This window comes from Caulobacter segnis (genome assembly GCF_003243465.1).
Lineage (GTDB): Bacteria > Pseudomonadota > Alphaproteobacteria > Caulobacterales > Caulobacteraceae > Caulobacter > Caulobacter segnis_A.
The window spans coordinates 1-40,787 of the sequence record NZ_QFQZ01000042.1; the positions used below are offsets into that span (position 1 = coordinate 1).

37 protein-coding genes and 3 pseudogenes are annotated in these 40,787 nt (G+C 68.5%); 17 read left to right on the plus strand and 23 right to left on the minus strand.

Annotated features, from left to right (window positions below; translation table 11 throughout):
- A partial coding sequence (locus DI526_RS13650) for a hypothetical protein (RefSeq protein ID WP_304278863.1) occupies window positions 1-484 on the plus strand: 484 nt, incomplete at its 5' end.
- A 51-nt stretch (window positions 485-535) separates the two neighbouring features.
- Here the strand turns inward: DI526_RS13650 and cobS are convergent.
- Both cobS and DI526_RS13660 read right to left on the minus strand, forming a co-directional pair.
- Entirely contained in the window at window positions 536-1,546 is a 1,011-nt protein-coding gene (cobS, locus tag DI526_RS13655) for a cobaltochelatase subunit CobS (RefSeq protein ID WP_304278866.1), read from the minus strand.
- 75 nt (window positions 1,547-1,621) lie between these two features.
- Entirely contained in the window at window positions 1,622-1,996 is a 375-nt protein-coding gene (locus DI526_RS13660; protein ID WP_304278869.1) for an RcnB family protein, read from the minus strand.
- Between the two features lie 124 nt (window positions 1,997-2,120).
- On the opposite strand from DI526_RS13660, the gene DI526_RS13665 reads away from it, so the two are divergent.
- Window positions 2,121-2,840: a phosphatase PAP2 family protein gene (locus DI526_RS13665; RefSeq protein WP_304278872.1), complete on the plus strand. Its 720-nt coding sequence runs from the start codon at window positions 2,121-2,123 to the stop codon at window positions 2,838-2,840.
- Here DI526_RS13665 and DI526_RS13670 read toward each other — a convergent pair.
- From DI526_RS13670 to DI526_RS13680, 3 genes are all read right to left on the minus strand, one after another.
- Window positions 2,809-3,249 carry a hypothetical protein gene (locus tag DI526_RS13670; RefSeq protein ID WP_304278874.1) on the minus strand — a complete coding sequence of 147 codons (441 nt, stop codon included), beginning with the start codon at window positions 3,247-3,249 and terminating at the stop codon, window positions 2,809-2,811. The genes DI526_RS13665 and DI526_RS13670 overlap by 32 nt on opposite strands.
- An 89-nt stretch (window positions 3,250-3,338) precedes the next feature.
- Entirely contained in the window at window positions 3,339-4,187 is an 849-nt protein-coding gene (locus DI526_RS13675) for a DUF3298 and DUF4163 domain-containing protein (protein ID WP_304278877.1), read from the minus strand.
- A gap of 41 nt (window positions 4,188-4,228) precedes the next feature.
- Complete coding sequence (locus DI526_RS13680) at window positions 4,229-4,879, minus strand: J domain-containing protein (protein WP_304278880.1); 651 nt, start codon at window positions 4,877-4,879, stop codon at window positions 4,229-4,231.
- Window positions 4,880-4,938: 59 nt separating this feature from the next.
- Between DI526_RS13680 and DI526_RS13685 the strand changes: the two genes are divergently transcribed.
- From DI526_RS13685 to DI526_RS13695, 3 genes are all read left to right on the plus strand, one after another.
- On the plus strand, window positions 4,939-5,211 hold the full coding sequence (locus DI526_RS13685) for a BolA family transcriptional regulator (protein ID WP_304278882.1): 273 nt from the start codon (window positions 4,939-4,941) through the stop codon (window positions 5,209-5,211).
- Window positions 5,212-5,301: 90 nt separating this feature from the next.
- A complete protein-coding gene (gene cdd / locus DI526_RS13690; RefSeq protein ID WP_304278885.1) occupies window positions 5,302-5,730 on the plus strand; it encodes a cytidine deaminase in 429 nt (142 codons plus the stop codon).
- 540 nt (window positions 5,731-6,270) lie between these two features.
- Entirely contained in the window at window positions 6,271-9,954 is a 3,684-nt protein-coding gene (locus tag DI526_RS13695; RefSeq protein ID WP_304278888.1) for a TonB-dependent receptor domain-containing protein, read from the plus strand.
- A gap of 203 nt (window positions 9,955-10,157) precedes the next feature.
- Here the strand turns inward: DI526_RS13695 and DI526_RS13700 are convergent, their stop codons facing one another.
- The 6 genes from DI526_RS13700 to DI526_RS13725 form a co-directional block, all read right to left on the minus strand.
- On the minus strand, window positions 10,158-10,526 hold the full coding sequence (locus DI526_RS13700; protein WP_304278889.1) for a response regulator: 369 nt from the start codon (window positions 10,524-10,526) through the stop codon (window positions 10,158-10,160).
- A gap of 3 nt (window positions 10,527-10,529) precedes the next feature.
- The gene (locus DI526_RS13705; protein WP_304278892.1) at window positions 10,530-12,113 is read right to left on the minus strand and encodes a sensor histidine kinase; all 1,584 of its coding nucleotides are present in this window, start codon (window positions 12,111-12,113) and stop codon (window positions 10,530-10,532) included.
- Between the two features lie 95 nt (window positions 12,114-12,208).
- On the minus strand, window positions 12,209-13,495 hold the full coding sequence (locus DI526_RS13710; protein WP_304278894.1) for an HlyC/CorC family transporter: 1,287 nt from the start codon (window positions 13,493-13,495) through the stop codon (window positions 12,209-12,211).
- Between the two features lie 32 nt (window positions 13,496-13,527).
- Complete coding sequence (locus tag DI526_RS13715) at window positions 13,528-15,156, minus strand: ABC-F family ATP-binding cassette domain-containing protein (protein ID WP_304278896.1); 1,629 nt, start codon at window positions 15,154-15,156, stop codon at window positions 13,528-13,530.
- A 111-nt stretch (window positions 15,157-15,267) separates the two neighbouring features.
- A complete protein-coding gene (gene aroB / locus DI526_RS13720; RefSeq protein ID WP_304278899.1) occupies window positions 15,268-16,380 on the minus strand; it encodes a 3-dehydroquinate synthase in 1,113 nt (370 codons plus the stop codon).
- On the minus strand, window positions 16,377-16,979 hold the full coding sequence (locus DI526_RS13725) for a shikimate kinase (protein ID WP_304278902.1): 603 nt from the start codon (window positions 16,977-16,979) through the stop codon (window positions 16,377-16,379). The genes aroB and DI526_RS13725 overlap by 4 nt, the downstream gene beginning before the upstream one ends.
- Window positions 16,980-17,038: 59 nt before the next feature.
- Between DI526_RS13725 and DI526_RS13730 the strand changes: the two genes are divergently transcribed.
- From DI526_RS13730 to DI526_RS13740, 3 genes are all read left to right on the plus strand, one after another.
- A complete protein-coding gene (locus DI526_RS13730) occupies window positions 17,039-18,520 on the plus strand; it encodes a hypothetical protein (RefSeq protein ID WP_304278904.1) in 1,482 nt (493 codons plus the stop codon).
- Complete coding sequence (locus DI526_RS13735; RefSeq protein WP_304278906.1) at window positions 18,517-19,443, plus strand: site-specific tyrosine recombinase XerD; 927 nt, start codon at window positions 18,517-18,519, stop codon at window positions 19,441-19,443. The genes DI526_RS13730 and DI526_RS13735 overlap by 4 nt, the downstream gene beginning before the upstream one ends.
- Before the next feature lie 85 nt (window positions 19,444-19,528).
- Complete coding sequence (locus DI526_RS13740; RefSeq protein WP_304278909.1) at window positions 19,529-19,750, plus strand: alkylphosphonate utilization protein; 222 nt, start codon at window positions 19,529-19,531, stop codon at window positions 19,748-19,750.
- On the opposite strand, the pseudogene DI526_RS13745 reads toward DI526_RS13740, so the two are convergent.
- Together DI526_RS13745 and DI526_RS13750 are read right to left on the minus strand one after the other, a co-directional pair.
- Window positions 19,747-19,821: pseudogene (locus DI526_RS13745) on the minus strand (hypothetical protein); the annotation flags it as partial. The gene DI526_RS13740 and the pseudogene DI526_RS13745 sit on opposite strands and share 4 nt — an antisense overlap.
- 89 nt (window positions 19,822-19,910) lie before the next feature.
- A complete protein-coding gene (locus DI526_RS13750) occupies window positions 19,911-20,396 on the minus strand; it encodes a VOC family protein (RefSeq protein ID WP_304278912.1) in 486 nt (161 codons plus the stop codon).
- 194 nt (window positions 20,397-20,590) lie between these two features.
- On the opposite strand from DI526_RS13750, the gene DI526_RS13755 reads away from it, so the two are divergent.
- Window positions 20,591-21,589, plus strand: a complete 999-nt coding sequence (locus DI526_RS13755) for an aldo/keto reductase (RefSeq protein ID WP_304278917.1) — start codon at window positions 20,591-20,593, stop codon at window positions 21,587-21,589.
- A 25-nt stretch (window positions 21,590-21,614) separates the two neighbouring features.
- Here the strand turns inward: DI526_RS13755 and DI526_RS13760 are convergent.
- Window positions 21,615-21,786 (minus strand): annotated as a pseudogene (locus tag DI526_RS13760) (hypothetical protein); the annotation flags it as partial.
- A 20-nt stretch (window positions 21,787-21,806) separates the two neighbouring features.
- Here DI526_RS13760 and DI526_RS13765 point away from each other — a divergent pair.
- Together DI526_RS13765 and DI526_RS13770 are read left to right on the plus strand one after the other, a co-directional pair.
- A complete protein-coding gene (locus DI526_RS13765) occupies window positions 21,807-22,823 on the plus strand; it encodes a mechanosensitive ion channel family protein (protein ID WP_304278920.1) in 1,017 nt (338 codons plus the stop codon).
- 95 nt (window positions 22,824-22,918) lie between these two features.
- Window positions 22,919-23,977: a CoA ester lyase gene (locus DI526_RS13770; RefSeq protein WP_304278923.1), complete on the plus strand. Its 1,059-nt coding sequence runs from the start codon at window positions 22,919-22,921 to the stop codon at window positions 23,975-23,977.
- Window positions 23,978-24,180: 203 nt separating this feature from the next.
- Here the strand turns inward: DI526_RS13770 and DI526_RS13775 are convergent, their stop codons facing one another.
- The 3 genes from DI526_RS13775 to DI526_RS13785 all read right to left on the minus strand — a co-directional run bounded on the left by DI526_RS13775 (window position 24,181) and on the right by DI526_RS13785 (window position 26,365).
- Window positions 24,181-24,606 (minus strand): OsmC family protein, encoded by a 426-nt coding sequence (locus DI526_RS13775; protein ID WP_304278926.1) that lies wholly within the window; start codon window positions 24,604-24,606, stop codon window positions 24,181-24,183.
- A gap of 48 nt (window positions 24,607-24,654) precedes the next feature.
- Window positions 24,655-26,064, minus strand: coding sequence for a cytochrome P450 (locus DI526_RS13780; RefSeq protein WP_304278929.1), 1,410 nt, complete (start codon window positions 26,062-26,064; stop codon window positions 24,655-24,657).
- A gap of 100 nt (window positions 26,065-26,164) precedes the next feature.
- Window positions 26,165-26,365: a hypothetical protein gene (locus DI526_RS13785; protein ID WP_304278932.1), complete on the minus strand. Its 201-nt coding sequence runs from the start codon at window positions 26,363-26,365 to the stop codon at window positions 26,165-26,167.
- Between the two features lie 280 nt (window positions 26,366-26,645).
- On the opposite strand from DI526_RS13785, the gene DI526_RS13790 reads away from it, so the two are divergent.
- Window positions 26,646-27,608, plus strand: a complete 963-nt coding sequence (locus DI526_RS13790) for an acetyl-CoA carboxylase carboxyltransferase subunit alpha (RefSeq protein WP_304278935.1) — start codon at window positions 26,646-26,648, stop codon at window positions 27,606-27,608.
- Window positions 27,609-27,611: 3 nt separating this feature from the next.
- Here the strand turns inward: DI526_RS13790 and DI526_RS13795 are convergent, their stop codons facing one another.
- Both DI526_RS13795 and DI526_RS13800 read right to left on the minus strand, forming a co-directional pair.
- The gene (locus tag DI526_RS13795) at window positions 27,612-28,805 is read right to left on the minus strand and encodes a DSD1 family PLP-dependent enzyme (RefSeq protein WP_304278939.1); all 1,194 of its coding nucleotides are present in this window, start codon (window positions 28,803-28,805) and stop codon (window positions 27,612-27,614) included.
- Window positions 28,806-28,943: 138 nt separating this feature from the next.
- A complete protein-coding gene (locus DI526_RS13800; RefSeq protein ID WP_304278942.1) occupies window positions 28,944-29,921 on the minus strand; it encodes a threonine/serine dehydratase in 978 nt (325 codons plus the stop codon).
- Between the two features lie 156 nt (window positions 29,922-30,077).
- On the opposite strand from DI526_RS13800, the gene DI526_RS13805 reads away from it, so the two are divergent.
- The 3 genes from DI526_RS13805 to DI526_RS13815 all read left to right on the plus strand — a co-directional run bounded on the left by DI526_RS13805 (window position 30,078) and on the right by DI526_RS13815 (window position 35,046).
- The gene (locus tag DI526_RS13805) at window positions 30,078-30,689 is read left to right on the plus strand and encodes an acyloxyacyl hydrolase (RefSeq protein WP_304278945.1); all 612 of its coding nucleotides are present in this window, start codon (window positions 30,078-30,080) and stop codon (window positions 30,687-30,689) included.
- A gap of 123 nt (window positions 30,690-30,812) precedes the next feature.
- Window positions 30,813-32,099: an adenylosuccinate synthase gene (locus DI526_RS13810; protein ID WP_304278947.1), complete on the plus strand. Its 1,287-nt coding sequence runs from the start codon at window positions 30,813-30,815 to the stop codon at window positions 32,097-32,099.
- A 220-nt stretch (window positions 32,100-32,319) separates the two neighbouring features.
- A complete protein-coding gene (locus DI526_RS13815; protein ID WP_304278950.1) occupies window positions 32,320-35,046 on the plus strand; it encodes a TonB-dependent receptor in 2,727 nt (908 codons plus the stop codon).
- 119 nt (window positions 35,047-35,165) lie between these two features.
- Here DI526_RS13815 and DI526_RS13820 read toward each other — a convergent pair.
- The 3 genes and pseudogenes from DI526_RS13820 to rpoH form a co-directional block, all read right to left on the minus strand.
- Window positions 35,166-35,246: pseudogene (locus DI526_RS13820) on the minus strand (hypothetical protein); the annotation flags it as partial.
- Window positions 35,247-35,274: 28 nt separating this feature from the next.
- Complete coding sequence (locus DI526_RS13825) at window positions 35,275-35,991, minus strand: alpha/beta fold hydrolase (RefSeq protein ID WP_304278953.1); 717 nt, start codon at window positions 35,989-35,991, stop codon at window positions 35,275-35,277.
- Between the two features lie 199 nt (window positions 35,992-36,190).
- Window positions 36,191-37,087 carry an RNA polymerase sigma factor RpoH gene (gene rpoH / locus DI526_RS13830; RefSeq protein WP_304278962.1) on the minus strand — a complete coding sequence of 299 codons (897 nt, stop codon included), beginning with the start codon at window positions 37,085-37,087 and terminating at the stop codon, window positions 36,191-36,193.
- Between the two features lie 189 nt (window positions 37,088-37,276).
- Here rpoH and DI526_RS13835 point away from each other — a divergent pair, with 189 nt between their 5' ends.
- Both DI526_RS13835 and DI526_RS13840 read left to right on the plus strand, forming a co-directional pair.
- Window positions 37,277-37,636 (plus strand): phage holin family protein, encoded by a 360-nt coding sequence (locus tag DI526_RS13835; RefSeq protein WP_304278956.1) that lies wholly within the window; start codon window positions 37,277-37,279, stop codon window positions 37,634-37,636.
- A 151-nt stretch (window positions 37,637-37,787) separates the two neighbouring features.
- Window positions 37,788-39,560 carry a bifunctional diguanylate cyclase/phosphodiesterase gene (locus DI526_RS13840; RefSeq protein WP_304278958.1) on the plus strand — a complete coding sequence of 591 codons (1,773 nt, stop codon included), beginning with the start codon at window positions 37,788-37,790 and terminating at the stop codon, window positions 39,558-39,560.
- Window positions 39,561-39,614: 54 nt separating this feature from the next.
- Here the strand turns inward: DI526_RS13840 and DI526_RS13845 are convergent, their stop codons facing one another.
- Complete coding sequence (locus DI526_RS13845; RefSeq protein WP_304278960.1) at window positions 39,615-40,640, minus strand: low specificity L-threonine aldolase; 1,026 nt, start codon at window positions 40,638-40,640, stop codon at window positions 39,615-39,617.
- Between the last annotated feature and the right edge of the window lie 147 nt (window positions 40,641-40,787).

Here is a 40,787-nt window from a genome sequence, read left to right on the forward strand (position 1 = left end):
GTTTCAGTTGAGCGCGGAAGTTGGAGCGGAGCTTTTTGCGCGGAAGGTTGTTAGGACGTCAAACTTGACAGGTTGTTATGCAGAGTACCTGTTCAAGGAGGCCTATGGCTGGGAATTGCAGCCAAACTCTAAAGCCGGGTTCGATGCTCAGCATAAAGGTATCAAATATCAAATTAAATCTAGGCGGCCGACTGCCAGAAATGGATCAAGGCAATTAGGGGAGTTCTCAAAATTCGAAGAGCGGCGCTTTGATAAATTGGCTGTAGTGATATTCCACGAAGACTACCAAGTGCATAAAGCTGCTATTGCTAGCTATGAAGCCGTTGCGCGGCTTTCAAAAGTTGTGCAAGGGCGGCAGCGTCTCAACTTTGAGGATAAGCTGTGGTCGGAACCTGAAGTTGAGGATGTCACTGAGGTGTTGAAGGCAGCTCAAAGGGACGCGCCGCTACTGGTCGAAGCGGGCACCGTTCGCCGCTACCGGTAGCCTGCCCTTTAAGCCAAAAGATTAGAAGTTAGCGCCGCGCCTCGCATAGCCTTAAGCCACCTTCACCCGCGCCGCGCTCTCCGGGAGGTCCGTGCCGAACGCGCGCTGGAAGAACTCGGCCACCGTGGGGCGTTCGAGTTCGTCGCACTTGTTCAGGAAGGTCAGGCGGAAGGCCAAAGCCACGTCATGGTCGAAGATCTCGGCGTTCTGGGCCCAGGTGATCACGGTGCGCGGGCTCATGACCGTCGAGATGTCGCCGTTCATGAAGGCGTTGCGGGTCATGTCGGCGACGCGGACCATGGCGGCCAGGGTGCGCTTGCCCTCGGCCGTGTCGTAGCCAGGGTTCTTGGCCAGGACGATCGCCGCCTCGACGTCGTGCTCGAGGTAGTTCAGCGTCGTGACGATCGACCAGCGGTCCATTTGGCCTTGGTTGATCTGCTGGGTGCCGTGATAGAGGCCCGTGGTGTCGCCCAGGCCGATCGTGTTGGTCGTGGCGAACAGGCGGAAGTACGGATTGGCGCGGATGACGCGGTTCTGGTCCAGCAGGGTCAGCTTGCCGCCGGCTTCCAGCACGCGCTGGATCACGAACATCACGTCCGGACGGCCGGCGTCGTATTCGTCGAACACCAGGGCGATCGGGCGCTGCAGCGACCACGGCAGGATGCCTTCGCGGAATTCGGTGACCTGCTTGCCGTCCTTCAGGACGATGGCGTCCTTGCCGACGAGGTCGATGCGCGAGACGTGGCTGTCCAGGTTCACCCGGACCAGCGGCCAGTTCAGGCGCGCGGCGATCTGCTCGATGTGGGTCGACTTGCCGGTGCCGTGATAGCCCTGGACCATCACGCGGCGGTCCTTGGCGAAGCCCGCGCAGATCGCCTTGGTCGTCTGGGGATCGAAGCGATAGGCGCTGTCGATCTCCGGCACGTGCGGATCGCGGTGGCTGAAGGCCGGAACCTTCATGTCGCTGTCGACGCCGAACGCGTCGCGCAGCGTCACCCACTTGTCGGGGACCAGGGTGATCAGCGGATCTTGGGCGGAGCTGGTTTCGGCGAACTCGGGCATGTCTCCCGATTAGCGCCTTGACGCTTGGTTAGGGAAGAGGGCGCCGCGTCGGCGACGCCCTTTCCGGGTCGATTTTTAGCGATTGGCGATGATCACCGAGGCGATCAGGCCGGTGGCGACGGCGGCCAGGACGTACTGGTTGTCGACCTTGCGCCACTGGTAGCCGCGCGGCGGGGCGCGCAGGCCGTGACGGCGCCAGTCGCTGACATAGTAGGCGCGGTCGCGATAGCGGGCGTCCAGGCGCTGGCCCTTGGCCCAGCGGCGGTACTCGCGGCGATCCTCCCGGCGGTCCTGGCGCGCCTCATGGCGGGCCTGGTCGCGGCGGCCCTGCTCGTAGGCGCGGTCGCGGCTGTCGTAGCGGCCGTCATGGCGATAGGCCTGGGCCGAGGCGGCGGTGGCGCCGCTGGCCAGCATCAGCACGGCCACCGAAGCGGTCAGAATGCGTTTCATGTCGATCTCCTTTGTCCAGGATCAGAGCCTAGCGGGCTCCACATGGTCCTGAGCTGAACGAGCCGGGTTGGCTTAAGTTCATGTTTCAAAAGAGAAATGTTTTTGCCACACGAGGGCCCGATCTATGTTTCGCCTGGACTTTCGAAGACTTCTGAGCGTGGCCCGCCAAGAGATCGGCGCGGCCAGCGCCCTGCTGATCGTGGCGCTGGGGGCCACGGCGTTCCTGGCCATCGCCGACGAGGTGGCCGAGGGCGAGACCCACGCCCTCGACCTGGCCGTGCTCAGCGCCCTGCGCGTCGACGGCCGGCCGGGGACCCTGGTCGGGCCCGAATGGCTGCATATCGCCGCCACCGATGTGACGGCCCTGGGCTCGGTCACGGTGCTGGGCCTCGTCATCCTGCTGGCCTTCGCCCTGCTGGCGTGCCTGCGCCGCTGGGGCGAGGGGGTGCTGCTGGTCGCAGGCGCGGGCGGCGGCCTGCTGATCAGCCAGGGCCTGAAGCTCCTGTTCGGGCGCGAGCGGCCGGAGATGGCCTTCCGCGCGGTCGAGGCGGTCAACGCCAGCTTTCCTTCCGGCCACGCCATGCTGTCGGCGGTGGTGTTCCTGACCCTGGGCGTGCTGGCCGCGCGCTTTTCCGAGCGGCGCCGGGTCAAGGCGCTGGCGATCGGGGCGGCGGTGCTGCTGAGCCTGCTGGTCGGCGCCAGCCGCATCTATCTGGGCGTCCACTGGGCCAGCGACGTGCTGGCCGGCTGGTGCGTCGGCGGGGCCTGGGCGATGGCCTGCTGGCTGATCGCCTATCTGGTCCGGCGGCGGATCAGGCCGCCTTCGGCTTCGGACGCCACCTGAGCTCCAGCGTGGTCCACATGGCGCCGGCGAAGTCGCCGAGGCCGACGGCCAGCCAGGCCTTGGGCAGCCAGTCGGCCAGGACGAAGGCGCCGATCACCACCAGCGACAGCACCCGCAGCACGACGGAGGCCCGCATATAGGTCCGCTGCCCGGTCCAGCCGGCGACGTGATAGCCCATGGCGTAGGCCAGCAGGACAAGGCCGCAGAACCGGATCCAGGGCAGGCTGGCGGCGTCCACCGGCGACTTCAGCAGCTGCAGCGCCGCGTTCGGCGTCACGGCCAGGGTCAGGCCGGCGCTCGACAGCAAGACGCCCCAGGCCCAGATGCTCCAGGGCTTGCCGAACGGCACCGGCGTCACCGGCGTCGGCGCCTCGACGGGCGCGCGCCACTCCGGATCGCTGTCGGTCATCGAAAGGGGTCCCCGGCCCGCCGCACTTCGGCGCGCGACAATGGCCCAATCGGCCCTTGCGTCGCAAGGGAGCGCGATGTGGCTCGGCTTCACATCCGCAAGCTAAGGGACCCATCCGGATTGCCCGGCGACTTGAGCGATCCGGCGAAGGCGTCGAGATAGGTCGGCGCCAGCAAGGACCGGAATGTCGACAGCGGCAGTATCAGCTCATAGTCGCCCTCGGCGTAGGAGCCGACGACATAGGGATCAATCAGAACCATCAGGCCGCCGAACTTGCCCGCCTCCGTTGATGGCGCGAGCGCGAGCGTGGTCTCGGTCCACTTCACGCAGCCGAAGACGCCGTCGAGCGGATCCGCGCCTTCGCGATGGCGTTTGGCGGCGGCCACCGCGTCGCAGATGGCCTTGTCCAGCGCCTTCATGTCGGCGCCGGGGCGGAACAGGGCGGCGGGCTTGATTTCCTTGTTCGCGGCGGTGTCCCAAAGCAGGGCTGAGGACCCGTGGTTCGGGTGGGCGCCGCCGGTATAGTCGAGCCACATCCCGCGCAGGCTGATCAGCCGGGGTGTGGCCGCCGCCACCGCCCATTGACGCTCGCCAGTGTACTGACGCCACGGATACTGCCCGTCATCCGCCTTGCGGTCCGCTTCGGCCTTGGTCGCGAACGCCTTGAGCTGGGCCGTTTCTCGATCATAGAGCAGGATGTGCAGGGCTGGATAACGGCCGATCTCGGCCGATAGCGTCAGGCTAACCTCGGCTGCTGGATCGGCTTGCTTGAACGTCAGTGGACGGACTGCGCCGGCCTGCGTCTGCGCCTTAGGCGCCTGTAAAGGCGTCATCGCTTGGGACGCAGACGGCGATGTTGGAGCCTGTCGGCGCTCGCACGCGCCCAGCGTGAAGAGCAGGGCCAGGGTGACAGCCGGAACGACGGTAGGACTCTTCATCGGCTTAAACTCTTCGAAGGCGTCGCGGCCGGCTCGGTCGCCTACACCATCCCCGACTTCTGTAGCTGCTTGTAGGCCTTGATCACGCGCTGGAGCTTGTGTTCGGCGCTGCGGTCGCCGCCGTTGGCGTCGGGGTGGCAGCGCTTAAGCAGCTCCTTGTACTTGGCCTTGATCGTCGCGCTGTCGGCGCCGGCCTCGAGGTCCAGGTCGGCCAGGGCCTGGCGTTCCAGCTTGCCCAGCCCGCGCTCGGCTGCGGTGCGGTGCGATTCGGCCCGCCGCTGCTGGGCGCGGAAGATGCCGAACGGGTCGGCGAAGGCGCGGGCGTCGCGGGCCGCCTGGGCCGCGGCCTCGCGCGAGTTGGCGTCGGCCTTGAAGCTCCAGGTCGGGCGGCCGCCGGTCATCCGCTCGGTTTCCTGCTGGGCCCGGATCTGCGCCTCGCTCATGCCGGCGTAGAAGTTCCAGTTCTTGTTGTACTCGGCCGCGTGCCGCTGACAGAACCAGTAGTGCTGGTCGGGCATGTCGCGCGACTTCGGCGCCTTTGCCGAGCCGGGCAGGCTGCAGTCGGGGTGGTCGCAGCGCTTCTCGCCCGGCTTCAGGCGCAGGACGTCCTCGACGCGGTCATCCTCGCCCGGCTTGGGCGGCCTGACCCGGATGTCATAGAATTTGGGGCGGTACTCGAACGGCCGGCTCATGGCGCTTAGAGTAAGCAAGCGCTATTTCCGTTCAAGGATTGACATGCGGGAGTCGCGTCATGGGCGCCGTTGCGGAAGCTATTCGGGGCAAGTTGGAAGCCGTCTTCTCGCCCTCGCGGCTGGAGCTGGCGGACGACAGCGACCGCCATCACGGCCACGCGGGGCACAGCGGCGCGGGCGAGAGCCACTTCACCCTGCGGATCGAGGCCGAGGCCTTTGCGGGCAAGGCGCGGGTGATGCGCCAGCGCATGGTGATGAAGGTCCTGGCCGACGAGCTGGCGGGGCCTGTCCACGCCCTGTCGATCGTCGCCACCGCGCCCGGCGAGGCCTGACGGCGGCCGCGATTTTGCACTTGCGCGGGGCGGGCGCGACTGATTGCCTCTGTCCCCGGCGCGATCTTGGCCGGGCAGGCAGGACAGAGCATGAGCGCCGATCCCTCTCGCGATCCCGACACCCTTGAGCAGGCGGCCGCCCAGGCGCTGCCGGCGCTGCTGGAGCGGGCCTACGCCCGCTATTCCAACTTCACGGTGGCGGCGGCGGTGATCGACGAGGCGGGCCGCGCGCACTACGGCGTCAATGTCGAGAACGCGGCCTATCCCTCGGGCGCCTGCGCCGAGCAGAACGCCATCGGGGCGATGATCACGGCCGGCGGGGCGCGGCGCATCGTCAAGGTGCTGATCGCCGCCGGCTCCGACGCGGTGGTCCAGCCCTGCGGCGCCTGCCGCCAGCGCATCGCCGAGTTCGCCGCTCGTCACTGCGAGGTGGTCTCGGTGCAAGGTGGCCGGCCCACGACGCGGACGCCGTTCTCGACCCTTCTGCCGCAGGCGTTCGGCCCCGAGGACCTGGACTGAAGGTCGCCCTGCGCGCGCGCTCGTGCCGCCTAGGGACCGGAAATCGCGCTCCATTTCAATTCGTCGCCGATCGTTACTGAAAAGTCACATCGGCGATCGGCTGGCCCAGGCCCCGGGAAAAAATTGCGCGGGTTGCGGGTAGAGAACGCAATTCAACCCCCATCTTTGGAGGGTTGAATCTGCCCTCTATGGCGTCGGTCAATCCCCATTTTCGCCCCTGGCGCGCTGGCCTTCGGTCCCGGGAACCGCCGTGGGGGTGGTGTCGGTCGGCCACAATTTGGACTTAGACCAGCGGGGGGCGCGCCTTGGAGGCGACGTCATCTCTCTAGAGCCGGCATTTTGACGTCCGTCGAAGCCGGATTGAGGTAAGGCTAAGCTTGGTCCTGGCGGGGTTTGCGCAAAAAATTTGCGGCCATCGTTCAAATTGCAACAAATTTGACGCGTTTGCCACATTTTGCTCAAATTTAACGAGGTCCGGGCGAAGGCCAGGTCGGCCCCGCGTAAACGCGGGGGCAAATTGTTTCCGGGGGTTTTCCAAGCATGAAGTTCGTTTTGTTCGCGGGTGTCGCGGCTAGCGCCGTTTTGGGCGGTGTCGCCCAGGCCCAGGATGCCGGCGCGGGTTCCGCGGCCGTGTCCGAGATCGTCGTCACCGGTTCGCGCATCAAGCGTCCGCAGTTCGACGGCACCATCCCCGGCGTTCAGGTCACCAAGGAAGAGATCATCCAGCGTGGCTTCAACAACGCCTACGACATCGTTCTGAGCCAGCCGCAGGTCGGTTCGGGCGCCAGCCCGTACGGCAGCAACGGCGGCCAGACCTCGAGCCTCGGCGTCGCCTACGCCGACCTGTTGAACCTCGGCCCGCAGCGGACCCTGACGCTGGTCAACGGCCGCCGCATGGTGTCGAGCAACGCCTCCACCCTGTTCGTCTCCGGTAACTACGCCGGTTCGCAAGTCGACATCAGCGTCATCCCCGCGCAGATGATCGACCACGTCGACACCCTGACCGTCGGCGGCGCCGCGGCCTACGGTTCGGACGCCATCGCCGGCGTCATCAACTACATCATCAAGGACCGCTACGTCGGCGCCGAAGGCCGCGTGGCGTTCCGCACGACCGACAAGGGCGACGCCAACCGCTACAGCTTCAACGCCATCTACGGCTCGAACCTGTTCAACGACCGCGCCAACCTGGTGGTCTCGTTCGAGTACACCCAGACCGACGCCCTGTACGCCGACAAGCGTCCGTGGATCATCGACACGGCGACCGCCGTCACCAACGCGTTCAACGGCGCCAAGCGCAACCCGAACTTCTCGCCGACCGCCGCGATCGACGTCGCCAACCTGAACAACGGCGCGTTCCTGCGCACCTCCGACGACGGCATCCCGTCGACGGCCTACGCCTATAACTCCCGGACGGCCATGCAGTGGGCGTCGGGCGTCGCCTTCGCTCCGACCTCGGGCACCAGCGCCTGCGTCCAGAACATCGTCGGCGTGAACTCGTGCGTCGCCGGCGGCGGCCTGATCACCTCGAACCTGCAGCTGGTCCCCGGCATCCCGACCGGCAACGGCCTCTACAACCTGAGCGCCCCTTCGGGCACCTTCCCGAACTTCGCGCCCGCTTCGCTGCCGACCGGCGTGACGGCCGCGGCCGTGTTCGCCAAGTACGGCATCACCGCGCCCGCCGGCCTGACGGCCGCCCAGCAGAACACGCTGGCCATCAACGTCCTGCAGAGCAAGCTGCCGACGCTGCGCGAGTACCTGCTGGCCAACCCGAACACCGATATCAACCTGGTGGTTGGCTCGCTGTACGGCAACATGCCGCGCGTCGCGAACACCGACCCGCGCACCAGCGCCCTGTTCCCGTACATCGCCAAGCCGGTCCGCTTCACCGATACGGGCGAGGCCGTGAACTGGTCGTTCGCCAACATCGGCGCGACCGACCAAGGCACGATCAGCGCCGCGCCGGGCACCAAGGGCTACGACAACAACCGCCTGACCCTGATCCAGAACGCCCAAAAGCGTAAGGTCGGGACCCTGTTCGGCACGTTCGACGTCACCGACCACCTGACGTTCTACACCCAGAACATCTTCTCGTCGGTCTCGACGCGCCTGCCGCGCAACGCCGTGTCGTCGAACAACGTCACCGGCACGGGCGTGGAGACGTCGGGTCTCTACCTCAGCATCAACAACCCCTATCTGACCGCGACCTCGCGTCAGGTCCTGCGTGACTCCGGCGCGGTCAACGCCGCCGGCAACTTCCTGCTGTCGCGCACCAACCAGGACCTGCTGGGCGACAACCCGCTGTGGGGCAAGACCGACACCAGCAACCTGGTCAACGGCCTGAAGGGCGACTTCGACCTGCTGGGCCGCAACTGGACCTGGGACGCCTCGTACACCTGGGGTCGTTCGAGCGGCCGCGTCGACTTCAACAGCATCAAGGACGTCGAGTACAACCTCGCCATCGACACGACGCTGGACGCGAGCGGCAAGATCGTCTGCCGCGCCCAGACCAACCCGTCGGCCTATCTGGGCAAGTCGCCGAACGGCGTGACCGCCAACCTGGTCGACCAGCCCGGCGCGAACGGCGTGATCACCAAGACGCCGTTCACCCCGGTCGTCACCCAGTCGATGATCGACAGCTGCCAGCCGCTGAACCCGTTCGGCTATGGCCAGATGTCGGCCGCGGCTCGCGCCTATGTGACCACGCCGCAGTTCTTCGCCTTCGAGAACACCCAGACCTTCCTGCAAGGTTCGATCAGCGGCGACCTGTTCAACCTGCCGGGCGGCGCCGTTGGCGTGGCCCTGTCGGGCGAACGCCGGACGACCAACAACGACTACTGGGTCGACAACATCTCGCAGTATGGCCGCACCCGGTCGTCGGCGATCGCGCGCACCGAGTATGAGACCACCGCTCAGGAATACGGCGTCGAGCTGAACATCCCGCTGCTGGGCGGCGAATTCAGCCTGCCGTTCGCTCAGCGCCTGGAAATCAACCCGGCGGTGCGCTGGTCGAAGCAAACCGGCAGCGCGCCGACCTTCATCAACGCCCTGGGCAGGACGATCAACCCGACCTACGACGGCGACACCGCCAAGATCTGGTCGCTGGCCGGCACCTTCCAGCCGATCAAGGACATCAGCTTCCGCGGCAACATCACCCGCTCGATCCGCCAGCCGGACGGCGTGGAGCTGTTCCTCGGCGGCCAACCGGCGTTCACCTCGCCGGCCGATCCCTGCTCGACGGCCAACATCGGTGGTGGTTCGAACCCGGCCAACCGCAAGGCCAACTGTATCGCCGCCGTGAAGGCCGCGGGCTATGCGGCCACCGACGCCGAAGCCCTGAACTTCCTCAACACCTACAGCCCGCCTTCGCTGTCGCTGCTGGGCGCCCGCTTCGGCAACATGGGCCTGAAGCCGGAAAAGGGTGAAAGCTGGACCGCTGGCGTGGTGCTGTCGCCGCGCTTCATCCCGGGCCTGCGGATGTCGATCGACTACGCCGACATCAAGCTGAAGGACCAACTGAGCCGCGTGTCGCTGGATCAGCTGTCGGCCTACTGCTACGACTCGGCCGCCTATCCGAACAACCAGGCCCAGTTCGGCACCAACACCTGCGACGCCTTCGCGCGTTACAAGGCCGGCACCGAACCTACGGACAACCTGAAGTTCGCCCTGAAGGACGGCTGGAGCTCCAGCTATCTGAACCTGGGTCAGAGCTCCATCCGCTCGGTCAACGCCGTGGTCAGCTACCGCTTCAACCTGGCGGAACTGGTCCGTCAGGAAGGCGACCTGGGCCGGATCTCGATCAACAGCAACGTGTTCCGCACCCTGGAGTCGAACTTCAGCCCCACGGGTCTGGCGGCCGACACCCAGTACTATCTGGGCTCGTTCAACCCCAGCAACAACACGGGCGCCTCGGTGCCGCGCTGGCAGTCGAACACGACGATCGCCTACAGCCTGAAGAAGTTCACCACCAGCGTGAACATCGGCACGGTCAGCGACACGATCCGCTTCAGCGGCGCCGTGCCGGCCACGATCGAGAACAACGCCTACCTGGTCCACAAGGGCTATGCGGTCTACAACCTGTTCTTCGGCTACGACCTGACCGAGAAGCTGCAGCTGCGCTTCAACGTCAACAACGTCGCCGACAAGCGGTTCGAAGACGAGCGCGACGGCACGATCTACAGCTCGGCCGGCCGCACCTGGCAGTTCGCGGTCAACGCCAAGTTCTAATCTGGCGTTCGGGCCGGGCGCCTTCGGGCGCCTGGTCCGAGGACCTGGACTTCGGTTCAAAAAAGAGGCTCCCGTCGCGAGACGGGAGCCTTTCTTTTTGCGTCGGCTTTTGGGGACCGGCCGGATCTTGTCCGGATGGCCGTCCCCCCCGCCGGCCGCCGAAGCGGCCGCTCAGCGGGGAGACCGCGTGTGCTTGGGGGGTCTTACGCCGTCTGGGCGACCAGGCCTTCCAGCACGCGGCGCAGGTCGGCCTCGCGGAAGGGCTTTTGCAGCACGGCCGAACCCTTGTGGTCCTCGCTGATGCCGGCCTCGCCATAGCCGCTGGCGAAGGCGAACGGCACGCCGCGGCCGCGCAGGGCGTCGGCCACCGGGAAGATCGGCCGGCCGCCGAGGTTCACGTCCAGCAGGGCCGCGTCGATGTCGGCCGAGCTGGCCAGGCGCAGGGCTTCCTCGATCTCGGCCGCCGGCCCCACGACCGTGCAGCCCAGATCGGTCAGCATGTCCTCGACCAGCATGGAAACCAGGGCTTCGTCTTCGACGACCAGCACCTTGAGGGACGACAGTGTCTTCATGTCTTAAGGCTCCAGCGCGCGCAGGGGCAGCGCCATGTGGCAGACGAGTCCGGACTCATCATAGGTCAGCTCGACCGCGCCGGATAGCTCAGCTGCGAGTCCGCGTTCAAGAAGACGCGCGCCAAAGCCCCGGCGGGCGGGTTCACGCACCCGCGGCCCGCCCTGTTCGGTCCAGGTCAGGCGTAACTGATTAGAATATTGGCGCCAGGCGACGGCCACCCGGCCGCCCGGAACCGACCAGGCTCCATACTTGGAGGCGTTGGTCGCCAGCTCGTGAATCCCCATGCCCAGGGCCACGGCCGCCTTCGGGTTCAGCCGCAGGTCCGCCGTATAGTCGAAGACGACGCGATCCTCGCCAGCCATGGCCCGCAGCTCGCCGTCGAACACCTCGCGCAGGCTGGCGCCTTCCCAGCTCTCGCGCGTCAGCAGGTCGTGGGTGTGCGACAGGGCGACCAGCCGCGCCTCGAAGGCCTCGCGGAAGAATTCGGGCGTGCTGGAGCGCAAGGTCTGGGCGGCGATCGACTGCACGGTGGCCAGGCTGTTCTTGACCCGATGGTTCAGCTCGTTGACCAGCAGCTTCTGGCGCTCCTCGCCGCGCTTGCGGTCGGTGATGTCCAGCGACACCCCCGCCAGCCGCCGCACCCCGCCGTCGCCGGCCACCTGGGCCGCGCGGCCGCGGGCGTGCAGCCAGCGCGTCTCGCCGTGCGGCAGGACCACGCGGTATTCGACGTCATAGTCGGCGCCGTCGCGGATGGCGGCCTCGATCGCGGTCATGATCCGAGGCCGGTCCTCCGGATGGATGGTGGCGATCAGGTCGGCGAAGGTGAAGTCCTGGTCGGGGCGGCGGCCGTAGTTGGTCTTGCACAGGTCCGAGGCCTCGTAGGCCCGGGTGGCGACGTCCAGGTCCCAAGAGCCCATGCGCCCGGAATCCAGCGCGAACTTCAGCCGTTCCTCGGCCCGGCGGCGCTGGGCCAGCTCGTCCATCGCCGCGGCGTTGATGCGGATCGACTCGATGGTGACGCCGACCTGCGAGGCCAGGCCGACCAGCAGGGCCTCGTCGCGGGCGCTGAACCGGCCGGGCTCCGGATGGCCGAAGAACAGGCCGCCCAGCACCTCGCCCTGAGGGTTGGCGACGGGCAGGGCCAGGTAGCTGCGCACGGGCAGGTGGCCCGGCGGCATGCCCCGACGCGGCGCGTTGCGGCCGTAGCGCGGATCCAGCGTGATGTCGTCGGACCGCACGACGCCCTGGCCCTCGAAGGTCGGGGCGAAGACCTCGGTCTTGCGCGGCATCGGCAGCTTGGCGAACGCCTCGTCCGGCGCGCCCGACAGGCGATAGAGCGCGTAGGACTCGCCGTCCTCGGCCACCAGGTTGTAGAAGAAGGCGCCGTAGGCGGCGCTGATGATCTGGCGGGCGCCGTCGATCGCGGCCTGCACGCAGTCGTCGACGTCGTGGCTGGAGGCGACCGCGGCGGTGACCCGCGCCAGGGTTTCGGACTTGCGGACTTCCTCGGCCAGCGCCGCCTGAGCCTGCGCCAACCGCGCGCGCAAGTCCGCTTCGGAACCGCTGCGAATGTCGGTCTCAGCCACGCTGACCAATACGCCCCTCCAGTCTGGCCGCCCCTGACCAGCAATGGCGCTAAACGTGTGGATGGGGGTTGGGTTCCGGGGCCTTCAAATGATGGTCAAAGATCGTCGTTTTCTTCCAGCAGCGCGCTGATCCGCAGGGCGGTGATCTGGTTGCGCTGCCGCCGCAGGACCTGGAACCGGTGCCGGTGGAAGATGAACGTCTGGCCGGGCTCGGGGATCATCTGCGCCTCGTGGATCACGAGACCCGCGATCGTCACGGCCTCGCCTTCGGGCAGCCGCCAGTCCATCGCGCGATTGAGGTCCCGCACCGTGACATGCCCGTCGACATTGACCGAGCCGTCCGGCTGCTTGCGCACCCCGTCCAGGGCGGTGTCGTGCTCGTCGTCGATCTCGCCGACGATCTCCTCGAGGATGTCCTCCAGCGTCACCAGCCCCTGCAGCGCGCCGTACTCGTCGACCACCAGGGCGAAGTGGCTCTTGCGCTTGAGGAAGGCGTCGAGCTGGTCCTTGAGGTTGGTGGTGTCGGGGATGAACCACGGCTCGCGCAGGATGGCGGCGATGTCGAGGCCGCCGACGCCGGTCGGCGACTCCGCCAGGGCTTTCAGCAGGTCGCGGGCGTGCAGCACGCCGACGATGTTGTCGGGCTCGTCGCGATAGAGAGGGATGCGCGTGTGCTGGGCCTCCAGCACCGCCTCGACCAGCTCGCGGGCGGGCAGGCCGGCGTCCAGCAGCACCATCGACTTGCGGTGGACCATGATCTCCGAGACGTCCATGTCCGACAGGTCCAGCACCCCGCCCAGCATCCGGCGGTCGTCGGTCTCCACCAGGCCTTCCGAGTGATGGTAATCGACCGCGCCGCGGATCTCCTCGTGAGCGGCCAGCACGTCGACGGCCATGTCCAGCTTGACGCCGAAGACCCGCAGGGTGCGGCGGACGATCCACTGGATCGTATAGATGATCGGTCCGAACAGCTTGACGATGAACAGGGTGGGCCCCGACAGCGCGCGGGCCACGTCGTCGGAGCGAACGATGGCCACGGTCTTGGGCAGCACCTCGGCGAAGATCAGGACGAGGGCGGTCATGGCGGCGGTGGCGACGGCCACGCCCCAGGGGCCGGGGATCAGCCGCGTCAGCGCCTGGGTCGCCAGGGCCGAGGCCAGGATGTTGATCAGGTTGTTGCCCAGCAGCACCGCGCCGATCATCGTCTCCTGGTCGGAGAGCAGCTTGTTGACCCGCTTGGCGGGCCGGTCGCCATCGCGCTCCAGCTGGTGCATCCGCGAGCGGCTGGCGCCCGTCATCGACGTCTCCGCCGCCGAGAACAGCGCCGAGAGCGTCAGGAGCGCGATGACGATGGGCGCGAGGCCGAGCAGGGCGGTGAGCATCCGCCACTTCTAGGCCATGCCGACGAGGGGCGTTAGCCCCCGGGATGCAGTCCCGGGGCTTCCTGGCCGGTGCGCTCGACATATTCGGTGTAGCCGCCGCCGTACTGGTGGATGCCCTCGGGCGTCAGCTCCAGCACGCGGTTCGACAGGGCCGCCAGGAAGTGGCGGTCGTGCGAGACGAACAGCATGGTGCCCTCGAAGTCGGCCAGGGACGCCACCAGCATCTCCTTGGTCGCCATGTCCAGGTGATTGGTCGGCTCGTCGAGCACCAAGAGGTTGGGCGGGTCGAACAGCATCTTGGCCATGACCAGCCGCGCCTTCTCGCCGCCCGACAGCACGCGGCAAGGCTTTTCGACGTCGTCGCCCGAGAAGCCGAAGCAGCCGGCCAGGGTGCGCAGGGCGCCTTGGCCCGCCTGCGGGAACGAGCGCTCCAGCGACTCGAAGATCGTCTCCTCGCCGTCCAGCAGGTCCATGGAGTGCTGGGCGAAATAGCCCATCTTTACGCTGGCCCCGATGTTGACGACGCCCTGGTCGGGCTTGGTGTCGCCGGCCACCAGCTTCAGCAGGGTCGACTTGCCCGCGCCGTTGGCGCCCAGCACCGCCCAGCGCTCCTTGCGGCGGACCAGAAAGTCGAGGTCCTGGTAGATCGGCCGCTCGCCATAGCCCTTGTGGACGCCCTTCAGGCTGATCACGTCCTCGCCCGAGCGCGGCGGGCTCTGGAACTCGAACTGCACCGTCTGGCGGCGACGCGGCGGCTCGACGCGCTCGATCTTGTCGAGTTTCTTCACCCGGCTCTGCACCTGGGCGGCGTGCGAGGCGCGCGCCTTGAACTTCTCGATGAACTTGATCTCCTTGGCCAGCATCGCCTGCTGGCGCTCGTACTGCGCCTGGCGCTGAGCCTCGCTGAGCGCCCGCTGCTGGTCGTAGAAGTCCAGGTCGCCGGAATAGGTGATCAGCTGGCCGGCGTCGATCTCGACCACCTTGCCGATGATGCGGTTCATGAAGGCGCGGTCGTGCGAGGTCATCAGCAGCGCGCCGTCGTAGTTCTTCAGGAACGCCTCCAGCCAGATCAGGCTTTCCAGATCCAGGTGGTTGCTGGGCTCGTCCAGCAGCATGGCGTCGGGGCGCATCAAGAGGATGCGGGCCAGGGCCACGCGCATCTTCCAGCCGCCTGACAGCAGGCCCACGTCGCCGTCCATGCGCTCCTGGCTGAAGCTCAGGCCCGCCAGCACCTCGCGGGCGCGGGCTTCCAGGGCGTAGCCGTCCAGCTCCTGGAAGCGCTCCAGCACCTCGCCGTAGCGCTCCATGACGGCGTCCAGCTGGTCGGCCTGGTCCGGATCGACCATGGCCGCCTCCAGCGTCGCCATCTCGGCGGCCAGGGCGCTGACCGGGCCGACGCCGTCCATCACGGCGGCCACGGCGCTCTGGCCCGACATCTCGCCGACGTCCTGGCTGAAATAGCCGATCCGCACGCCTGGATCGATCGCCACGATCCCGTCGTCGGGCTGCTCCTGCCCCGTGATCATGCGGAACAGGGTCGTCTTGCCGGCGCCGTTCGGCCCGACCAGTCCGACCTTCTCGCCCTTCTGGATGCCCATCGAGGCTTCGATGAACAGGAGCTGGTGGCCGTTTTGCTTGGAGATGTTGTCGAGGCGGATCATGCGCGGGCTGCTAACCCGGCTGGGTGCGAAACGCCAGTGCTAGAGGAGGTCGGCATCCGGAATCCCTCTCTCACGGATGTCCCCGGTCTGAACATCGAAGAGAGAGGGGTTTTAGATCGCGCCCTCGCTCAGCAGGAACGCCTTCAGCGCCGCCCGGTCCACGTCCTTGGCCACGAACGCATCCCCGATCCCGCGCACCAGCACGAAGGTCAGCTTGCCGCCTTCGGCCTTCTTGTCCTGGCCGCAGTGGGCGATCAGGGCGTCGGCGTGGAAGGGTTCCTTGCGCACATCGGCCAGGGTGGTCGGCAGGCCGGCGGCCTTGATCGCCGCCTCGGCGCGGGCGGCGTCTTGGCCCGAGCACAGGCCCTGGCTCGCCGAGAAGCGGAAGGCTTGCGCCATGCCGACGCCGACGGCCTCGCCGTGCTTGAGCGCGTCGCCAAAGCCCATCTCGGCCTCGATCGCGTGACCGAAGGTGTGGCCGAGGTTCAGCAGGGCGCGGCGGCCGGCTTCCTTCTCGTCCTCGGCGACGATCTCGGCCTTCATCTCCACCGAGCGGCCGACGGCGCGGACCAGGGCGTCGACGTCGCGCTCCAGCACCTTGGCGACGTTGGTCTCGAGCCACTCGAAGAAGGCGAAGTCGCCCAAGAGGCCGTACTTGATGATCTCGGCATAGCCGCAGGCCAGCTCGCGGGCGGGCAGGGTGGCCAGGACGTCGAGGTCGGCCAGGACGAGGCGCGGCTGGTGGAAGGCGCCGATCAGGTTCTTGCCGCGCGGGGTGTCGATGGCGGTCTTGCCGCCGACCGAGCTGTCGACTTGGGCCAGCAGCGTGGTCGGGACCTGCACGAAGTCGACGCCGCGCTTGTAGATCGCCGCCGCGAAGCCGGCGAGGTCGCCTACGACGCCGCCGCCGAACGCCACGATCTGGTCGCCGCGCTCCAGGTTCAAGGCGAGCAGGCGGTAGGAGAGATCGGCGAGGCCCGTAAAGCTCTTGCTCTCCTCGCCGGGCGGGATGGTGATCACGTCGACCGCGACGCCGGCCTTCTCCAGCGAGGCGGCCAGGCGCTCGCCGTGGTGCTCGCCGACGATCGTGTCGGTGACGATGGCCACGCGCTTGCGCTTGCCGAGAACCGGGGCGATCCGCTCGCCGGCCCGGTCGATGAGGCCCGGACCGATGACGACGTCATAGGCGCGCGCGCCCAGGCCCACGGGGACGGTGCGGATCATTCGCTGGAAGCTCCTTGGACCTGGCGTTCATGCAGCGCCGCCAGGATGGCGTCGACCGCCACGCCGTGCGGCGTGTCGCCGGTCTGGACGTGGACTTGCGCCTCGGCGTAGGCGGGGTTGCGGATGCGGGCCAGCTCGGTCAGCACCGCCACTGGGTCCTTGCCCTTCAGCAGCGGCCGGGTGTCCTTGCGGCCGACGCGGCGCGCCAGGAGTTCGACATCCGCCTTCAGCCAGACCGACAGGGCCTTGTCGTTGATCAGCGCCCGGGTCTCGGGATTGACGAAGGCCCCGCCGCCGGTGGCCAGCACGTGCGGCGGCTCGTCCAGCAGGCGGGCGATCACCCGGCGCTCGCCGTCGCGAAAGGCGGCCTCGCCCAGCTCGGCGAAGATCTCGGAGATCGACCGGCCCGCGGCGGCCTCGACCTCGTTGTCGGCGTCGCGGAACGGCAGGTCCAGCACATGGGCCAGGCGTCGGCCGACGCTGGACTTGCCCACGCCCATCAGCCCGACCAGGACGATGGTCTTGTGTCGCAGCGGCGCCAGGTCTTCGGGCCGATGGCGCACGAGCGCCTTGTCGTCGGAGGGATGGGACTCGGTCATGATGCGGTCGCGGGTTTACACGAGGCTGGGCCAAAGCCCAAGTTTGCGAGACCCTCGTCATGCGTCATAACCGCTCCATGATCTCGCTCTCGCGTTCCTCGCGCCTGCTGACGCTGTCCGGCGCGCTCGTCCTTGGCCTTTGCGGCGCCGCGCGCGCCCAGGAGGAGGTCCAGGTCAAGACCCTGGTCGCGCCGGACTATTTCTCGGGGGCCGTCGCCGACACCGGCCTGCCGGGCGATCTGTGGAAGGACGCCGCGCCGGGGATCATGCGCGACGTGCTGCCCAGGCTGGCCGGACCCAAGCCGCTGTCGCCGGCCTTCGCCAGCCTGGCGCGGCGGGCGCTGTCGACGGGCGCCAACGGGCCGGCCGGCGTCGGCGACGATGTCGAGATGGGCGCGGCGCGGAGCCTGGCGCTGATCGCCCTGGGCGAGGCCAAGGGCGCGGCCGCCATCCTCGACCGGGCCACCGGCGGCCCCGGCAGCGCGGCCCTGTCGATGGCCCAGGCCGAGGCGGCCCTGATCACCGGCGATGACGACAAGGCCTGCCAGGTCGAGCAGGCCCTGACCGTGGATCGCGGCGCGGCCTACTGGCTGCGGCTGCGCGCCTTCTGCCAGCTCAAGGCCGGCCAGGCCGACGCCGCCCAGCTGACCTTCCAGCTGGCCCAGCAGCAGACAAAAGACACGGACTACGCCCGGCTGATGGGTGCGGCCCTGGCCGGGACGCCGCCCGGCGCGGCCAATCTGAAGAACGGGGTCAACTACGCCCTGTCGCGCCGCCTGAACCTGGACGTCCAGTCCGCCGCCGCCCTGGCCACGGCCTCGCAGGCCCTCAAGCCCGTGGCCACGCCCGCCGCCGGCGAGGCGCCCGAGATCAAGGCCGGGCTGGACCTGACCGCCGCCGAGGCCTCGGACCTCGCCTTCCTGCGCCAGGCCAAGACCGTGCCGGCCTTCGTCGAAGCCGCCCGCGCCGCGGCGCCGTCGATCGCCGCCCTGGCCAAGGCCGGCGGACCGCTGCAGGACCCGGTGCTGCTGGCCCGGGCGGCGGTGGCGGTGGGCGATGTCGCCAGCGCCCAGGCGATCCGGGGCCGCCTGACCCAGGATGCGATCCCCGGCGCGAGCGCCACGGACCTGGCCATCCTCGACGCTCTGATCGCGGCGGGCGCAGGCAAGGTCGACAACCAGGTGCTGAGCAACCTGGTCAGCCGGGGCGCGACCGGCAAGTCGGCCCAGGCCGCCGCCGTGCTGTTGTCCAGCCTGGGCGGGACGATGGACGCCGAGACGCGCACCCAGTTCGCCGCCTTCGACCTCGGCAGGCCGGCGGCGTCGGCCGCGCGGGTCCAGGTGCTGGAAGACGCCGCCGGCGCCAAGCGCAAGGGCGAGGCGGCGCTGCTGGCCCTGTCGCTGGCGCTGGACGCCGGGGCGAGCGGCCCCGCGCCCGTCGACCGGGCCCGCATCGCCCACGCCCTGAACCGCGCGGGCCTCTCCGTGGACGCCCGGGCTGTGGTGGTCGAGGGCCTGCTCGGCCTCGCCTACGCCAAATGAGCGCGACCGCGTCCGGCTGGATCGACGCGTTCCTGGAGATGATGGCGGTCGAGCGCGCCGCCGCCCGCAACACCCTGACCGCCTACGGCAAGGACCTGGAGGACGCGCGCGGGTTTCTGAAGCGCTCGGGGCGCGATCTCGACGACGCCGACGCGGAAGGCGTCGAGGCCTATTTCCAGGACCTTGGCGCGCGCGGCCTGTCGCCGGCCACCGCCGCCCGCCGTCGCTCGGCCGTGCGGCAGTTCTACCGCTTCGCCGTAGGCGAAGGCTGGCGGACCGACGATCCCTCGCGCCGCGTCGCCGCGCCCAAGGCCGGCCGGCCCCTGCCCAAGGTGCTGGAGCGCGACGAGATCGAGCGGCTGCTGGCCGCCGCAACCAACAAGGACAGCGCCCAGGGCCTGCGCCTGGCCTGCATCATCGAGCTGATCTACGCCTCGGGCCTGCGGATCTCCGAGCTCTTGGCCCTGCCGCTGTCGGCCCTGGCGCGCGATCCGGCCTACCTGATCGTCAAGGGCAAGGGCGGCAAGGAGCGGCTGGCCCCGCTGAACGACGCGGCCCGCGCGGCGGTGAAGGCCTATCTCCAGGGGCGACCGGCCTTCTTGCCGAAGGGCGCCAAGGACAGTCCCTGGCTGTTCCCCTCGCGCGGCGGTTCGGGCCGGCTGACGGCGCGACGGGTGGGGCAGCTGCTGGACGACGCGGCCATCGCCGCCGGGATTGATCGCGAGAAGGTCAGCCCCCACGTCCTGCGCCACGCCTTCGCCACGCACCTGCTGGAGGGCGGCGCGGACCTTCGGGTGATCCAGACCCTGCTGGGCCACGCCGATATCGCCACCACCCAGATCTACACCCACGTGGCCGGCGAGCACTTGGCGCAGGTGGTCCAGACCAAGCACCCGCTGGGACGGAAGAAGACGCCGCATTGACGGCGAGCCACGGCCACGCTTAGGAAAGCCCCCACCAAATCTACGGGTTTGCCTTGCTCGGGCCGCCCATTCTGAAAGGCCCGCCATGTCGGACGAAACCCGCGACTCCAACGGCAACATCCTGGCCGACGGCGACACCGTCACCCTGATCAAGGACCTGAAGGTCAAGGGCTCGGGCGGCGTGACCCTGAAGCGCGGCACGGTGGTCCGCAAGATCCGCCTGACCGGCGACCCCGACGAGATCGAGGCCAATGTCGACAAGGTCCGGGGCCTGGTCCTGCGGACGGAGTTCGTGAAGAAGGCTTAGGGGTTTGCTTCGTCCTTCCTCCCCCACCGGGGGAGGGGGACCGGCGAACGCCGGTGGAGGGGCCTGCCGAAATCGCCGCATGAGCGGCCCGCTCCCCTCTGTCTCGATGCGTATTCTCATCGACCCACCTCCCCCCTAATGGGGAGGAAGATATGCCGGCTCACGCCCCCTCGTACGCCGCCTTCAGCCCGGCGATGTCGATCTTCACCATGCCCATCATCGCCTGGAACACCCTGGCGGCGGCGGCGCGGTCGGGGCCGGTGGTCATCTCGGTCAACTGGCGCGGCGTGACCTGCCAGGAGAGGCCGTAGCGGTCCTTCAGCCAGCCGCAGGCCACCGCTTGCCCGCCGTCGGCGGTCAGCGCGTTCCAGTAGTGGTCGACCTCGTCCTGGCCGTCGCAATCGATCGTCAGCGAGATCGCGTCGGTGAAGGGGTGCCCCGGACCGCCGTTCATGGCGACATAGGACTGGCCGTCCAGCTCGAAGGCGACGGTGATCACCGATCCGGCCTTGGCCCCGGTGTGCGGCAGGTCGACGGGCAGGCCGTTGACGCTGACGATCCGCGAGTTGGGGAACAGCGAGACGTAGAACCGCGCGGCTGCCTCGGCCTCCGTGTCGAACCACAGGAACGGGCTGATCTTTGACATGGGCTTCCTCCGTTAGCCCCTAGGACGCGCATGGGGCGAGGGTTCCGACAAGAGGCTGCGGAAAATCCGGGCGCGCGCCGATTGACTGTCGCAACGGGAAGATTGCCTGATCCTCCAGACCGGCGGCCAAGGCTCTACAGCGCGCGCGGGGCGACCCCATCTGCGGCCGATCCATCCAAACGAAGGAGCATCCCATGAAGACGCGCAAACTCGGTGACGGCCTCGAGGTCTCGGCCATCGGTCTTGGCTGCATGGGCATGGGGCAGGTGTACGGCACGGCGCTGGAGGCCGCCGACGCCCACAAGCTGCTGGCCCGCGCGGTCGAGCTGGGCGTGACCTTCTTCGACACCGCCGAGGTCTATGGTCCGTACACGAATGAAGTGCTGGTCGGCGAGGGCCTCAAGCCCTTCCGCGACCAGGTGGTGATCGCCACCAAGTTCGGCTTCGACATCGCGCCGGAAGGGACGGGCGAGGGCTTCTCGCGGATGCGCGGGACCAACAGCCGCCCCGAGCACATCCGCGCCGTGGCCGAGGCGTCGCTGCAGCGCCTGGGCGTCGAGGTGATCGATCTCTTCTACCAGCACCGCGTCGATCCCAACGTGCCGATCGAGGACGTGGCCGGCACGGTCAAGGACCTGATCGCCGAGGGCAAGGTCAAGCACTTCGGCCTGTCCGAAGCCGGCACCGCGACGATCCGCAAGGCCCACGCCGTCCAGCCGGTCGCCGCCCTGCAGAGCGAATACTCGCTGTGGTTCCGCGAGCTGGAGGCGGAGGTCCTGCCGACCCTGCGCGAGCTCGGGATCGGCCTGGTGCCCTACAGCCCGCTGGGCCGCGGCTTCCTGACCGGCGCGCTGAAGAGCGACCTAGCCGACAACGACTTCCGCCGCGCCCTGCCGCGCTTCCAGGGCGAGGCGCTGGCCAAGAACCTGTCGCTGGTCGAGGCGCTGACCCAGATCGCCGCCGAGAAGGGCGCGACCCCGGCCCAGCTGGCGCTTGCCTGGATCCTGCACCAGGGCCCGGACATCGCCCCGATCCCCGGCACCACCAAGGCCGCCCGGCTGGAGGAGAACCTCGGCGCGGTCGAGCTTTCGCTCTCGGCCGAGGACCTGGCGCGCATCGCCGCCGCCGTGCCGGAAACGGCGGTGGAAGGCGAGCGCTACACGAAGGCCGGCCTGGCGATGGTGGGGCGGTAGGGCCCTTCGCCACCTCAATAGAGGCCGTCATTCCCGCCCTCGTGGCGGGAACCCCTGGTTCAGCTGACACGTGAGACGCAAGCGGACTGCTAAGCAGTCCGCCCCTCTTGCACCTGCGGCGGATAGAGGGGTTCTCGCCACGAGGGCGAGAATGACGGGCGTAGATATGGGCGGGGAGCGCTTGCCCCTCGCCGCAACCTAGGCCCACACTCCGTCCATGGCCGACAACCCGCTCCGCACGCTCGACTCGTTCGAACTGATCAAGTTGGGCAAGGCGTCGGTGACGGTCGGCGGGCTGGCGGCCGGGGTGCTGATCGTCGGGGCGGCCCTGGTCGCCGCGCGGCTGACCTCGGCGGGTTTTCGGCGGCTGCGCGAGCGAGCGGCGGGCGACGCGGCCTCGCTGTATGTGGTCGAGAAGGTCTCAACCTACGCCCTGATCGTCATCGGCGTCGTGGTCGGCCTGTCGACCATGGGCGTGGATCTCACCTCGCTGACCGTGTTCGCGGGCGCCCTCGGCGTCGGCGTGGGTCTTGGCCTGCAGGGCGTGATCAAAGACTTCGCGTCCGGCGTCAGTCTGGTGTTCGAGCGGCTGGTGGCGGTCGGCGACTTCGTCGAGCTGCCGAACGGCGGCCGCGGCGTGGTCCACGAGATCGGCCCGCGCGCCACCCGCATCCGCACCAACGACAGCACCGACATCATCGTCCCGAACTCGGTGCTGGTGAACGACCAGGTGATCAACTGGACCCTGCGCGGCACCAACCGCCGCATCCGGGTGCCGTTCGTCACCGCCTTCGGCGTCGACAAGGAGAAGGTCCGCGAGGCGGTGCTGAAGGCCGCCAAGAGCGCGCCGTTCACCTCGCCCGACAACGCCACCCGCCGCGCCCAGGTGTGGCTGGTCGGCTATGGCGACCACGCCCTGAAGTTCGAGCTGATCGTCTGGCCGACCGTCGAGGCCGTGCGGCGTCCGGCTGCGATCTTCGCGGCCTATACCTGGCTGATCGACGACGCCTTGCGCGGCGCGGGCATCGAGATCCCGTATCCGCAGCGGGACGTGCGTCTGCGCGGCCTGTTCGGCGAGGAGGGCGAGGACGCCCTGACCAGCCTGCGCCTGGAGCCCGCCGCGCGGCGTCGCAAGACCAAGGCGGCCAAGGCCGGCTCCAGCAACGACGCCGCCGCCGACCTCGAGCGCGAGGATCCGGAAGAAGCTCCCCGGCCGCCGCCGCCGAAGAGCTGACCCAAGCGTCAGTCTTGACCTCCATGCCGCGCCGCCGCACTGTTCTCGCAACTGCGAAATGACCGCTCCCGAGAGCGGCGAGACAAGAACGGGGAGTGACCGGCATGAAGACGCCGCGCGGCTTTTTCAAACCCTTGGCGATCGGCGCGCCGACGCCCTATCGCGAGCCGCCCGCCCGCGTGGAGCGGATGATCCACTTCGTGCCGCCGCACCTGGAGAAGGTGCGCGCCAAGCTTCCCGAGATCGCCCCGACCGTCGACGTGATCCTGGCCAATCTGGAAGACGCCATCCCCGCCGACGCCAAGGGCGCGGCGCTCGCGGGCCTGGAGGCGATGTCGCGCGAGATCGACTTCAAGGCCCTGGGCGTCGGCTTCTGGACACGGATCAACTGCCTGAACTCGCCCTGGCACCTGGATGAGATCAGCACCATCGTCGAGAAGGCCGGCGACAAGATCGACGTGATCATGGTCCCCAAGGTCGAGGGCCCGTGGGACATCTTCTACATGGACCAGCTGCTGGCCTCGCTGGAGGCCAAGCACGGCGTCACGCGGCCGATCCTGCTGCACGCGATCCTGGAGACCGCCGAGGGCGTGATGAACGTCGAGGCGATCGCCGCCGCCAGCCCCCGCATGCAGGGGATTTCGCTGGGGCCGGCGGATCTGGCCGCCAGCCGCGCCATGAAGACGACCCGCGTGGGCGGCGGTCATCCCGGCTACCGCGTCATCGAAGATCCGCACGCGGACGGATCGACGCGCGTCTCGGTGCAACAGGACCTCTGGCACTACACCTTCGCCAAGATGGTCGACGCCTGCGCCGCCCACGGGATCAAGCCGTTCTACGGCCCGTTCGGGGCGATCGACGACCCGGTCGCCTGCGAGCAGCAGTTCCGCAACGCCTTCCTGATGGGCTGCGCCGGCGCCTGGAGCCTGCACCCCAGCCAGATCGAGATCGCCAAGACAGTCTTCAGCCCCGACCCGGCCGAGGTGGCCTTCGCCAGGAAGATCCTGGAGGCCATGCCCGACGGCACGGGCGTGGCGATGATCGACGGCAAGATGCAGGACGACGCGACCTGGAAGCAGGCCAAGGTGATGGTGGATTGCGCCAAGCAGATCGCGGCGAAGGATGACGAGTATAGGGCGCTGTATGGGTTTTAGGGCTTAAATCTCTCTCCTCCCCCTCTGGGGGAGGGGGACCGCCGAATGGCGGTGGAGGGGCCTCCGGCGCTTCAGCTGAATGCGTTAGGCGTGATTTCTCAGCGTAGACTTTTGGCCGAAAGATGGTGGCCGTCTCACAGGGCCCCTCCACCGGCGTTCGCCGGTCCCCCTCCCCCGATGGGGGAGGAGAGATGACGCGTCCCTCAGTTCCCGCCCACCGTCGTCACCACCCGCGCGCCTTGCGTCAGCAGCTGGTGGATCGGGCACTTCTCGGCGATCTCGAACAGGCGCTCCAGCTGCTCGTCGGTCAGGTCGCCCTCGATGGTGATCACCCGCTCGAAGCGCTCATGCGGGGTCTGGTCCTTGTCGTAGTGCGAGAAGACCTCGACGTGCATGCCGCTGATCGTCCAGCCCTTGCGGTTGGCGTAGAGGCGCAGGGTCATGGTGGTGCAGGCCGCCAGGCCCGCGGCGACCAGCTCGTGCGGATCGGGGCCGAGATCGAGGCCGCCCGAGGCGACCGCGACGTCGGCGACGATGGTCGAGGGGCCGGCCGTGACGAAGGTCTGCAAGGACCCGCTGCCCGTGTCGGTGGCGGTGGCGAACGGACGGGTGGGGACGGCTTCGGTCATGGCTTTCCTCGAGAAAGGGTGGCTAGCGCGGCCTTCCTATCACCCCCATCAAGCCCGCGCTTGGACGATCGGCGTCAGGGTGAAGTCCGGCTCGTGGTTGGGGCCCAGGGTGATCGAGGCGACCGGGATTACCGGCCGTTCGTCCGCCAGGCCGATCTCGAACCGGGCCAGCAGGGTCGCCAGGATGATCTGCGCCTCGGCCAGGGCGAAGCCGGCGCCGATGCAGACGCGCGGCCCGCCCCCGAACGGCAGGAAGGCCTCGATCCCCCACGGGTGCGGCTGGTCGAGGAAGCGCTCGGGCAAGAAGGCGGTCGGTTGGTCCCAAAGCTTGCGGTGCCGGTGGATCAGCCAGGGGCTGATGGTGACCATGGCTCCGGCCGGGACGGGGTGACCCAGCACCATCTCGCCGGCCAGCGCCTGGCGACCGAAGGTCGGGGCGGTGGGATAGAGCCGCAGGGTCTCGAACAGCACCGACCGCAGCAACGGCCAGGCCTTGAGGTCGTCGAGGCTGGCCACGTGCTCGACAGCGAACGCCTGGACCTCGGCCCGGACGCGGTCTTGGGTCGCCGGATCCCGGGCCAGCAGATAGGCCGCCCAGAACAGCAGGCGAGACGTCGTCTCGAAGCCCGCCGCCAGCATCGAGCTGCACTGGTCGCGGATTTCCTGGTCGGGCAGGGGATGGCCGTCTTCGTCGCGCGCGGCCAGCAGGCGGTCCAGCAGGTCGCCCGGGCGATCGTCGGCCGGCGTCGCGGCCTTGCGCTGGGCGATCAAGGAGTCGACCTCGGCCAGCCAGCGTCCGCCCAGCCGCCGCCGGTCGCCGTCCGCGAAGGTCAGGTCGTCGCGTCCTCGGCCGATGAAGTCCAGCAGGCGGAAGTGCGCCGGACCCTCCAGATAGCGTCGCGCGATCTCCGCCAGCACGGCGCCGTCGCGGTCGGCGCGGCGCGAAAAGAGCGCGCGCAGCACGGCGTCCAGGGTGGCGTGGTGGAAGGCCTCGGACAGGTTGGCCGTCCCCTGGTCCGTCAGGCCTTCGACCAAGTTGACGCCCGCCGCCGCGAAGTGGGGCAGCAGGCCGCCGATCGCGGCGGGGGTGAAGACGGGCGCAAGGCTCTTGCGCTGGCGCTTCCAGGTTTCGCCCTCGGAGAGCAGCAAGCCTTCGCCGGCCAGAGGCTTCAGGGGCCGGCCAAGCTTGAGCGGGCGGCGGAAGTTGGGCGAGGAGAGCACCTGGTGCACGCCGGCGGGATCGCTAACCACCAGGCCGGGTTGGCCCATGAAATGATAGGGCGTGACGAGGTTGTCGAAGTCTTCTTCGCACCAGGCCCCGATCAGGTTTCGGCTCATTTCCCACGCGATGCGCAGGTCGCCGAGGGGCGAGCCGCCCAGCGGACGAGTGTGAACCTTGGGAAAAGGCGGAACGAGCGGCCCAGGGCCGAACTCGGCGTCGCGGACGGGAGCGTCCATGGAGCGGCCTTCCGGAAAGCGGGGCGCCTAAAGAGGCCCCATCCGGAAGCGCAGCCTAGCGTCGCTTAGTCGGCGACGCAATAATTCATCAGTTGTTGAATTAAGCGGCCGCCTGCTGCTGGGCCGAGACGTCGAAGGCGCGCTGAGACCCGCGCCACACTTCCACGAAGTCGCAGCGGCGGTGCATGTCCAGAAGCTCGAAGGCGCGCACACGGGCGGCCTTATCGTCGGCGCAGGGCGTGACGTCGAAACGCGGGACCGAGCCGTCGGACTCGACACAGAAGAAGGTGAACACCTGCATGGGAACTGTGCGCTCTCATCAGGCGGGACCGCGCATATTCGATGGCGGGAGCCGCGGTAGGCGCGGGCCGGCTTCGCGCCCCGCTACAAAACAACATAGGACTCTATGTCGCGATTCACCAGACCAAGAGAGTCCTGAATCGAGACTCACCTGTTGATCCATGCTGTGGATAAAACCCGGCGGATTCGGGGCGGTTCCCCGACGGAATCTCGCCTCTTTCCCTCGGAGGATTCCGCCACTAGGTTCGCACCCTTTCATTCACGGCGACGTTTGAGAGTCCATGGCCGCCCATTATCTCGATTTCGAGCGCCCGATCGCTGACCTGGAAAGCAAGATCGAAGAGCTGTCCAAGCTCTCCGAGACCGCTGGCCCCGGCGCGTTCGACCTCGAAATCCAGGCCCTGCGTGACCGGGCCCAGGAGCTCCGCAAGGAGGCCTACGCCAACCTCGACGCCTGGCAGAAGACCATGGTCGCGCGGCACCCGCAGCGGCCGCACCTGCGCGATTATGTCGCGGGGCTGATCGACGAGTTCGTCGAGCTGCGCGGCGACCGCAAGTTCGCCGACGACCAGGCGATCGTCGGGGGCCTGGGTCGCTTCCGCGGACAGCCGGTCGTGGTCATGGGCCACGAGAAGGGCCACGACACCACCACGCGCCTGAAGCACAACTTCGGCATGGCCCGCCCCGAGGGCTACCGCAAGGCCGTCCGCCTGATGGACATGGCCGAGCGCTTCAGCCTGCCGGTGATCACCTTCGTCGACACCGCCGGCGCCTATCCGGGCCTGGGCGCCGAGGAGCGCGGCCAGGCCGAGGCCATCGCCCGCTCGACCGAGCGCTGCCTGACCCTGGGCACCCCGATGGTCGCCACGATCGTGGGCGAGGGCGGTTCGGGCGGGGCCATCGCCCTGGCCGGCGCCAACCGCGTGCTGATCCTCGAGCACTCGATCTATTCGGTGATCTCGCCGGAAGGCGCGGCCTCGATCCTGTGGCGCGACGGCGCCCGGGCCAAGGACGCGGCGACCAACATGCGCATCACCGCCCAGGACCTGATCAAGCTGGGCATCGTCGACCGCATCGTCGACGAGCCGGCCGGCGGCGCCCACTCGAACCAGGAGGCGGCGATCAAGTCGGTCGGCGACGCGGTCGAGGAAGAGCTGAAGGCCATGGCCCACATGAGCGCCGAGCAGCTGCGCAAGCAGCGCTCCGAGCGCTTCTACGCGATCGGCCGCGCAGGCTTGCAGTAGGCTTCAGGCGGAGATCCGCCGGCCGTCGATCGGCCAGCGCTCCAGTTGCCGGCCATCCCAGACGTGCAGCGCGTCGTAGAGGTTGATGGTCGGGTCGCAGTGGCCCGGCTGCAGCCAGACGACCTCGCCGACCTTGGGCGCGTCGGCCGGCCAGGCGCGCGCCGGATCGGCGTCGGCGGCGGCCACGGCCTCGTCGAAGCCCAGCGGCGTCCCGCCCGCAGCCTTCAGCACGCCCAGGGCGGCCGGGTGGGCGATCATGCCGTGCTCGTCGCCCATCGGTCGCCACAGCGAGCCCGGCGCGGCGCCGGAGACGACGCGGGCCGGCGGTCCGTCCATCGACATCGCCTTGAAGCCGGCGTCGCAGACGACGTGGCTCTTGTGGCGCGCCGAGACGATCGTGGCGGCCACGAACAGCGCCGGCGCGAACGGCCAGTCGCCGCCGCCCGGCGCGCCGCAGGCGTCGTACTCGACGTCCATCACCGCGTAGGAACCGGCCTGCAGCTCGGTGAAGACGCCCGAAGCCAGGTCGAAGGCGTGGGTGCCGGTGCCGCCGCCCGTCACCACCGGCGGGGGCAGGCCGGCCGTCGTCAGCTCGGCGACCAGGGCCTTCAGCGTGGCGAAGGCGGCCTCGTCGGCGCTCTTCCGCAGCGCGCCGTCGTCCAGGTGCTGCAGGTGGCCGAGATAAGCCTGGATCCCGCCGAAGCGCAGGCCGGGCGCGGCGTCGATGGCGCGAGCGAGAGGCAGGGCCTCGTGCGGATAGACCCCCGCGCGGTGGGTGCCGAGGTCGAGGTCGACGACGGCGTCGAGCGTGACGCCGGCCGCCACGGCCGCGTCTGAGAGCCGGTCGACCTGGCCTTCGTCGTCGACGACCGCGCCGACCGCAGCGCCGGTCCTGGCCAGGGCGGCCAGACGCGGCGGGCCCCAGGCCGGGACCGGGGCGGTGACCAGCACGTCCTTGATTCCGCCGGCGACATAGGCCTCGGCCTCGCCCACGGTCTGGCAGCACAGACCGACCGCGCCGCGCGCGACGATCAGCCGGCCGAGGGGGGAGGACTTGTGGGTCTTGCCGTGGGCGCGCAGGCGGACGCCGGCGGCGTCGCAGAGGGCTTGCATCGTGTCGATGTTGCGCATCAGGGCGGCGCGGTCGACGACGAGCAGGGGCGTCTGGGGGAGAGCGGTGGCGGGCGGCAGGTTCATTGTTCTCTCCCCAATAGTTTCAACGTGTCATCCCGGCCGCAGCGTAGCGGAGAGCCGGGACCCAGGGGCCGCCCCACTGCCGCTCGCCCCTGGGTCCCGGGTCGGCTTCGCCGCCCGGGATGACACGGCTGTTGTGCGTTAGATTTGACCGTCCAGCACCCGCGCGAACAAGTCCGGATCGACATTGCCGCCGGACAGCACGATCGCCGCCGTCTTGCCCTTGAGATCGACCTTGCCCGCCAGCGCCGCCGCCAGGGCGACGCAGCCGCCGGGCTCGACCACCAGTTTCAGGACCGAGAACGCGTAGCGCATGGCGTCGGCGACTTCCGGGTCGGTGACCGCCACGCCGCCCGCGAGATTGCGCTGGTTGATCGGCCAGGTCAGCTCGCCGGGGATGGGCGTCAGCAGGGCGTCGCAGAACGAGCGGGCGTCCTTGTCGATCGTTTCGCGCTGGCCGCTCTCCAGCGAGCGGCGGGTCTCGTCGAAGCCGGCCGGCTCGACGCCCCAGACCTCGGTCGTGGGGGAGAGCGCCTTCACCGCCGTCGAGGTTCCGGCGATCAGCCCGCCGCCGCCGACGCAGCAGACCAGGGTGTCGAGCCTGGCCCCGCGCGCTGCAGCCTGCTCGACGATCTCGATCCCCAGCGTGCCCTGGCCGGCGATGATGTGCGGGTCGTCATAGGAGGGCACGACCACGCAGCCGCGCTCGGCGGCGATCTGGTCGGCGATCGCGATGCGGTCCTCGGTGAAGCGGTCGTAGAAGCGGATCTCGGCGCCGTAGCTCCGCGTGCCCTCGACCTTCACGGCCGGCGAGTCGCTGGGCATCACGATCAGGGCCGGGCAGCCGACCAGCTGGGCCGCCAGGGCCACGCCCTGGGCATGGTTGCCGGACGAGAAGGCCACCACGCCGCGCGACTTCTCGTCGTCGGTCAGCTGGCTGAGCCGATTATAGGCCCCGCGGAACTTGAAGGCGCCCGCCCGCTGCAGCGTCTCGGGCTTCAGGAAGATGCGGCCGCCCAGCCGCGCGTTCAGGGCCGGGCTCTCGATCAGCGGCGTTTCGACGGCCAGCCCCTTCAGGCGCTGGGCGGCGGCTTGGATATCGTCGAGGGTGATGCTCATGGAATAGAGTTCTACGGGGCGGACGCTGGCTTTTGAAGCCAGGCGGCCCCATTTGAACGCGAGCGCCGCGTTGTCGCGCAACGCCTGTCGAAACCCTTTGCCAGCTTCGCCGTTCACGCCATAAGAGCCGACGGGGGCTTAGATCAGGACGACTCGATGAAGACCGCCATTCTCGCCGCCACGGCCTCTGTCCTGGTGGCGGGCGCCGCCGCCCCCGCCTTCGCCGGAGAGGCGTTCGTCGGTGTCTACAAGCACGACGTGACCTTCATCGGCAACGCGGTCGGCCTGGGCGCCGCGGGCCGCGAGGGCGGCGCCGACATCCACCTGGGCTATCGCACCAATCGCATCGAGAGCCTCAAGTGGCTGGGCAAGCCGCAGGTCCACACGATGGTGTCGATCAACACCAACAACACCTCGAACTTCGTCGCGGCGGGCTTCGACTGGAAGGTCGAGCTGGGCAAGCCGGGCGGGTTCTACCTGCGTCCGGGCCTGGGCCTGGCCTATACCGACGGCGAGACCGGCCTGCCGCCGGCCAACGCGCCGAACCTGACGCCGGAAGAGCGCGCGCGGCGCACCTATCTCTATTACCACCGCATCGATTTTGGCTCGAAGGTGCTGTTCGAGCCGGAGCTGGCCCTGGGCTACCAGGTCAGCGATCGGGTGTCGGTGGAGCTCTCCTACACCCACCTCTCGAACGGCCAGATCTTCCACCAGGGCAAGAACCAGGGGCTTGACGACGCGGGGGTTCGGCTGGTTTACGCCTTCTGACTTCGCGACGGGCCGATTTGACGGCTGGCGCGGCGCCGCCCAAAACTGATTGAACGCTCGGGGTCGAGTCCTGTCGAAGGACCTCGCGGCGTCACCCGGCAGGCGACAAGGCATATCTCTACCATGGCCAATGTGACCGTTGTCGGCGCCCAGTGGGGCGACGAGGGCAAGGGCAAGATCGTCGACTGGCTCAGCAACCGCGCCGACGTCGTGGTGCGCTTCCAGGGCGGCCACAACGCCGGCCACACGCTGGTCGTCGACGGCAAGGTCTACAAGCTGGCCCTGCTGCCGTCGGGCGTGGTGCAGGGCAAGACCTCGGTGATCGGCAACGGCGTCGTCGTCGACCCGTGGCACCTCTTGACCGAGATCGACAAGATCGCCGACCAGGGCGTGGCGATCACGCCCGACCTCTTGATCCTGGCCGACAACGCCTGCCTGATCCTGCCGCTGCACCGCGACCTGGACCAGGCGCGCGAGGCCGCCTCGACCCAGAAGATCGGCACCACCGGCCGCGGCATCGGCCCGGCCTACGAGGACAAGGTCGGCCGTCGCGCCATCCGCGTCGCCGACCTGGCCGACCCGGAAGCCTTGAAGCCCAAGATCGACCGCCTGCTGGCCCACCACGGCGCCCTGCGTCGCGGCCTTGGGCTGCCGGAGGCCAATGCTCAAGAGCTGTTCGACGCCCTGATGGAACTGGCGCCGCGCATCCTGGCCTACGCCCAGCCGGCCTGGCGGGTGCTGGACCAGGCCTACAAGGCCGGCCGCAAGATCCTGTTCGAAGGCGCGCAAGGCTCGCTGCTGGACGTCGACCACGGCACCTACCCGTTCGTCACCTCGTCCAACACGGCGGCCGGCCAGGCCTCGGCCGGCTCGGGCATGGGCCCGTCGGCGACCGGCTATGTGCTGGGCATCGTCAAGGCCTACACCACCCGGGTGGGCGAGGGCCCGTTCCCGGCCGAGCTGTTCGACGAGGTCGGCAAGCACCTGTCCACCGTCGGCCGCGAGGTCGGGGTCAACACCGGCCGCGCCCGCCGCTGCGGCTGGTTCGACTCGGTGCTGGTGCGCCAGTCGGTGGCCATCAACGGCATCCACGGCGTGGCCCTGACCAAGCTGGACGTGCTGGACGGCCTGGAAACCTTGAAGATCTGCGTCGGCTACAAGATCGGCGACAAGGTCCTCGACTACCTGCCCGCCGGCCTGCGCGACCAGGCCGCCGCCACGCCGGTCTACGAGGAGCTGGAAGGCTGGAGCGAAAGCACCGCCGGCGCCCGCTCGTTCAAGGACCTCAACGCCAAGGCCATCAAGTATGTCCGCCGCGTCGAGGAACTGATCGGCGCCCCGGTCGCCCTGCTGTCGACCAGCCCCGAGCGCGACGACACCATCCTGATGCGCGACCCCTTCCAGGGATAGCGCCGCCTCATTCGCGCCCGCTTTCGGCGATAGCGCTTTCGTCTGACGGACGGGAGCGCGCGCCGGAGGCGGCGTCGCGGGGCTTTCCCGTGTCACGATAGCGACATCAAAGCTACACCTTATCGTCGCCCGGCCGTCGCGGACCGGCAACACGCCGCGTCTAACAGCCTGCCCTTGGCACAGGAGTCGCGCGCAGTCGCGGCGGTGACAGGGGATCATCATGTTCATTCGCAATCAGGCGGCGCTGCTTCGCCGCGTCAGCGCCCTGGCGCTCATGCTGGCCGCCGCGGCCGGCGGCTTCGCCCGCGCCGAGGACAGCGCCAAGCCCGACGCCGACGCTGACAGCACCTCGGTCAGCGACGTGATCGTCACCGCCCGCCGCCCCCTGGCCGAGAGCCAGGCCGCCGCCCTTCTGATCCAGAAGAACTCCGACTCGCTGGTCAGCGTGCTGTCGGCCGACGCCGTCGGCGCCCTGCCGGACCAGAACATCGCCTTCGCGGTCGGCCGCCTGCCGGGCGTCGGCGTCGAGCGCGACCAGGGCCAGGCTCGCTACATCAACCTGCGCGGCGCGCCGGTCTACTGGACCACGCTGTCGTTCGACGGCCTCAGCGTCGTCAGCCCCGAAGGCCGCGCGACCCGCTTCGACAACATCCCGTCGGCGATCGCCAGCCGGATCACGGTCGAGAAGGCCATTGTGCCGTCGATGCCGGGCGACACGGTCGCGGGCAATGTCGACATCCGCACCCGCCGCGCCTTCGACTACAAGGGCCAGCGGATCAGCGGCAAGCTGGGCGTCGGCAAGGTCGACCTGGGCAATGGCGACGAGATCGACAGCAACCTCGTCTATTCGAACATCTTCGCCGACAAGCTGGGTCTGGTCGCCCAGGCCTCGTACTATTCGCGCGAGATGGCGACCGACAACTGGGAGACGGACCCGTATCTCAGCAACACCGTCGCGCCCGAGAAGCACTTCGCCCGCGAACACGAGAACAAGCACTATCGCCTGACCCGCGAGAACATGTCGGCCTCGATCCGGCTGGACTACAAGATTGACGACAACAACACGATCTTCGCCAGCACGATCAACACCTATTACCACGACGACGAGCTGCGCGATAACTTCATCTTCCGCCTGGACCAGGGCACGGACGCGGCCGGCAACGGCTACACCAGCGCCGCCTACATCAACGCCAACGACCCGACCTCGGGCACGGTCTATGGCGCGCGGATCAACGGCCGCATCGACTACCGCGACACCAAGGAAGCCATGTCCACCAACACGGTGGGCGGCGAGCACAGGTGGAACAAGCTCAGCGCCTCCTGGCGGCTGAACTACACCTACACCCAGGACGGCCGCGACACGCCGGTGACCATGGCGTTCCAGAGCCCGTCCAGCTTCTTGGCTCGCCCGACCGTCGAGTACGATTTCCGCAACGGCGACGTGAACACCGTGCGCCTGTTCCAGACCGGCGGCGTGACCGGCGCCCGCACCAAGGGCGCCCAGGTCAACAACATCGAGGACTTCCAGTTCCCGCTGACCAGCGCCGGCATGCTGAAGGGCGGGGACTTCACCAACGCCTACACGGCCAAGGCCGACTTCGACTACGAGGGCGAGCTCGCCGGCCACGAGACCAGGTTCGAGTTCGGCGGCCTGTGGACCGACCGCACCAAGAAGTCGCGCGAGAGCAGCTTCACCAAGGCCTATTCGGGTTCGGGCGTGCCGACCTGGGGCCAGTTCGCCAGCAACATCGGCTACCTGGGCAGCCAGCACCTGAACTACAGCTTCCGCTACACCAACAAGGACTACACGACGAACTTCGTCGATGACCTGGTGAAGTCGGGCCAGGCGACCAAGACCGACACCACGGCCAACTACTGGCGCGTGGGCGAGACGATCACCGCCGGCTACGCCATGGCCACCACGCGCTTCGACTGGGGCAACATCGTCTACGGCGCCCGCGTCGAGCACATCGAGAACGACGGCCAGGCCTATGTGAACTTCCCGGCCGCGGCGGGCGTCCCGGCCGGCCTGCGCCTGGTGAAGGTCAAGAGCGACGACACGCTCTACTATCCCAGCGCCCACCTGAACTGGAACGTGCGCGACGACATGAAGCTGCGGGTCGGCCTGACGACCTCGGCCTCGCGCGCCGACTTCGACGACCTGCGTCCGAACTTCACGTTCAGCGACTCCAACCAGACGATCTCGGGCGGCAATCCCAACGCCAAGCCCGAGCGCCAGGTCGGTCTCGACACCTATCTGGAATGGTACGCCGACAAGGAGACCTTCATCTCGGCCGGCGTGTTCTACAAGGACCTGAAGGACGTCCTGGTGCAGACCTCGAAGGTGTTCGGCGACGACTCGCTGAACAGCAACGGCGTCGATCGGTCGGGCTATAGCTACACCAGCGTCGGCAACGCCGGCGAAGGCCACCTTCAGGGCCTGGAAGTGTTCTACAGCGGCACGGCCGAGCGGTTCGTCCAGTCCCACGACCTGCCGGCCTGGCTGGGTGGGTTCGGGACCCGCCTGTCGGGGACCTGGACCTCGTCGAAGGTCACCCTGCCGTCGGTCGGCGGCGTGCCGGCGCGGACCATCTCGGTGCTGGGGACTTCTGACGCCGTCTACAACGTCCAGGCCATCTACGAGAAGTACGGCCTGACGGTCCGCGTGGCCTATCAGTACCGCACCCCGTGGGGCCAGTCGGTCGGGACCTATCGCGCCATCAACGGCGGCGTCTATCCGACCGACAACGGCGATATCTACTGGGACAGCGACGAGGAGCTGGACGTCTCGGTCCGCTACCAGGTCAACAAGAACATCGAGGTGTTCTTCGACGGCAGCAACCTGACCAACCAGGGCGCGCGCCGCTACGGCGACCAGTCGCGCTACCCCATCGAGTACGAAAAGTTCGGTCCCCGCTACGTCGGCGGGATCCGCTTCAACTTCTAGGCTGGGGTAGACAGCCAGTCACGAGGAGCCTCCCCGGTCCGCCAGGGAGGTTTTCTTTTTTGCGGAGTGATGGAATTCAGCGCTCTAACCGTGTCATCCCGGAAGCCTCGTAGAGGCTATCCGGGACCCAGGGGTTGCAAGAGCGCGGTGGGCGCGGCCCCTGGGTCCCGGCTCTACGCTACGCTTCGGCCGGGATGACACCGAAGGGGGAGTGGCTGAACTCGACCCCTACCGCCGCCCCGCCGGCCGCTCCAGCCAATGTCGCAGCGCCCCGTTCACCGCGCCCGGCGACTCCATCGGCGCCATGTGGCCGGTGCTCGGGATCACCACCAGGTGCGTGCAGCCGATGGCGGCGGCCATCTGGCGATGGCCCTCGGCCGGGGTGATCTGGTCGTTCTCGCCGACGATGATCAGCAGCGGGACCTTGAGCGCCCTCAGCGCCGCCTCGCCGTCCTCGCGCTCCAGGCTGTTCTGGCGCAGGAAGACCTCGCGGCCCAGGCGCTGGGTCATGTCGACGATGCGGGTGGTGAGCTCGGCGTCGTCCAGGCGCGAGGCGTCGACATAGCTCTTCAGGATGGCCTGGCCGATCCCCAGGAACGTCCCGCCCTTGGCCGCGGCCTTGTTGAGCGCCTGGCGCTGGGCGGCGCGCTGCGGCGTGTCCACATGGATCGAGGTGTCCAGCAAGGCCAGCCGCTCGATCCGCTCCGGCGCGATGCGGGCGATGTCCTGGGCGACGTAGCCGCCCATCGAAAAGCCGGCCAGGGCGAAGGTCGGCTCGGCGCCGTCCAGCACATGCTCGGCCATGGCCCGGATCGTGGCGTAGGGCGTCAGGTCCGGAACCCAGATCCGCGCCACGTCGGCCAGGCCGCTGATCTGGTCGCGCCACAGCTCGGCGTCGTTGAGCAGGCCAGGCAGCAGGATCAGCTGAGGGAGGGTCGAGAGCATGGGGTCTTCTAGACCCTTCTCCCCTTGCGGGAGAAGGTGTCAGCGAAGCTGACGGAGGAGGGGTTGAAAGACTTGTCCGGCAAGCTCATCGCGACCCCTCACCCGGCCCTTCGGGCCACCCTCTCCCGCAAGGGAAGAGGGCCAAACAAAAAAGGGCGCTCCGAAGAGCGCCCTTTCGTCAAAGCGATGCGTTGAAGCCTCAGGCCTCGACCATGTTCTTGGCGATCGCCGCCTCGCGCATGGTCTTCTGCAGCTTTTCGAACGCGCGGACCTCGATCTGGCGGACCCGTTCGCGGCTGACGCCGTACTGGGCGGCCAGCTCTTCCAGGGTGGTCGGATCGTCCTTCAGGCGGCGTTCGGTCAGGATGTGGCGCTCGCGGTCGGTCAGTTCGACCATCGCCTCTTCCAGAAGCGACATCCGCAGCGACTTTTCCTCGTCCTCGGCGACGCGGGTCTCCTGGGAGACCTGCTCCTCGTCGGCCAGCCAGTCCTGCCATTCGCTTTCGCTGTCCGAGCGCAGGGGCGCGTTCAGCGAGGCGTCGGGGCCCGACAGGCGGCGGTTCATCGAGATGACCTCGCTATCCAGCACGCCCAGCTTGGTGGCGATCTCGCTGACCTGCTCGGGGCGCAGGTCGCCTTCCTGGAAGGCGGCGATCTGGCTCTTGGCCTTGCGCAGGTTGAAGAACAGCTTCTTCTGCGCGGCGGTCGTGCCCATCTTCACCAGCGACCACGAGCGCAGGATGTATTCCTGGATCGAGGCGCGGATCCACCACATGGCGTAGGTGGCCAGGCGGAAGCCCTTCTCGGGCTCGAACTTCTTGACGGCCTGCATCAGGCCGACATTGCCTTCCGAGATCACCTCGCCGATCGGCAGGCCGTAGCCGCGATAGCCCATGGCGATCTTGGCCACCAGGCGCAGGTGCGAGGTCACCATCTTGTGGGCGGCTTGCGGGTCCTGATGCTCCTTCCAGCGCTGGGCGAGCATGAACTCCTCGTCCTTGCTCAGCATCGGGAACTTGCGGATCTCGGTCAGATAACGAGACAGGCCGCCGTCCGGCGACATCACCGATAGAGAATTCACGGCCATCGTACTTATATCCCCTTGTGTGCGGATCCGCTCGCCAATCGCGCGCGATCATCCCCCACACGAGGGGATAGATAGGTCGCGAAACGACGGGTTGAAGGGCGGTAACGCATTTGTAATGTCCGAGTTGCCGGCTTGGGTATTGTACGAATGCGGCGACAGTTTGGACGCGTGGATTTCAAAGGAAGCCTGGGACCGTTTATGATCCGTTTCGTTCTCCGCATCCTGATCGCCGCCGCGGGCCTTTGGCTGGCCGCCCGCATCGTGCCGGGCGTCACCGCCGACGGCTGGAAGACCCTGATCCTCGCCGGATTCCTGCTGGGCGTGGTCAACGCGGTGGTGCGGCCGATCGTGACCGTGCTGACCTTCCCGCTGACCCTGGTGACCCTGGGCCTGTTCCTGCTGGTCGTGAACGCGGCGATGATCGGCATCGTCGACTGGCTGCTGGACGGCCTGCGCGTGCCGGGCCTGTGGGCGGGGATCCAGGTCGCGATCGTCACCGGGATCGTCAGCTGGGTCGGCCAGGCGTTCCTGGGCGAGGGGCGGGCGGAGCGGGAATAGTTTTCCGCTTTGCGCCGACAGCAGGGTAAACGTGCTCGCAAGCACTGTGACGCCGCCATGAAGTTTTCGCGAAATGATCGGTCTAGGGTGCGTCCATTAGTCACCCGTTAGCCGAGAAATGGTCCTTCGCCCCCGGAGTGGAGGCGTACTCATGTTCACCTTGCGGGACACGGTTTCTTCGCTGGCGCCGGCGCGCCAGGACGACCTGGGCAAGACGCTCTACGAGCGCTTCCGCGAGGAACCCGACACCCTGATCGTGCCGGTGGTGGACGCCGACCAGCGGCCGATCGGCATCGTCGAGCGCAACGCCTTCTTCCTGCGGATGGCCGCCGAGTACGGCCGGGCGCTCTACGCCAACCGCCCGATCTCGACCCTGATGGACAGCCAGCCGCTGATCGTCGACGCCGACACCGAGCTCGAAGAGTTCACCACCGACAGTCTCTCGTACCGGGCCTCGGACCTCTTGCGCGGCTTCATCGTCACCGAGCGCGATCGCTATCTGGGCGTCGGCACGGTGCTGGCGCTCCTGCAGGCCAGTAACGAGACCAATCGCCGGGGCGTGGCCCAGATCGCGCGACTGGCGCACTACGATCCGCTGACCGACCTACCCAACCGCGTGCTGTTCCAGAAGTCGCTGACCGAGGCCCTGGCCCGCCGGGCGCGCAAGGGCGACCAGCTGGCGGTGCACTTCATCGACCTCGACCGCTTCAAGACCGTCAACGACACCCTGGGCCACCCGCTGGGCGACGCCCTGTTGCGCGAAGCCGCCGAGCGGCTGCGGCGCTGCGTGCGCGAGGGCGACACCGTCGCGCGGCTGGGCGGCGACGAGTTCGCGGTGGTGCAGACGGGGCTCGAAGGCCTGGACGGGGCGACGCGCCTGGCCGGCCGTATCGTCACGGCCATGGCCGCCCCGTTCGACCTGGCCGGCCACCAGGTGGTCATCGGCGCCAGCGTCGGCGTCTCGGCCGCCCCCTTCGACGGCGAGGACGCCGACGAACTGCTGAAGAAGGCCGACATGGCGCTCTACCGCGCCAAGGGCGAAGGTCGGGGCGCGTTTCGCTTCTTCGAGCAAGCGATGGACGAGCAGCTGCAGGCTCGCCGGGCCCTGGAGCTGGATCTGCGCCGCGCGCTGCAGGACGGCGAGTTCGAGCTGTACTACCAGCCGCTCTATCACCTGGGCGACGAGCGGGTGACGGGCTGCGAGGCCCTGCTGCGCTGGAACCACCCTGAGCGCGGCATGGTCTCGCCGGCCGACTTCATCCCGCTGGCCGAGGAGATCGGCCTGATCGGGCCGCTGGGCGACTGGGTGCTGCGCCACGCCTGCGCCGAGGCCGCGCGCTGGCCCGATCACGTGCGCCTGGCGGTGAACCTCTCGCCCGCCCAGTTCCGCGACCGCCGCCTGGTGGCCACCGTCGTCTCGGCCCTGGCGGTCTCGGGCCTGCCGGCGCATCGACTGGAGCTGGAGATCACCGAGTCGGTCCTGTTGCAGGACAACGCCGCCAACATGACGATGCTGCACGACCTGAAGGCTTTGGGCGTGCGGATCTCGATGGACGACTTCGGCACGGGCTACAGCTCGCTGAGCTATCTGCGCAGCTTCCCGTTCGACAAGATCAAGATCGACCAGACCTTCGTCCGCGACATCCTGCACGACAGCGACGCCCAGGCGATCATCAAGGCCGTACTGGACCTGGGCGCCTCGATGGGCGTCGTCACCACGGCCGAGGGCGTCGAGACCCAGGCCCAGCTGGACGCCCTGCGCGGCCAGGGCTGCCCCGAGATCCAGGGCTACTTCATCAGCCGCCCCGCGCCGGCGGCGGAGATCGCGAGGATGCTGGGGGTGGAAACCTTCTCCCAGAGGGAGAAGGCGGGGCCCGCGCCGCAGGCGTGGGAGGATGAGGGGTTACAGCGGTCGCGGGCCTAAGCCCTCACCCTCCACCGCTTCGCGGCGGGCCCCGCCCTCTCCCTCGCGAGAGGGTTACCGGATGCGCCCCAGCGCCGCGCCCAGCTCTTCCACCATCTCCGGCGTCGTCGCCCAGGAGCACATGAAGCGCACCGTGCCGTCCAGGAAGCGGTAGACGAACCAGCCTTCGCCGCGCAGGCGTTCGAGGGCGGGCTCGTCCATCTCGACGAACAGGCCGTTGGCCTCGACCGGATGCTTGAGCGGGAAGGGCATCAGCCCGGCCAGCTTCTGGGCCATGGCGTTGGCGTGGGCGGCGCGTGCGGCCCAGGGCCCCGCCGAGCCATCCTCGCCCAGCAGGCCCAGCCACGGCGCGGCCAGGAAGCGGCCTTTCGAGACCAGTTGGCCGGCGTGCTTGAGCCGCGAGTCGAGGCGGCGGGCATGGTCGGGGTTGAGGAACACCACGGCCTCGGTCGGCGTCGAGCCGGCCTTGGTGCCGCCCATGACCAGGATATCGACGCCCATCCTGGCGATGCTCTTCAGGTCCAAGCCGGCGGCGACGGCGTTGGCCAGGCGCGCGCCGTCCAGGTGGACGCCGTAGCCCTTGGCCTTCACCGGCGTGACCAGGGCCCGCAGGTGGTCTTCCGAATAGACGGTGCCGTACTCGGTGGCGGTGGTCAGGGACAGGGCCGCGGCCGGCTGGCGGTAGGAGACGTCGGGCTCCTCGAGCGCCGCCTCCAGCGCCGCCACCTCGATCTTGCCGGAGGGGCCGGGCAGGCCGATCAGGCCGACGCCCTGGCCGAAGAAGCCGGGGGCCCCGGTCTCGTCGGTGCAGATGTGGGCGTGCTCGTGGGCCAGCACCGCCTCGTGCGGATGGGCCAGCACGGTGAGGGCGAAGGCGTTGGCGGCCGTGCCCGAGGCGGTGAACCGCACCTCGGCGTCGGCGTCCAGCAGGGCGCGGATGCGGTCGGCGGCGGCCTTGCTGACGTGGTCGGTCCCGTAGCCCGAAGCGGTCCCGGCGTTGGCGGCGATCAGGGCGTCCATGACCTCGGGCATGGCGCCGGCGACGTTGTCCGAGGCGAAGTCGAAACGGGGAGCTGTCATGCCCCCTGGATAGGGGCGCGCTCCCCTCATTGGAAGACATAAACCCTTGTCATCCCGGCCGCAGCGTAGCGGAGAGCCGGCGACTGTGTTGGGTCAACCGGGCTTTTGCCAGGGCTGATTTGATTTCAGCATGCCGTTTGCGGCGAC

What these genes read in the sequence shown, in the direction of transcription:
- DI526_RS13750 (WP_304278912.1), bottom strand. Translation starts at nt 20,396, where the DNA reads ATGTCAAAGATCAGCCCGTTCCTGTGGTTCGACACGGAGGCCGAGGCA.
- DI526_RS13795 (WP_304278939.1), bottom strand. Translation starts at nt 28,805, where the DNA reads ATGAACCTGCCGCCCGCCACCGCTCTCCCCCAGACGCCCCTGCTCGTC.
- DI526_RS13710 (WP_304278894.1), bottom strand. Translation starts at nt 13,495, where the DNA reads ATGCTCACCGCCCTGCTCGGCCTCGCGCCCATCGTCATCGCGCTCCTG.
- cdd (WP_304278885.1), top strand. Translation starts at nt 5,302, where the DNA reads ATGAGCGCCGATCCCTCTCGCGATCCCGACACCCTTGAGCAGGCGGCC.
- DI526_RS13835 (WP_304278956.1), top strand. Translation starts at nt 37,277, where the DNA reads ATGATCCGTTTCGTTCTCCGCATCCTGATCGCCGCCGCGGGCCTTTGG.
- DI526_RS13790 (WP_304278935.1), top strand. Translation starts at nt 26,646, where the DNA reads ATGGCCGCCCATTATCTCGATTTCGAGCGCCCGATCGCTGACCTGGAA.
- DI526_RS13725 (WP_304278902.1), bottom strand. Translation starts at nt 16,979, where the DNA reads ATGACCGAGTCCCATCCCTCCGACGACAAGGCGCTCGTGCGCCATCGG.
- DI526_RS13680 (WP_304278880.1), bottom strand. Translation starts at nt 4,879, where the DNA reads ATGAGCCGGCCGTTCGAGTACCGCCCCAAATTCTATGACATCCGGGTC.
- DI526_RS13695 (WP_304278888.1), top strand. Translation starts at nt 6,271, where the DNA reads ATGAAGTTCGTTTTGTTCGCGGGTGTCGCGGCTAGCGCCGTTTTGGGC.
- DI526_RS13840 (WP_304278958.1), top strand. Translation starts at nt 37,788, where the DNA reads ATGTTCACCTTGCGGGACACGGTTTCTTCGCTGGCGCCGGCGCGCCAG.
- DI526_RS13735 (WP_304278906.1), top strand. Translation starts at nt 18,517, where the DNA reads ATGAGCGCGACCGCGTCCGGCTGGATCGACGCGTTCCTGGAGATGATG.
- DI526_RS13785 (WP_304278932.1), bottom strand. Translation starts at nt 26,365, where the DNA reads ATGCAGGTGTTCACCTTCTTCTGTGTCGAGTCCGACGGCTCGGTCCCG.
- DI526_RS13775 (WP_304278926.1), bottom strand. Translation starts at nt 24,606, where the DNA reads ATGACCGAAGCCGTCCCCACCCGTCCGTTCGCCACCGCCACCGACACG.
- aroB (WP_304278899.1), bottom strand. Translation starts at nt 16,380, where the DNA reads ATGATCCGCACCGTCCCCGTGGGCCTGGGCGCGCGCGCCTATGACGTC.
- DI526_RS13800 (WP_304278942.1), bottom strand. Translation starts at nt 29,921, where the DNA reads ATGAGCATCACCCTCGACGATATCCAAGCCGCCGCCCAGCGCCTGAAG.
- DI526_RS13845 (WP_304278960.1), bottom strand. Translation starts at nt 40,640, where the DNA reads ATGACAGCTCCCCGTTTCGACTTCGCCTCGGACAACGTCGCCGGCGCC.
- cobS (WP_304278866.1), bottom strand. Translation starts at nt 1,546, where the DNA reads ATGCCCGAGTTCGCCGAAACCAGCTCCGCCCAAGATCCGCTGATCACC.
- DI526_RS13730 (WP_304278904.1), top strand. Translation starts at nt 17,039, where the DNA reads ATGCGTCATAACCGCTCCATGATCTCGCTCTCGCGTTCCTCGCGCCTG.
- DI526_RS13780 (WP_304278929.1), bottom strand. Translation starts at nt 26,064, where the DNA reads ATGGACGCTCCCGTCCGCGACGCCGAGTTCGGCCCTGGGCCGCTCGTT.
- DI526_RS13765 (WP_304278920.1), top strand. Translation starts at nt 21,807, where the DNA reads ATGGCCGACAACCCGCTCCGCACGCTCGACTCGTTCGAACTGATCAAG.
- DI526_RS13675 (WP_304278877.1), bottom strand. Translation starts at nt 4,187, where the DNA reads ATGAAGAGTCCTACCGTCGTTCCGGCTGTCACCCTGGCCCTGCTCTTC.
- DI526_RS13810 (WP_304278947.1), top strand. Translation starts at nt 30,813, where the DNA reads ATGGCCAATGTGACCGTTGTCGGCGCCCAGTGGGGCGACGAGGGCAAG.
- DI526_RS13665 (WP_304278872.1), top strand. Translation starts at nt 2,121, where the DNA reads ATGTTTCGCCTGGACTTTCGAAGACTTCTGAGCGTGGCCCGCCAAGAG.
- DI526_RS13715 (WP_304278896.1), bottom strand. Translation starts at nt 15,156, where the DNA reads ATGATCCGCCTCGACAACATCTCCAAGCAAAACGGCCACCAGCTCCTG.
- DI526_RS13685 (WP_304278882.1), top strand. Translation starts at nt 4,939, where the DNA reads ATGGGCGCCGTTGCGGAAGCTATTCGGGGCAAGTTGGAAGCCGTCTTC.
- DI526_RS13825 (WP_304278953.1), bottom strand. Translation starts at nt 35,991, where the DNA reads ATGCTCTCGACCCTCCCTCAGCTGATCCTGCTGCCTGGCCTGCTCAAC.
- DI526_RS13740 (WP_304278909.1), top strand. Translation starts at nt 19,529, where the DNA reads ATGTCGGACGAAACCCGCGACTCCAACGGCAACATCCTGGCCGACGGC.
- DI526_RS13805 (WP_304278945.1), top strand. Translation starts at nt 30,078, where the DNA reads ATGAAGACCGCCATTCTCGCCGCCACGGCCTCTGTCCTGGTGGCGGGC.
- DI526_RS13755 (WP_304278917.1), top strand. Translation starts at nt 20,591, where the DNA reads ATGAAGACGCGCAAACTCGGTGACGGCCTCGAGGTCTCGGCCATCGGT.
- DI526_RS13815 (WP_304278950.1), top strand. Translation starts at nt 32,320, where the DNA reads ATGTTCATTCGCAATCAGGCGGCGCTGCTTCGCCGCGTCAGCGCCCTG.
- DI526_RS13670 (WP_304278874.1), bottom strand. Translation starts at nt 3,249, where the DNA reads ATGACCGACAGCGATCCGGAGTGGCGCGCGCCCGTCGAGGCGCCGACG.
- DI526_RS13700 (WP_304278889.1), bottom strand. Translation starts at nt 10,526, where the DNA reads ATGAAGACACTGTCGTCCCTCAAGGTGCTGGTCGTCGAAGACGAAGCC.
- DI526_RS13660 (WP_304278869.1), bottom strand. Translation starts at nt 1,996, where the DNA reads ATGAAACGCATTCTGACCGCTTCGGTGGCCGTGCTGATGCTGGCCAGC.